General features: G+C 66.0%; 50 protein-coding genes and 2 tRNA genes (1 of these 52 running past the window's edge). 19 read left to right on the top strand and 33 right to left on the bottom strand.

The window, feature by feature from the left end; all coding sequences use genetic code 11:
• The 3 genes in view from QQL87_RS16350 to QQL87_RS16340 are tightly spaced (at most 3 nt apart) and all read right to left on the bottom strand, a layout consistent with a single transcriptional unit that may run on beyond the window.
• Positions 1–1221: the 5' portion of a glycosyltransferase family 4 protein gene (locus tag QQL87_RS16350; protein WP_284419941.1), read on the bottom strand. The gene continues 201 nt to the left of window position 1, outside the view; 1221 of the gene's 1422 nt are visible here — the first part of the coding sequence; its start codon is at positions 1219–1221; its stop codon lies off the left edge, out of view.
• Positions 1218–1958: an ABC transporter ATP-binding protein gene (locus QQL87_RS16345; protein WP_284419940.1), complete on the bottom strand. Its 741-nt coding sequence runs from the start codon at positions 1956–1958 to the stop codon at positions 1218–1220. Before QQL87_RS16345 ends, QQL87_RS16350 begins: the two co-directional genes overlap by 4 nt.
• 3 nt (positions 1959–1961) lie before the next feature.
• Positions 1962–3881 carry a glycosyltransferase gene (locus QQL87_RS16340; RefSeq protein ID WP_284419939.1) on the bottom strand — a complete coding sequence of 640 codons (1920 nt, stop codon included), beginning with the start codon at positions 3879–3881 and terminating at the stop codon, positions 1962–1964.
• A gap of 284 nt (positions 3882–4165) precedes the next feature.
• Here QQL87_RS16340 and QQL87_RS16335 point away from each other — a divergent pair, with 284 nt between their 5' ends.
• Positions 4166–5029, top strand: a complete 864-nt coding sequence (locus tag QQL87_RS16335; RefSeq protein WP_284419937.1) for a DUF6502 family protein — start codon at positions 4166–4168, stop codon at positions 5027–5029.
• The gene (locus QQL87_RS16330; RefSeq protein WP_284419936.1) at positions 5026–6228 is read left to right on the top strand and encodes a DUF5666 domain-containing protein; all 1203 of its coding nucleotides are present in this window, start codon (positions 5026–5028) and stop codon (positions 6226–6228) included. The genes QQL87_RS16335 and QQL87_RS16330 overlap by 4 nt, the downstream gene beginning before the upstream one ends.
• 130 nt (positions 6229–6358) lie before the next feature.
• Here the strand turns inward: QQL87_RS16330 and glgA are convergent, their stop codons facing one another.
• The 10 genes from glgA to QQL87_RS16280 form a co-directional block, all read right to left on the bottom strand.
• Positions 6359–7822, bottom strand: coding sequence for a glycogen synthase GlgA (glgA, locus tag QQL87_RS16325; protein WP_284419935.1), 1464 nt, complete (start codon positions 7820–7822; stop codon positions 6359–6361).
• Complete coding sequence (glgC, locus tag QQL87_RS16320; RefSeq protein ID WP_284419934.1) at positions 7819–9084, bottom strand: glucose-1-phosphate adenylyltransferase; 1266 nt, start codon at positions 9082–9084, stop codon at positions 7819–7821. Before glgC ends, glgA begins: the two co-directional genes overlap by 4 nt.
• A gap of 145 nt (positions 9085–9229) precedes the next feature.
• Positions 9230–10177 (bottom strand): carbohydrate kinase family protein, encoded by a 948-nt coding sequence (locus tag QQL87_RS16315; protein ID WP_284420048.1) that lies wholly within the window; start codon positions 10175–10177, stop codon positions 9230–9232.
• A 2-nt stretch (positions 10178–10179) separates the two neighbouring features.
• Positions 10180–11826, bottom strand: a complete 1647-nt coding sequence (locus QQL87_RS16310) for an FGGY-family carbohydrate kinase (protein WP_284419933.1) — start codon at positions 11824–11826, stop codon at positions 10180–10182.
• Positions 11827–11855: 29 nt separating this feature from the next.
• On the bottom strand, positions 11856–12629 hold the full coding sequence (locus QQL87_RS16305; RefSeq protein WP_284419932.1) for an SDR family NAD(P)-dependent oxidoreductase: 774 nt from the start codon (positions 12627–12629) through the stop codon (positions 11856–11858).
• Between the two features lie 47 nt (positions 12630–12676).
• Complete coding sequence (locus QQL87_RS16300; RefSeq protein ID WP_284419931.1) at positions 12677–13684, bottom strand: ABC transporter ATP-binding protein; 1008 nt, start codon at positions 13682–13684, stop codon at positions 12677–12679.
• Positions 13685–13700: 16 nt separating this feature from the next.
• Positions 13701–14531 (bottom strand): carbohydrate ABC transporter permease, encoded by an 831-nt coding sequence (locus tag QQL87_RS16295; protein ID WP_284419930.1) that lies wholly within the window; start codon positions 14529–14531, stop codon positions 13701–13703.
• A gap of 3 nt (positions 14532–14534) precedes the next feature.
• Complete coding sequence (locus tag QQL87_RS16290) at positions 14535–15407, bottom strand: carbohydrate ABC transporter permease (RefSeq protein WP_284419929.1); 873 nt, start codon at positions 15405–15407, stop codon at positions 14535–14537.
• 321 nt (positions 15408–15728) lie between these two features.
• On the bottom strand, positions 15729–17030 hold the full coding sequence (locus QQL87_RS16285) for an ABC transporter substrate-binding protein (protein ID WP_284420047.1): 1302 nt from the start codon (positions 17028–17030) through the stop codon (positions 15729–15731).
• 370 nt (positions 17031–17400) lie between these two features.
• Positions 17401–18348, bottom strand: a complete 948-nt coding sequence (locus QQL87_RS16280) for a sugar-binding transcriptional regulator (RefSeq protein ID WP_284419928.1) — start codon at positions 18346–18348, stop codon at positions 17401–17403.
• Positions 18349–18628: 280 nt separating this feature from the next.
• Here QQL87_RS16280 and QQL87_RS16275 point away from each other — a divergent pair, with 280 nt between their 5' ends.
• The gene (locus QQL87_RS16275; protein ID WP_284419927.1) at positions 18629–18940 is read left to right on the top strand and encodes a hypothetical protein; all 312 of its coding nucleotides are present in this window, start codon (positions 18629–18631) and stop codon (positions 18938–18940) included.
• On the opposite strand, the gene QQL87_RS16270 is transcribed toward QQL87_RS16275, so the two are convergent.
• On the bottom strand, positions 18922–20541 hold the full coding sequence (locus tag QQL87_RS16270) for a Y4lR C-terminal helical domain-containing protein (RefSeq protein WP_284419926.1): 1620 nt from the start codon (positions 20539–20541) through the stop codon (positions 18922–18924). The two genes, QQL87_RS16275 and QQL87_RS16270, sit on opposite strands and share 19 nt — an antisense overlap.
• Before the next feature lie 186 nt (positions 20542–20727).
• Between QQL87_RS16270 and QQL87_RS16265 the strand changes: the two genes are divergently transcribed.
• The 4 genes from QQL87_RS16265 (at position 20728) to ubiG (ending at position 23271) form a co-directional block, all read left to right on the top strand.
• Entirely contained in the window at positions 20728–21138 is a 411-nt protein-coding gene (locus tag QQL87_RS16265) for a flagellar basal body rod protein FlgC (protein WP_284419924.1), read from the top strand.
• Positions 21139–21249: 111 nt separating this feature from the next.
• Positions 21250–22068 carry a methyltransferase family protein gene (locus tag QQL87_RS16260; protein WP_284419922.1) on the top strand — a complete coding sequence of 273 codons (819 nt, stop codon included), beginning with the start codon at positions 21250–21252 and terminating at the stop codon, positions 22066–22068.
• Positions 22065–22460 (top strand): DUF4149 domain-containing protein, encoded by a 396-nt coding sequence (locus tag QQL87_RS16255; protein ID WP_284419921.1) that lies wholly within the window; start codon positions 22065–22067, stop codon positions 22458–22460. Before QQL87_RS16260 ends, QQL87_RS16255 begins: the two co-directional genes overlap by 4 nt.
• Before the next feature lie 28 nt (positions 22461–22488).
• On the top strand, positions 22489–23271 hold the full coding sequence (gene ubiG / locus QQL87_RS16250; RefSeq protein ID WP_284419920.1) for a bifunctional 2-polyprenyl-6-hydroxyphenol methylase/3-demethylubiquinol 3-O-methyltransferase UbiG: 783 nt from the start codon (positions 22489–22491) through the stop codon (positions 23269–23271).
• Positions 23272–23552: 281 nt separating this feature from the next.
• Here the strand turns inward: ubiG and QQL87_RS37265 are convergent, their stop codons facing one another.
• From QQL87_RS37265 to QQL87_RS16230, 4 genes are all read right to left on the bottom strand, one after another.
• A complete protein-coding gene (locus QQL87_RS37265) occupies positions 23553–23861 on the bottom strand; it encodes a hypothetical protein (protein WP_349817278.1) in 309 nt (102 codons plus the stop codon).
• Positions 23862–24004: 143 nt separating this feature from the next.
• Positions 24005–24745, bottom strand: coding sequence for an aquaporin Z (aqpZ, locus tag QQL87_RS16240; RefSeq protein ID WP_284419919.1), 741 nt, complete (start codon positions 24743–24745; stop codon positions 24005–24007).
• 292 nt (positions 24746–25037) lie between these two features.
• A complete protein-coding gene (locus QQL87_RS16235) occupies positions 25038–28364 on the bottom strand; it encodes a DEAD/DEAH box helicase (protein WP_284419918.1) in 3327 nt (1108 codons plus the stop codon).
• Between the two features lie 518 nt (positions 28365–28882).
• Positions 28883–29800 (bottom strand): hypothetical protein, encoded by a 918-nt coding sequence (locus QQL87_RS16230; RefSeq protein ID WP_284419917.1) that lies wholly within the window; start codon positions 29798–29800, stop codon positions 28883–28885.
• Positions 29801–30420: 620 nt separating this feature from the next.
• Between QQL87_RS16230 and QQL87_RS16225 the strand changes: the two genes are divergently transcribed.
• On the top strand, positions 30421–32577 hold the full coding sequence (locus QQL87_RS16225; RefSeq protein WP_284419916.1) for an exonuclease domain-containing protein: 2157 nt from the start codon (positions 30421–30423) through the stop codon (positions 32575–32577).
• Positions 32578–32684: 107 nt separating this feature from the next.
• Here QQL87_RS16225 and QQL87_RS16220 read toward each other — a convergent pair whose 3' ends face one another.
• The gene (locus QQL87_RS16220) at positions 32685–32930 is read right to left on the bottom strand and encodes a hypothetical protein (protein WP_284419915.1); all 246 of its coding nucleotides are present in this window, start codon (positions 32928–32930) and stop codon (positions 32685–32687) included.
• Positions 32931–33601: 671 nt separating this feature from the next.
• Between QQL87_RS16220 and QQL87_RS16215 the strand changes: the two genes are divergently transcribed.
• Together QQL87_RS16215 and QQL87_RS16210 are read left to right on the top strand one after the other, a co-directional pair.
• Positions 33602–34345 (top strand): hypothetical protein, encoded by a 744-nt coding sequence (locus QQL87_RS16215; protein WP_284419914.1) that lies wholly within the window; start codon positions 33602–33604, stop codon positions 34343–34345.
• A gap of 27 nt (positions 34346–34372) precedes the next feature.
• Positions 34373–35344 (top strand): hypothetical protein, encoded by a 972-nt coding sequence (locus tag QQL87_RS16210; RefSeq protein ID WP_284419913.1) that lies wholly within the window; start codon positions 34373–34375, stop codon positions 35342–35344.
• 909 nt (positions 35345–36253) lie between these two features.
• Here QQL87_RS16210 and QQL87_RS16205 read toward each other — a convergent pair.
• From QQL87_RS16205 to QQL87_RS16160, 10 genes are all read right to left on the bottom strand, one after another.
• A tRNA-Phe gene (locus QQL87_RS16205) sits at positions 36254–36329 on the bottom strand.
• Positions 36330–36491: 162 nt separating this feature from the next.
• Positions 36492–36695 (bottom strand): DNA gyrase inhibitor YacG, encoded by a 204-nt coding sequence (gene yacG / locus QQL87_RS16200; RefSeq protein WP_284419912.1) that lies wholly within the window; start codon positions 36693–36695, stop codon positions 36492–36494.
• A 52-nt stretch (positions 36696–36747) separates the two neighbouring features.
• A complete protein-coding gene (locus QQL87_RS16195; protein WP_284419911.1) occupies positions 36748–37377 on the bottom strand; it encodes a Maf-like protein in 630 nt (209 codons plus the stop codon).
• Between the two features lie 182 nt (positions 37378–37559).
• A complete protein-coding gene (locus QQL87_RS16190; RefSeq protein WP_284419910.1) occupies positions 37560–38030 on the bottom strand; it encodes an arsenate-mycothiol transferase ArsC in 471 nt (156 codons plus the stop codon).
• Positions 38031–38084: 54 nt separating this feature from the next.
• On the bottom strand, positions 38085–38591 hold the full coding sequence (locus QQL87_RS16185) for a UPF0262 family protein (RefSeq protein ID WP_284419909.1): 507 nt from the start codon (positions 38589–38591) through the stop codon (positions 38085–38087).
• The gene (gene hisD, locus QQL87_RS16180) at positions 38588–39883 is read right to left on the bottom strand and encodes a histidinol dehydrogenase (RefSeq protein ID WP_284419908.1); all 1296 of its coding nucleotides are present in this window, start codon (positions 39881–39883) and stop codon (positions 38588–38590) included. The genes QQL87_RS16185 and hisD overlap by 4 nt, the downstream gene beginning before the upstream one ends.
• A gap of 87 nt (positions 39884–39970) precedes the next feature.
• Entirely contained in the window at positions 39971–40420 is a 450-nt protein-coding gene (locus QQL87_RS16175; RefSeq protein ID WP_284419907.1) for a DUF2948 family protein, read from the bottom strand.
• A gap of 24 nt (positions 40421–40444) precedes the next feature.
• Positions 40445–41734 carry a UDP-N-acetylglucosamine 1-carboxyvinyltransferase gene (murA, locus tag QQL87_RS16170; protein WP_284419906.1) on the bottom strand — a complete coding sequence of 430 codons (1290 nt, stop codon included), beginning with the start codon at positions 41732–41734 and terminating at the stop codon, positions 40445–40447.
• A 140-nt stretch (positions 41735–41874) separates the two neighbouring features.
• The gene (locus QQL87_RS16165; protein ID WP_284419905.1) at positions 41875–43584 is read right to left on the bottom strand and encodes an FAD-dependent oxidoreductase; all 1710 of its coding nucleotides are present in this window, start codon (positions 43582–43584) and stop codon (positions 41875–41877) included.
• Positions 43585–43612: 28 nt separating this feature from the next.
• On the bottom strand, positions 43613–43795 hold the full coding sequence (locus tag QQL87_RS16160; RefSeq protein ID WP_284419904.1) for a hypothetical protein: 183 nt from the start codon (positions 43793–43795) through the stop codon (positions 43613–43615).
• Positions 43796–44147: 352 nt separating this feature from the next.
• Here QQL87_RS16160 and QQL87_RS16155 point away from each other — a divergent pair.
• Positions 44148–44222, top strand: a tRNA-Thr gene (locus QQL87_RS16155).
• Positions 44223–44496: 274 nt separating this feature from the next.
• Here QQL87_RS16155 and poxB read toward each other — a convergent pair.
• Positions 44497–46227: a ubiquinone-dependent pyruvate dehydrogenase gene (gene poxB / locus QQL87_RS16150; protein ID WP_284419903.1), complete on the bottom strand. Its 1731-nt coding sequence runs from the start codon at positions 46225–46227 to the stop codon at positions 44497–44499.
• Positions 46228–47302: 1075 nt separating this feature from the next.
• Between poxB and QQL87_RS16145 the strand changes: the two genes are divergently transcribed.
• From QQL87_RS16145 to QQL87_RS16120, 6 genes are all read left to right on the top strand, one after another.
• Positions 47303–48280: an outer membrane protein gene (locus QQL87_RS16145; protein ID WP_284420045.1), complete on the top strand. Its 978-nt coding sequence runs from the start codon at positions 47303–47305 to the stop codon at positions 48278–48280.
• Positions 48281–48434: 154 nt separating this feature from the next.
• The gene (locus QQL87_RS16140) at positions 48435–48737 is read left to right on the top strand and encodes an autorepressor SdpR family transcription factor (protein ID WP_284419902.1); all 303 of its coding nucleotides are present in this window, start codon (positions 48435–48437) and stop codon (positions 48735–48737) included.
• Positions 48738–48772: 35 nt separating this feature from the next.
• Positions 48773–49420, top strand: a complete 648-nt coding sequence (locus QQL87_RS16135) for a hypothetical protein (protein ID WP_284424113.1) — start codon at positions 48773–48775, stop codon at positions 49418–49420.
• Between the two features lie 111 nt (positions 49421–49531).
• Complete coding sequence (locus QQL87_RS16130) at positions 49532–50113, top strand: hypothetical protein (protein WP_284419900.1); 582 nt, start codon at positions 49532–49534, stop codon at positions 50111–50113.
• Positions 50114–50171: 58 nt separating this feature from the next.
• Positions 50172–50489: a hypothetical protein gene (locus QQL87_RS16125; protein WP_284419899.1), complete on the top strand. Its 318-nt coding sequence runs from the start codon at positions 50172–50174 to the stop codon at positions 50487–50489.
• A gap of 185 nt (positions 50490–50674) precedes the next feature.
• On the top strand, positions 50675–51235 hold the full coding sequence (locus QQL87_RS16120; RefSeq protein WP_284419898.1) for a carboxymuconolactone decarboxylase family protein: 561 nt from the start codon (positions 50675–50677) through the stop codon (positions 51233–51235).
• A gap of 203 nt (positions 51236–51438) precedes the next feature.
• Here QQL87_RS16120 and QQL87_RS16115 read toward each other — a convergent pair whose 3' ends face one another.
• Together QQL87_RS16115 and QQL87_RS16110 are read right to left on the bottom strand one after the other, a co-directional pair.
• Positions 51439–53514: a methyl-accepting chemotaxis protein gene (locus QQL87_RS16115; RefSeq protein ID WP_284419897.1), complete on the bottom strand. Its 2076-nt coding sequence runs from the start codon at positions 53512–53514 to the stop codon at positions 51439–51441.
• Between the two features lie 124 nt (positions 53515–53638).
• Positions 53639–54367: an SDR family oxidoreductase gene (locus QQL87_RS16110; protein ID WP_284419896.1), complete on the bottom strand. Its 729-nt coding sequence runs from the start codon at positions 54365–54367 to the stop codon at positions 53639–53641.
• 150 nt (positions 54368–54517) lie between these two features.
• Here QQL87_RS16110 and QQL87_RS16105 point away from each other — a divergent pair, with 150 nt between their 5' ends.
• The gene (locus QQL87_RS16105) at positions 54518–56140 is read left to right on the top strand and encodes an ABC transporter substrate-binding protein (protein WP_284419895.1); all 1623 of its coding nucleotides are present in this window, start codon (positions 54518–54520) and stop codon (positions 56138–56140) included.
• A 204-nt stretch (positions 56141–56344) separates the two neighbouring features.
• Here QQL87_RS16105 and QQL87_RS16100 read toward each other — a convergent pair whose 3' ends face one another.
• A complete protein-coding gene (locus QQL87_RS16100; protein ID WP_284419894.1) occupies positions 56345–56920 on the bottom strand; it encodes a hypothetical protein in 576 nt (191 codons plus the stop codon).
• A 213-nt stretch (positions 56921–57133) separates the two neighbouring features.
• Here QQL87_RS16100 and QQL87_RS16095 point away from each other — a divergent pair, with 213 nt between their 5' ends.
• On the top strand, positions 57134–57529 hold the full coding sequence (locus tag QQL87_RS16095) for a GFA family protein (RefSeq protein ID WP_284419893.1): 396 nt from the start codon (positions 57134–57136) through the stop codon (positions 57527–57529).
• Positions 57530–57671: the final 142 nt, after the last annotated feature.

Here is a 57671-nt window from a genome sequence, read left to right as displayed (position 1 = left end):
CGCATCGCAAATCGAGCTGGTCGAGAAGGGATCGAAATACTCCGCGAGATCACCCGCCACTTCACGAAACACCGGGATGTCCGAGCACAGCACCGGAGTATTCGCGGCCAGCGCCTCGATGATCGGAACGCCAAATCCCTCCGCGAAGCTCGGCATGATCAGGCCATGCGCATCCGCGATCAGCGTCAGCTTGTCCTGCTCATCGACATAGCCGGCAAAGCGGACGTTGGGCGGCAGGCCACCTGCCCGCTGAGCCTTTCCCGCATAGCCGATCACGACCAGGTCCGCCTGCGGAAGCCGGCGAAAGGCGCGGGTCAGGGCCTCCAGATTCTTCCTCGGCTCCGCAGAGACGATGACGACGAAGGTCGGCCGCTCGGTGCGGGGGGCCTGCGCCGCCACCGGATGAACGTCGTCGAAGCGGGTTCGCGGATAGACGACGCGCGCGGGCCGATGCGCATGGTGCGGCATCAGCTCCCTGAATCGTTCGAGGCTGTAGTTCGACACGAACGCCAGTTCGTCGGCCTGCTCGACGCTGGTCGCGAGCCGCGACAGGAACAGCTGCGTTGCGGCGTCGCTCAGCTTGAGATCGGTGAGCGGCAGCAGATCGTGAACCACGCAGATCACGCGCGCTTCCGGATCACGCCTGACCGCGACCCGCGTCGGCGTGTCGACCAGGATGATGTCGTAGCCGCGTGCGTCGATGCGTGGCGGAGGCAGCCGGAAGAACGCCGAACTATCCTGATAGCTGTAGAAGCCGGGCTCGAGCAGGAAGCTGCGAAACAGCTCGAGATGACGCAAGTCTGGCGGGATGTATTCCAGTCCGCGGGTCCGGTTCTCGATCGAGCGGTGGCGCGGGCGCGGCAGGCCCATGGCCCGCATGAAGCAGAGGCAGAACTCCCACGAGACTGATACGGTCACGCGGCTTCGAAACCAGTCGATGGTCTGGCGCAAGCCGCCACGCGCCGACTGCGCGTTCATGTCGGCCTCGTCGAGGAACCGATACAGCGCCAGAAGCTCGATCAGCCGGGACTCCGACGGCAACAGACGGGCCTGCTGCTGACGCTTGCGCAGCTTGCGATAGCGCCGGGTCGTCTCCACCAGCAAGGTCAGCTCGTGACCGTCGTTGGCGAGCGAGCGCAGCAGCTCGCGGGTGAAATGGAAGATGCCGCGCTTGTGGTTCGGCTCCCCCAGCGCCTCGCTGACGACCAGAATCCGTGTCATGCACAAATCTCCTGAAGATGGGCGCGCGCCGTGGATGACGAAGTGACCGGGACCGTCGCGACGACACGGCCGCGTTCGAGCCGGACGATCGCGTTACAGATGCGATGCAGCAGCCCCTGGTCATGCGAGGCGAGCACGACGATCGCGGCCGCCGAGACCAGCTTGAGCAGCCGCTGCTCGGCCTTGGCTGCGAACTGCTCATCGACGACGCTGAGCCACTCGTCGAGCAGCAGGATGTCGGCGGGAAACGCGGTCGCGGTGGCGAACAACACGCGCATCAACATTCCCGACGAGAACATGCGAAGCGGAATGCGGCGCATACGCTCATCGAGCTCGGTGAACGCCCAGATTTCATCGATGATCTCGGGTGTCGGCCTGCGCCCGCTGATCCGCAGCAGCAGGCTGATGTTGTCGTCCGCGATGAAATCGAGATTGGCGCCGGCCGACAGGCCGAGCAGCGGCATGACCTCACCTTCGATCTCGATGCGGCCGGAGGTCGCGGGATAAACGCCCGCAACCAGCCGCAACAGGGTGGACTTGCCGGAGCCGTTCGGCCCGAACAGGCCGATGCGCGCTCCCGACGAAGCCTCGATCGAGATGTTGTCGATGGCGCGGATCGTTCGCGTTCCATCGGCGTCTCCGACGAGACGATCCAGCATCCGGCGCTTGATCGAGAAATCGTAGGCGCCATAGAGCGGGTAATCGAGAGAGACTTGGTTCAGACGGATTCTTGCCATGGCTCAGATCCAGAACGCGGCCTTGCGCAGATGTCCGATGGCGGCGACGCACGCGAGGCCGAGGACGGCGAGGACGACGACGACGTAGAGGACGCTGGCTGCGGGCACCTGGCCGGTGGTCAGCGGATCGCGCCAGATCGCGAACAGATGCGTGAGCGGATTGAACCGCATGATGAACGAGCCGCGGTCGACCATCTCCGGCGACCACACGATCGGCGAGGCCAGAAAGGCGAGCGTCAGGCTCGACTCGATGATTGGCTTGAGGTCCCGGAAACGCGTCGCGAGCGCGCCGAGCACCAGGCTGAGCGCAAAAGTGCAGGCGACGAACAGCACGAGGCCGGGCATCGCCTTCAGCGTACCGGCAACATCCATCGGGGCGAGCAGCAGCCACAGCAGCAGCGGCACGGAGGCATTGTGAAGCGCGAAGAGCAGCTGGCGAAAGCAGCATTGCAACAGGAACACGATCGGCGAGAGCGCCCTGTCCTTGATCAGGCTCGCCGAGACCTGCAGCGCGGTGGTTGCGTCGAGCACCACGCTGTTGAGAAAGGTCCAGGCGGTGAGGCTGAGGGCCAGCATCGGCAGATGCGACAGCATGCCGGCGGAGCTGAAATGGCCGACGACGGAGCCGAGCACCGCCACCATGATCGCCATCTGGATCGACATCCAGAACGGTCCCAGCAGCGAGCGGACGTAGCGATGACGCATGTCGGACCAGGCCAGCGCAGCCGCGATCCGGACCGGTTCGAGCAGTCCGCCGCGCTGCGGCCGCGCCGAGTTTACAATGCCATGCGCGACGATCGCCCGGCGATAGACGCGCTCGATGCCCTGCCTGAAGTTGTCCGTCGAGTAGGCAGTTTCGGCACGGGCGCGGGCTGCTGTTGCCATGCGCCGGCGGCGCTCGGGATCGGCCAGCAGCGTCGTGATGGCGCCGGCCAGCTGCACCGGATCGCCCGGCTCGACCGTGATCGCTTCGATGCCGTCGCGTGCGACATGCGGCACACCGGTCGGCAACGACGTGTTGATGACGGGCAGGCCGGCGGCCATCGCCTCCAGCTGCGCAATGCCGAAGGTCTCGGCCGCGGTGACCGAGGGCAGCACAAACACATCGGCTGAGCGCATCGCATGGCGCAGCTCCTCGTCGGACAGCGAGCCGAGCAATCGCACGCGGTCGCCGAGGCCAAGGCTGTCGATGAGCTGCTCGAGATGCGGGCGCTCGCGGCCCTCGCCGACGATCCACACCCGGAAGTCCTGATCGGCGGCCGACCGGATCAGCACGTCGAAGCCCTTGTAGCGAACGAGGCGGCCGCAGGCGAGAACCAGCGGCGGCGCAGCGCCGTGCTGCGCGGGCACAGCAGGCGCCCCGGCGAATTTCGAGAGATCGATTCCGAACGGCACCACGACGCATTTGTCGGCGAATTCAGTCAGCAGCGCAGTCCTGGCGACGAGTGCCTGGTCCGAGACGATGATCGCCTCGGCCCGCCGCAATGTCCTGCGCATCAGCGGCTCGATCAGCCAGCGCAGCCATGCATGCGAAACGATGTCGGCATGCCAATGCACCACCAGCGGGCGGCTGCCGCCGAGACCAGCGGCGAACACGAGATCGGCCAGCGGAAACGGCGCATGCAGCGCGACCAGGTCATGTGCTGCGATCCGGCGCCACAGCCGCACCGGGTAGGTCGGCGCCACCGGCAGCGACAGAACATCGCCGAAGGAATGCACCCGCTCGACGCTGACGCCGTCGAGGTGCTCCTGGCGCGGACGCGCGGCATTCGAGCAGACCAGGACGGACGCCGCGAAGGCGTGCTTCACGCCGGCGCAGATGTCGCGGATCACCGAGAGCGTGCCGCCGTAGAGGTCGGGATAATAGACCTTGAAGACGTGGAGAACCGAAGGGACGCGATCAGGCTCACAGGGGGCTGACATGAATCCTCGCAGCAGGGAGGGAGAGGCTCGGCATCGTGGGGGCGGTCGACGATCGTTTGGATCGCTGGACCATCCCGAGCGACCTGGTGACCAGAATGTGCACGTTTCGAACACAAGGCCCGGCGTTCGCTGGGCGAAACAGTGGCTCGCGTACCGAATGGGGAAACATCGTGAAGTTCCCGTGGTCAGATGGGCCTCAATTACGTGGGAATTTTTCACACGTCAATCCGTCGCTCGAAAAAAGTGGGATTGTGTCCCACGTCCGCCATGCTAAAGTTTCCGTGATGAGCCCCGACGTCCCGAACTCGACGCCGTCAGCGCATGAGCCGCTGGCCGCGACAAAGCTGCACGCGCCGCTGGCGCGGCTGCTGCGTCCGCTCGTGCGTCTCTGCATCCGCAGCGGGATCACGTTTCCGGCGCTGGCCCAGCTGCTGCGCGAGCTGTTCGTGAATGTCGCCGAGCACGACTTTGCGCTGGACGGCAAGCAACAGACCGACAGCCGCGTCAGCCTGCTCACGGGGATCCATCGCAAGGAGGTGGCGCGGCTGCGCGGTGCCGGCGCACCTGTCAACGTGGTGCCAGCGACGTTGTCGCGCACCAGCGCCATCATCGCGCACTGGCTCGCCGCCCCGGAATTCACCGATGCCAAGGGCGATCCGCTGCCGCTGCCGCGCACCGCCGAGGGCGATGCGCCGTCGTTCGAGGCGCTGGTCGCCGCGATCACCAAGGACGTGCGGCCGCGCGCGGTGCTCGACGAATGGCTCGACCGCAATCTCGTCACCATCGACGCCGATGACAACATCGTGCTCGCCGAAACCGGATTCGTGCCGCGCGGCGACGACGATCGCAAATGGTACTATCTCGGCCGCAACCTGCATGACCACATCGCCGCCGCGGCCGCCAACGTGTCCGAGCCCGCGCCGCGCTTCATGGAGCGCGCGGTGCATTATGACGGGCTGTCGCCGAAGCTCGCCAGGCGGCTCGAAGCGCGCTCCCGCGAGCTCGCGATGGAGGCGCTGAAGACCGCCAACCGCGAAGCCAACCGCGCGCTCGCCAAGGACAAGGGCGGCGATGCGCGCTGGAATTTCGGCGTCTACATCTATCTGGAAGAGCCGAAGGACCCGCCCGGCGGGGGCGGCCAATCGTGACCCGACCGCCGCTCCTCTCGCGCCGGGCGCTGCTCACCGGCCTGTGGCTCGCCGGCTCGTCGGCGCTCGCCTGGGGACAGACGCGGAAGGGCAACGACCAGGGCCTCGGCGGCACCGGCATCAGCGGCGGCCAGGACCAGGGCATGGGCGGCACCGGCATCGTCGGCGTGATCCAGCGCTTCGGCAGCATCTTCGTCAATGGCGAGCGCGTCAGCTATGCGCCCAACGTGCCGGTGTGGATCGACGGCGAAGCGGCATCCGTGAAAGCGCTCAAGATCGGCCAGCTTGCCCGCGTGCTGGCCCGGCGCGATGCCGGCGGCACCCTGAGCACCGCCCGCATCGACGTCGTCAGCGAGGTCGCCGGGCCGATCGAGGCTGTCAGGCCGGGTGAGCTCACCGTGCTCGGACAGACCGTGGTCTCGCCGGGCCAGGAGAGCTGGCGGAAGGTCGGCACCGATGTCGCGGTGTTCGGCCTGCGGCGCAGCGACGGGGTGATCGTCGCGAGCCTCGTAGATCCGCGGACCGCCACGGCGAGCCGGATCAGCGGCCTGGTCGTGCGTGATCGCAGCGGCCTCTCCATCGGCGGACTGCGCCTCGCCGGCGTCGACCAGGCGCTTGTCGGCCGGCGCGTGCAGGCCGAGGGCCGCGTGGCGCAGGGCATGATGCAGGTCGCGCGGATCAGGCCCGATGATCTCAAGGAATTCGCGCGCGCGAGCCGGCTTCTGGTCGAAGGCTATGTCCTGCGGGTCGACAACGAGCTGCGGTTCGGCTCGGGCTATGTCGCGCGCGACAATTCACGCTTCCAGCCGTCCGGCGAGACGCGCGTCGTGGTCGATGCCGTGCCCGACGGCGCGGGCGGTCTGCGCGTCGAGGCGGTGCAGGCGGTCAGCCGCTTCCCGGGCGAGTCGGTCAGCGGCCCGCAAGCCCCGCCGCGCAGCCAGGGGCCGATGCAGGGGCCGGGCGGTCCGAACAATCCGGGCGGAGCGCGTGGTCCGGGAGCGCCGGGCGGCCAAGGCCCGGCTGGACCCGGTCGGGACGGCGGCATGTCCCCGCCCGGCGGATCCAATCCCGGAGGCGCGCCAAACCCGCCCGGGTTTGGCGGATCACCCGGCGGTCCTCCTCCCGCGGGAGGCGGCGGCTTCGGCGGACAAGGCGGCTTTGGCGGTGGAGGCGGCGGTGGTGGCGGCGGCCGACGCTGACGGCATCAGCTCAACGCTGCGCGGGGCTTCCACAATGGCGATTTGACCCGTGATGTGGCCACGATGGCGGTGCGCTCCCTCTCCCCGCTCGCGGGAGAGGTTAGGACAGCGCGAGCCGCACTGGTTGCGCTCAGCCCGCCGGCCTCCGCTGCGCGACGATCTGTCGGTACAAATCGGCATAGCGGCCGGCGCGATGGCGCCAGGAGACGTCGGTCAGCATGGCGTTGAGCTGCATCCGGGTCCAGTTCGAGGCGTTGCTGCGTGCGGCGTAGAAGGCGGCGGCGGCGCGGCGCAGGGTCTGGTCGAGCGCTTCCGCCGTGACCGCGCTGCACTTGAATCCAGTCGCGGCGACGCCGGCCTCGGTCTCGTCGATCACGGTGTCGGCGAGGCCGCCCACCGACGTGACGATCGGCAGCGCGCCGTAGCGCAGCGCGCAGAGCTGCGTCAGCCCGCACGGCTCGAACCGCGACGGCACCACCAGGGCGTCGCAGCCGGCCTGAATCAGATGGGCGAGGCCTTCGTCATAGCCGATGACGACGCCGATCTGCGCAGGGCTGTTGGCGGCCGCGGCCCGGAACGCCTCGCGCAGCTCGGCCTCGCCGTCGCCAAGCAGCGCCAGCTGAATCCCGCTGCCGGTCAGCGTCGGCAGGCAGGACAGCAGGAGGTCGAGCCCCTTCTGCGAGGTCAGCCGGCTGACGACGCCGAGCAGGAAGGTCTCCGGCGACACCTGCAGGCCCATGCGGGTCTGCAGCGCGGCCTTGTTGGGCGCGCGGGCCTCGAGCTTCTCGATGCCGAAATGCGAGGCGATGTCCGGATCGCTGGCGGGATCCCATACGGCCGTGTCGATGCCGTTGAGAATGCCGACGAGGTCCGACGAGCGCTGGCGCAGCAGGCCGCCGAGGCCCATGCCGTGCTCGTCGCTCTGGATCTCCCGCGCATAGGTCGGCGACACCGTCGTGATCTTGTCGGCGAATTGCAGTCCCGCCTTCAGGAAGCTGATGTCGCCGTAATATTCGAGGCCATAGATCGAGAAGGATTCCGGCGGCAGGCCGAGCGGCGGCAGGAAGTGGCGGGGAAAGCGGCCCTGGAACGCGAGATTGTGCACGGTCATGACCGTGCCGGGATGCGGCCGGTGGCTGTAGAGCAGATAGGCCGGCACGAGCCCGGCCTGCCAGTCGTGGCCGTGAACGACATCCGGCACGAAGGCCGGCACGGCGCCGAGCCCGATATAGGATGCCGCGCGGGCCAGCGCCGCGAACCGGAACGCGTTGTCAGGCCAGTCCTTGCCGTCCGGCCCGAGATAGGGATTGCCCGGGCGATCGTAGAGATGCGGGGCATCGAGCACGAACAGGTCCAGCGCGCCATGGCTGCCGCCGAGCAGTCTTGCATTGCCGCCGAAGAAATTCGGCAGCGAGCTGATCTCGGTGGGCTGCTCCAGCGCGGCCATCACTGCGGGATAGCCGGGGATCAGCGTCCGGACCTCGACATCCTCGGCCATCAGCGCCCATGGCAGCGCGCCGGCGACATCGGCGAGACCGCCGGTCTTGATGAGAGGATAGACCTCGGACGCGACCGAGAGGACGCGCAACGTCATGAATTGAGCCCGTCGATCATCGGCTGGGTAATCAAGGTCACGCCGGTCTCCGTGGTCCTGAACCGCTTGGCATCGAACTCCGGATCCTCGCCGACCACCAGCCCTTCCGGAATCTGCACGCCGCGATCGACCACCACGTTGGTCAGCCGCGCGTGGCGGGCGACGTTGACGTAGGGCAGCAGCACCGCGTTCTGCAGCTTGGCATAGGAGTGCAGATGCGCGCCGGTGAACAGCAGCGAGCGCTGCACCTGGGCTCCGGAGACGATGCAGCCGCCGGAGACCAGCGAGCAGGTGGCTTCGCCACGGCGGCCATCGGTGTCATGCACGAACTTGGCCGGCGGCGTGATCTCCGAATAGGTCCAGATCGGCCAGGAGCGGTCGTAGAGATCGAGCTCGGGCACCACATCCGTCAGGTCGAGATTGGCGGCCCAATAGGCGTCGACCGTTCCGACATCGCGCCAATAGCTCTGCTTGTCGGGCCCGCCGCGGACGCAGGAGCGCGAGAACTGATGCGCGACGGCGCGGCCGTTCCTGACGATGTGGGGAATGATGTCGCGGCCGAAATCATGATTGGAGTTCGGGTCCGCCGCGTCGCGCTTCAGCTCCTCGAACAGGAACTTGGCGTCGAACACGTAGATGCCCATGCTGGCGAGCGACTTGTCGGGCTTGCCGGGCATCGGCGGCGGGTCGGCCGGCTTCTCGATGAAGTCGCGGATGGTGTCGTCTTCATTGATGTGCATGACGCCGAAGCCCGAGGATTCCTCGCGCGGCATCTCCAGGCAGCCGACGGTGACGTCGGCGCGCTGGTCGACATGCTGCTGCAGCATCAGCTCGTAGTCCATCTTGTAGATGTGGTCGCCGGCCAGCACGACGATGTACTTCGTGTTGTAGGTCTCGATGATGTCGATGTTCTGATACACCGCATCGGCCGTTCCGACGTACCACATCGTCTCGGAGACGCGCTGGCTCGCGGGAAGAATGTCGAAGCTCTCGTTACGCTCGGGGCGGAAGAAATTCCAGCCCATCTGCAGGTGGCGGATCAGGCTGTGCGCCTTGTATTGCGTGGCGACCGCGATGCGCCGGATGCCGGAGTTGACCGCATTCGACAGCGCGAAATCGATGATGCGCGACTTGCCGCCGAAATAGACGGCGGGCTTGGCGCGCCGGTCGGTCAGCTCCAGCAGCCGGCTGCCGCGGCCGCCGGCCAACACGAAGGCCAGCGCGTGACGGGACAGCGGTTCGGTCCTGGCGGCTGTTGCCATGTTTCTCCTCCCTGCAACTCGTTGTCGCGTCATGTTTTCGGCGGGGGCCGTGCCAGCCGGTGCGAGGTCTCGCGCCGGCTGCCGGTCCTCTCATATGACGGAGAAACAGCCAACCAGTTCCCAATGCGGAGTGCAATGGGGTGCTTCAGCCCAGGCGATCCCAGGTTGCAGCCATGTCGTCCCAGCGCGGCGGATCGGCGCCCTCCCGCGTGCAGGTGACGGCCGCACACGCGCCGGCAAAGGTCAGCGCCTTGCGCAGTTCGGCCTGGCTCAGACCTCTGAGCGACTCCCGGCCGATCCGGCCGAGCTTGCGGAGCGCAAACAGCATCCCGGCCTGGAAGGTGTCGCCGGCGCCGATCGTATCGACCACCTCGATCGTGGGGACGGCGATCTCGACCGGACCGGCCAGCGCGTGCCAGCCGAGCGCGCCCTTGGGGCCGCAGGTGACGACGACCAGGCCGGTGCCGCGCGCCAGCAGGGCCGCGGCCCGCGGCGCGTAGTCGTCATGACCATGCAGATAGTCGAAATCGACATCCGACATCTTGATCAGGTCGGCGCTCGCGGCAAAATCATCCATCTGCGCGCGATAGGCGGCCTTGTCCTGCACCAGGTTCGGCCGGCAGTTCGGATCGAACGAGATCGTCACGGCGCCGCCGGTCGCGGCGATCAAGGCGCGGGTTTCGCGGGCGCCCTGGTCATGGATCAGCGTCGTCGAGCCGACATGGATGGCGTCGATCTCGGCGAAGGGGATGCTGCCCGGCCGGTACGTCCATTTCCGGGCGGCGGTCTCGGCGTCGTAGAAGGCGTATTGCGCCTCGTTGCCGACATGGCGGACGAAGGCCAGCGTCGTCTGGTCCGGGCTACGCGTGGCATAGCCGAGATCGACGTCGGAGCCTTGCGCATGGGCCGCGATCATGGTGCCGAACAGGTCGGTCGAGATGCCGCCGACGAAGCCGGTCGGCGCGCCCAGCCGCGCCATTCCGACCGCCACGTTCAGGCAGGAGCCGCCGACCACCGGCCGGAGCACATCGCGTCCATCGGCCGATTTGGCCGGGACGAAATCGATCAGCGCATCACCGCAGCTCAGGATCATGGTCATGCCTCCCCATCGGCGCCATGCATCACGGAACGACTGTCGCGATCAAGCGTCCGCAGCAGGCCGTGGATGCGGCGCTTGCGGCGATGGAAGGCCGCGATGTCAGGATCGGTCGGATCGCTCAGGCGGCCGAGCGTGGACATCGAGGCCATCGTGTCGCCGATCGAGCGGAAGGCGCCGCTGGCGACCGCGCCGAGCATGGCGGCGCCCAGCAGCACAGGCTCCTGGGTCCCCGGCAGCGCCACCGTCAATCCCGTCGTATCGGCCATGATCTGACGCACCAGCGGACTGCGCGAGGCGCCGCCGGCCATGACCAGGGTCCGGCTGGTCACGCCGTTGGCCGCGAAGGCGTCGATCACGTCGGCCAGGCCGTAGGCGAGCCCGCACAAGCCCGCAACGAACAGCCGCTCCATCGCGGCGATATCGGCATCGAGATCGAGACCGGCGATGACGGCGCGCGAGTCCGGGTCGGCATAGGGCGAACGGTTGCCGAGAAACTCGGGCAGGATATGGATGTCGCGCGCCTGCTGCGCGGCCGCGCCGACATTCGGTGAGCGCGCCATGATCCGCTGCTCCAGGAAGCTGATCAGATCGAGCCCCTCGGCGCGCGCCCCGGCCGTCGCCTCTGCAGCCGCCGGATGCGAGCGCAGCAGGTGATCAATCGCGGCGCCCGCGGCGGACTGGCCGCCCTCGTTGAGCCAGAAGCCCGGCACCATGCCCTGATAATAAGGGCCCCACACGCCGGGCACGAAGGACGGCGCCCGCGTCGTCGCCATGATGCAGGCCGAGGTCCCCATGATGTAGGCGAGGCGATCGCAGACATCGACATCGCCGCCATCGGCGGCACGGCCCCCGATTGCGCCGATGCCGCCGGCATGCGCGTCGATCAGCGCGGCGCCGACCGGCGTGCCGGCGATCAGCCCGAGCTCTGCCGCCGCGTCGTGTGACAGGCCGCGGCCGAGCGGCGTGCCGGGCGCGACGATCTCGGTGCCGATCCGCGCATAGTCCTCGGCGACGAAATCGTCGAGCCCGATGCGACGGAAATAAGCTGCGCTCCAGCGCGTCTCATGGGCGAGATAGTTCCACTTGCAGGTGACGGTGCACATCGAGCGCGCCAGCGAGCCCGTCGCGCGGAAAGTGAGGAAGTCGGCGAGATCGAAGAAATGCCCGGCCGCGTCGAAGCTCCTGCGCAGATGCCGCTTCAGCCAGAGCAGCTTCGGCATCTCCATCTCCGGCGAGATCGAGCCGCCGACATAGCGCAGCACCTCGTCCTCTGTGGAATTGATGTCGCGCGCCTCGGTCAGGGCGCGGTGATCCATCCAGACGATGACGTTGCGCGCTGCAGCGCCGGAGCTGCTGACGGTGACCGGCGCGCCCGTTGGATCGAGCGCGACCAGCGAGCAGGTCGCGTCGAAGCCGATGCCCCTGATCAGGTCCGGAGCGATCGCCGCTTCGGCGACCGCGGCTTTGACGGCGGCGCAGCAGGCGCGCCAGATGTCGTCGGAGGATTGCTCGACGACGTCGCCGGCCTCATGCCAGGTCTGGATCGGATGCCGCGCCGCGGCAAGCAGGCGCCCCGTTTCGTCGAAAATCCCGGCGCGCGTGCTGGTCGTGCCGACATCGACACCAACAAAGGCCTTGACCATGTTTCGCTCCCGTCAATTTTGACGCGAGCTTACCAGCAAGTGTAGCCGCCATCGACAACGACGACGCTGCCGGTCATCAAACTTGCGGCTTCCGAGGCCAGGAACAGCACCACCGAGGCGATCTCCTCGACCTGCCCCATCCGCGCCATCGGGGTTCCACCGATCCAGGCGTCGTACATGCGCGGATTGCTCTTCACGAAGGCGTTCAGCGGCGTCTCGATATAGGTCGGCGCGACCGCGTTGACCCGGATGCCGCGCGCGCCCCATTCGGCGGCCAGCGACTTGGTCAGATGGTGCACCGCGGCCTTGGAGGCGTTGTAGAAGCACTGCTCCTGCGGCTTGTTGACGATGAAGCCCGACATCGAGCCGATATTCACGATCGTGCCGCTGTTGGCCGCGAGCATGTGCCGGCCGAAGGCGCGGCAGCACCAGAACGTGCCGTTGAGATTGACGTCGAGCACGTTGAGCCAATGCTCGTCGGTGACGGTCTCGGCCGGCGTCTCGCTGCGCGCGATGCCGGCATTGTTGACGAGGATGTCGACGCTGCCGTACCGCGCGACCAGATCGTCGGCCACCTCGTTGACTTGAGCCGAGTTGGTGACGTCCATCAGCGCGGTCTCGGTGTCCAGGCCCTTGGCCTTCATCGCCGCCTGCCCGTCCGCCGCCGCCTTGGCATCGCGGTCGGCGATCACGACGTGCGCGCCCGCCTCGGCCAGCGCCTCGACACAGGCGAGGCCGATGCCCTGCCCGCCGCCAGTGACCAAAGCCGTCTTGCCGGTCAGCTTGAATTTCTCCAGATACATCGTCGTGGTCCGTTGTTGTCATTGACGCCCGGAGGGGACGTCGCCTCTCATGCGAAGATCGAATGGCCGTTGGCATCGAAGCGGTAGATGCGGTTCGGCTCCGGCCGCAGCGTCACGGCATCGCCGGCGCTGAGGCGCTTTTCGCCGACGACGCGCACCGTGAGCGTGCCGAGCGCGCCCGCGTCGACATAAAGAAACGTGTCGCTGCCGAGATGCTCGGCGATCACGACCTTGCCGGGCCAGCCTTCGCCGCCGTCATCGACGACCGTGACATGCTCCGGCCGCACGCCGATCGTGGTCGCCTTGTGCTTGTCCGCTTCCGCGCCGGTGATGAGGTTCATCTTCGGCGAGCCGATGAAGCCGGCGACGAACAGATTGGCCGGGCGCTGATAGAGCTCGATCGGCGAGCCATATTGCTCGATGCGGCCGGCGTTCAGCACCACGATCTTGTCGGCCATGGTCATGGCCTCGACCTGGTCGTGGGTCACATAGATCGCGGTCGTGCCGAGCTGCTTCTGCAGCCGTGTCACCTCGAGCCGCATCTGCACCCGCAGCGCGGCGTCGAGATTGGACAGCGGCTCGTCGAACAGGAACGCCTTGGGCTCGCGGACGATGGCGCGGCCGATCGCGACGCGCTGGCGCTGGCCGCCGGAGAGCTCGCGCGGCTTGCGGTCGAGATAGGGCGTGAGGTTCAAGGTCGCCGCCGCCGCCTCGACCTTCTGGGTGATCTCCGCCTTGGGCAGCCCGGCCATCTTCAGGCCAAAGGCGATGTTGCCGCGCACGCTCATGTGCGGGTACAGCGCATAGGACTGGAACACCATCGACAGGCCGCGCTTGGCCGGCGGCACGTCGACGACGTTGTTGCCGTCGATCAGGATGCGGCCGCCGGAGACGTCCTCCAGCCCCGCGATTAGCCGCAGCAAGGTGGTCTTGCCGCAGCCGGAGGGACCGACGAACACCACGAAGGCGCCATCGGGGATGTCGAGATCGGCGCCCTTGATGATGTGGACCGGCCCGAACGATTTCTGCACACCTTCCAGCGTGATCCGTCCCATGATGAAAGCCCTTCCGTTACTTCACAGCGCCGAAGGTCAGCCCGCGGACGAGCTGTTTCTGGCTGAACCAGCCGATGATGAGGATCGGCGCGATGGCGAGCGTCGAGGCCGCCGACAGTCGCGCCCAGAACAGGCCCTCGGGGCTCGAATAGGAGGCGATGAAGGTCGTCAGCGGCGCGGCGTTCAAGGTCGACAGGTTCAAGGTCCAGAACGCCTCGTTCCAGGCCAGGATCAAATTGAGCAACATGGTCGATGCGAGGCCAGGGATCGCCATCGGCGTCAGCACGTAGATCAGCTCGCGCCCGATCGTGGCGCCGTCCATCCGCGCCGCTTCGAGGATGTCCTTCGGGATCTCCTTGAAGTAGGTGAACAGCATCCAGATCACGATCGGCAGATTGCCGAGGCACAGGATGAAGACCAGCCCGCTGCGGGTGTCGAGCAAGCCCATGTTCTTGTAGATCAGGTAGATCGGCACGAGCACGCCGACCGGCGGCATCATCTTGGTCGAGAGCATCCAGAGCAGGATGTCCTTGGTGCGCTTGGTCGGCGAGAACGCCATCGACCATGCGGCGGGAATGGCGATCAGCATCGCGATCAGCGTCGAGCCGCCGGCGATGATCAGCGAGTTCAGCGCGTGATGCAGATAGTCGCTGCGCTCCTGCACGGTGACGTAGTTCTCGGTGGTCCAGTGGAAGAACAGGAACGATGGTGGCGTCGCGAATGCCTCCAGCTCGGTCTTGAAGCTCGCCAACACCATCCACAGGATCGGGAAGAAGATCACGAACCCGGCGAGCCACGCGGCTACGGTGGAGATCGCGACATGTCGTCCGGTGACCTTGCGCGCCATGGCTCACGCCTCCAGATTGCGGCCGACGATGCGGACCAGGAAGAAGGCGACGATGTTGGCGATCACGACCGCGACGAGGCCGCCGGCCGAGGCCGTGCCGACATCGAACTGGATCAGCGCCTGCGAGTAGACCAGGAAGGCGATGTTGGTGGTCTGCAGCCCAGGCCCGCCGCCGGTCGTCACGAAGATCTCGGCGAACACCGTGAGCAGGAAGATGGTCTCGATCAGGATCACCACCGTGATCGGGCGCGCCAGATGCGGCACGGTCAGGTAGATGAAGCGCGACAGCGCGCTGGCGCCGTCCATCTCAGCCGCCTCCTTCTGCTCCTCGTCGAGCGACTGCAGCGCGGTCAGCAGGATGAGGGTCGCGAACGGCAGCCATTGCCAGGCGACGATGAAGATGACGGCGAGCAGCGGCGCGTTGGTGAACCAGTCGATCGGCGTCATCCCGAGCGAGGTCGCGATCCACGCGAACAGGCCGGACACCGGATGCATCAGCAGGTTCTTCCACACCAGCGCGCTGACCGTCGGCATCACGAAAAAGGGCGCGATTACCATCAGCCGGATGATGTTGCGGCCGATCACCGGCTGGTCGAGCAGGATCGCCAAGGGAATGCCGAGGCCGATCGTCAGCAGCAGCACCGAGCCGACCAGCACGAGCGTGTTCTGCAGCGACGCGAGGAAGGCTGGATCGGTCAGGAAGTATTCGAAATTCTCCAGGCCGACGAAGCGCTCCGAGCCGGGATCGAGCAGGCTGTAATGCAGCGTGGAGAAGTACACCGTCAGCGCCAGCGGCACGATCATCCAGATGAACAACAGGATGACTGCCGGCGACAGCAGCGCGCGAGCCAGGATTTGCGTCTGTCTGGTGGCCATGGTCGCTATCCGCCTTGCTCGATGAACAACGCCGTCATTGCGAGCGAAGCGAAGCAATCCAGAGTCGTGGCGGGATTCTGGATTGCTTCGTCGCTTCGCTCCTCGCAATGACGACTGTGAGTTTGCGTAGGGTGGGCAAAGGCGCGCAGCGCCGTGCCCACCGGCCTCACGGTTCGCCGCCCGACGGTGGGCACGCTGCGCTTTGCCCACCCTACGGTTCTTTTGGAGCGGAGAGAAAATGCGGCCATCCCTGTGGGGAGGGATGGCCGCCAGTGATCAGCTCGGGAGGAGTTTCTGGTCGAGCTGATAACCTTGGCGCGCCTATTTGATGTAGCCGGCGCGCTTCATCTCGCGTTCGGTTGACGACTGCGCCGCAGCCAGCGCCGCATCGACCGTCATCGAGCCGGCGAGCGCAGCGGAGAACTGCTGTCCGACAGCGGTGCCGATGCCCTGGAATTCAGGGATGGCCGCGTATTGCACGCCGACATAGGGCACCGGCTTCACCGTCGGCTTGTTCGGATCGGCGGCATCGATCGAGGCCAGCGTCAGCTTGGCAAACGGCGCGACCTTCAGATACTCCTCGTTCTTGTAGAGCGAGGTGCGCGTGCCCGGCGGCACGTTGGCCCAGCCGTCCTTCGAGGCCACCAGCTTGAGATAGTCCTTGCTGGTCGCCCAGGCGATGAACTTCTCGGCCGCCTCGACCTTCTGCGAGCCGGCGGGGACCGCGAGGCTCCACGCCCACAGCCAGTTGGCGTTCTTGCCGAGCCCGGTGTTCGGCGCGAGCGCGAAGCCGACCTTGTCGGCGACCTTCGACTCCTTCGGATTGGTGACGAACGACGCCGCCACGGTGGCGTCGATCCACATCGCGCATTTGCCGGAGTTGAACAGCGCGAGGTTCTCGTTGAAGCCGTTCGAGCTGGCGCCGGGAGGGCCGGCCTCCTTCATCAGCTCGACATAGGTCGTCAGCGTGGTCTTCCATTCCGGCGTGTTGAACTGCGGCTGCCATTTCTCGTCGAACCAGCGCGCGCCGAACGAGTTCGACATCGCGGTCAGGAACGCCATGTTCTCGCCCCAGCCGGCCTTGCCGCGCAGGCAGATGCCGAACACGCCGCCGGGCTTGTCGGTCAGCTTCTTCGCTGCATTGATGACGAAGTCCCAGGTCGGGCTCTCCGGCATCTTCAGACCGGCCTTGTCGAACAGATCGGTGCGGTACATCACCATCGAGCTCTCGCCGTAGAACGGCGCCGCATAGAGCTTGCCGTCGACGGAGACCGCATCCTTGATCTTGGGCAGGATGTCGCCCGCGTCATAGTCCGCGCCGAGCTTGTCGAGCGGCACCAGCCAGTTCTTCTTGGCCCAGATCGGCACCTCGTAGGTGCCGATGGTGAGGATATCAAACTGGCCGCCCTTGGTGGCGATGTCGGTGGTGACGCGCTGGCGCAGCACGTTCTCCTCCAGGGTCACCCATTTCACGGCGATGTCGGGATTGGCCTTGGTGAATTCGCCGGTGAGGCCCTGCATCCGGATCATGTCGCCATTGTTGACGGTGGCGATGGTCAGGGTCGTCTCGGCCAGTGCGGGCGCGGCGGTCAGCGCGGCGGCGCCCATCAGGACGGCAAGCATGCTCGTCCGAGTGAAGATGGTCTTCACGGTGTCCTCCCTTCCCGTGTCTTTTGAACATATGCTCACGGGCTGGGCTGATGTTCACAACAACGGTCAGACTTTGTCAAGCATGAGTCGGCGCCCACAGGTTGTGCGGCGCGGCGAGGTGTTACCAGGCGATTGAAGTACCTTTGAACATGGCGCCTCTCTCCCCACGCGTCGTTCCGGGGCGCGCGCAAGCGCGAGCCCGGAACCCATACCCACAGGGAGGAGTGCGGGGCACACTTGTCGTGGGCATCTCGTCTCGAAACGTCGGCCTGGGGTTGTGGATTCCGGGCTCATTCGCTGGCACGAATGCCCCGGAATGACGGGAGGAGAGAGTTGGGCGACGTCAAGCCAGGATGGCGCGCGCCGTGGCCTCGTCGGTAATCAGGCCGTTGATCAGCCGCCCCGTCAGTGCGGCACGGATCGCCGGGATCTTCGCAGGTCCAACCGCCGCCGCGATCGTCATCGCGCGGGCCGGAACCTCGGGCGGGATGCTCGTGAGCCTGCGGTTGGTGCCGCCATCGATCACGATACCCTTGGCGTCGTAGGCCCAGCCGGTGATCTCGCCGATGGCCCCAAGCCGCATCATCTCGGTGAGCTCGTCGCGGGTGACGAAGCCGTCGACATGCATCTGTGCCTTCTGGTCCATCTGGCCGATGCCGACCAGCTTCAGATCGGCCTTGTCGGCGACCGCCTTGACCTTGGCGATGGCGTCGAGCCGGACCATGCGGTCGCGCTCGTCCTCGGTGCCCATCAGGAACGGAAGCGGCATCGGATAATGCCGGGCGCCGGTGCGGTCGGCGAGCCTTCCCACGGTATCGAAGAAGCTGGCGGAACCGTCGGCCAGGATGTTGCCGACCAGCGAGACGATCTGGTGCTCGGGCCGGTCGACCGGCGACACGCGCTCGACCGCGGCCCGCACCGCGCGCCCGGTCCCGAGCGCGATGATGACCGGCGTCTCCGCGCGCAGGGTCGTCTCCAGCAGGTTGGCGCAGCGCTCGGCGATCCCCGCAGACCCGGTGGGCGCAGCCGGATCGGTCGGCACCACCTCGCAATGGACGAGCGCGAACCGTTCCTTGAGCTGTGCCGCCAGCGCCATGCAGGAGGCGATGGGATGCTCGAGCCGGAACGTGATCAGCCGCTCGGCGAGGCACAGCGACACCAGCCGCTGCGCCGAGGCGCGCGACACCTGCAGCATCCGGGCGATCTCGTCCTGGGTGTGGCCGGCGATGAAATACAGCCATCCGGCGCGCGCGGCATCGTCGAGCCGTGATTTCTCATTGTCGCCCGCCATGACGCCGAGTGCTCTCCTCCATCCATCCACGCGCCGCGCATCACCGGCATCGGCAGGCACTATGGCAGGCCGTCGCGGCATCGGGAACTGACGTCCCAGGGCCATCCCCAGGGCGAGCCGACCTGCCTCCCGCGGACCAGATCATATGCTCCGAGCATGGGCAATAGCCCACTTCACCCCGCTCTGACGAAACCGGGGAGGCCGGAACCCCGGCTTCCGCACGGCGGCTGCGCATCCCCAGGGGATGTCGAGCATGGCGCCGCCGCCTAGCTGAACGGGCATGGCCCTCCCCACCCTCATCAGCCCGCGCCGCCCTGCCCCCGTGTTCGTCTGCCGCAAATGTCTCGGCCGCAGCGACGACGCCAAGGGCCTCAAGAAGGCCATCAAGCGCGCAACGAAACACGCGGTCGGTTTAGGCGGCAAGCCGCCGCGCGTCATCATGACGAGCTGCTTCGGCCTGTGTCCGAAGCGCGCGGTCATCATGACCGGCGGCGGCGCCGCCGCGCACGGCAACTACGTGCTCGTCTGCTCGACCGAGGACGTTGCAGACGCCCTAGCGCTGTTACGCGAGGCTCAGAACGGATCGTCCTGAAGATCGTCGTCGTCCTCGGCGAGATATTCGACAGTCCGCTCGGCGATCGCGCGCATCAGCCCGATCTGGCCGAGGTCGTGACCGTCGAGCACGGCGCGTGCGACCACGACGAGATCGGCCCAGCCGGACGATTGGTCACGCGGCCGCTCGCGCAACCACAGCGCCGTCATCACGAACAGCTCGGCCCAGCGCGCGCGCTGCGCGCCGATCGCGCCAGTGTTCAGCAGCAGCTTGGCGGGAAGCTTCGCGCGCGCACGGCCGCTGGAGCTCTTCACCTTCTGCTCCAGCTCGGCATCGTCCTCGAACCAGGAGTCCTGGATGTCGTCGAGCTCGAAGATGTCGTCGCTGTCGGCGAGCGCGAGGGCGACATCTGCGGGATCGCGCAACTCCTCCGGCAGGTCGGCGATGAGCTCGTTCAAGACCTCGCGACAATCCAGCCGGGCCGGCTGCCAATCCGCGCCGCCAATCGTCTCCGCGACCTGCAGCAGCCCCGCCGGCGGCACCTCGCCGCGTTTGATCGTGAGCCCGAGATGATGCCCGACCATGCGGTCGACGTAGGCCCGGCTCACGTCCAGCAGCGGGCCCTGGATTCCCAGACCCATCATCTCCTTGACGGCCCGAAGCGGCTGCGGCGGGCTGGTCATCGCCTCGGTAATGCCGGTCCGGGTGAAGATCGTCGACACCCGCTTCGTTTTGCGGTCAATGGGCGAGGTCGCGATGAAAAGCTGCGCGCCTGAGCCGTCGATCGCGCTCGACTTCAGTGTGTCGGCGCTGCCCTTCGGCCAGGATGCACAGGCCACGCCGGCCGCGCGGGCCTTGTGAATGATGGCGTCGATGGCGGCGCGCTCACCTTCCGGCCGCCAGTTGCGCATCGCGATGACGCGCCGGAGGTCGACCGGGGACAAGGTCGAGATCTGCTCCACCAACGCCGCGGCCGCTGCCTTGCGCACAGCCGGGCTGCCGCTCTGCAGGAACAGGACCGCAGCGGCACGGGCATCCGGTCGCTCGGACTGCACCAGATGAATGGCCAGCGCGATCTTGGCGTCGTCGGGGAGCAGGTGGCCCCCCTCGGCGAATGAGAACACCACCTGGAACGAATCGCCGTCGCAGGCCTTGAGGATCTCGTCGAGAGTCGAGACGATGTCGGACGGCAGCATCTCGTCCCCGTCCCCGCCGCCAAGCTCGGCCGAGACCGCGGTGAGCTCGGGCGAGGCGGCGATGCCGGCCTGCTGCAGCGCGCCGCCGAGATAAGCCAGCAGCGTGCCGTCGATCTCGCCGGCCTCGGCCCGCTCGGCCAGATCGGACTGAAAGCGCGCGATGAGATCGGCGGCATCCTTGGCGCCGCGCCTCACCCGCTGGTTCAGCCCCGCCAGCAGGATCTGCAGCAGAAACAGATAGGCGATGCCGAGCACCTCGTCGTCGCCGTCCGGCGGCATGTTGCGGCAGACGCCCTCGGCCGCGGCAAAGATCTCGGTGGAATTGTCGAGGAGGAAGCGTTCGATCTCCGGCGTCGGCCGCGGCATCCGGCCCTTGGCAAGCCCGGCCGCGAGCGACCTGGCGTGGAAATCGAAATCGGCTGCCTTCGCGCCAGCTTTGGCCATGAGGGAACTCCTTGCTCGGCAAAATACCGCGCGGCGCGGCCGGCAGTAAGCGCCTTCAGGAGCAATCCACGGTGAAGACGCCGCAGATGAGGCCGCCGATGGTCAACGAAGCGTTGCGCCGGTCGTTCGAATGTCTTCATCCGTCTTGACGCTTGCTTCGCACGCTCCAGGCTTAGCTGCCGCCCCATGAGCCCCATCGCCACCATCGCAGTCTCCGGCATGAAGGCCGCCTCGACCCGGCTCGAGGTCTCCGCCGCGAACGTCGCCAATGCCAGGAGCACGGGCGCGCTGCCCGACGCCAACGGCAACGTGCCTTCGGGGGCGCCGAAGGCCTATGTGCCGCTGGAGTTGGTGCAGAGCGACGTCGCCGGCGGCGGCACGCAGGCGACCATCACCAAGGCCAGCAATGGGACATCGGCGAGCTACGACCCGTCGGCACCGTTCGCCAACAGTGACGGTCTCGTCGCTGCGCCGAACGTCGATCTCGCGCAGGAGATGATCAGCCAGCTGGTCGCCAAATACAGCTTTGCCGCCAATGCCCGCGTGCTGAAGGCGAGCGACGAGATGAGCCGGATCGTGGTCGACATGAAGGTGTAGGGTCCTGCCTGCGTCCTGATCGCCGGCGGTGAAACGCGCCGCGGAGCAGACTGCTTTCACGCAGCCGTGATGCTGTCCGGAGATCCGCTGCAAAGCGGCCGGCGTAGCCGGATGGTGAGCAACTCAATTTCTTCTTCCCACCTTGCACGTCTGACCGCGCTGCTGCGCGCCGCACTGGCTGCGCCTCATGGCGCAGGCCGCTTCGCGCTGGCGGTCGCCACCGGCCTCGTGTGCCATGCGCTGTTCGCCCTCGCCGTGCTTTCGATGATCGGCGCGATGTTCTACGGCATGAGCGAGAGCTTTGGCCGCGTGCCCCGGCCGTGGGCGTACGCCGCCAATGCCGGCCTGCTGCTGCAGTTTCCGCTGGTGCATTCGCTGCTGCTCGGCCGGGGACGCCGCTGGCTGGCGCGGCTCGGTCCCCATGGGACGACGCTCGCCACCACGCATTATGCGATCATCGCCTCGCTGCAGCTATTGTGCCTGTTCGCGTTGTGGACGCCGAGCGGCATCATCTGGTGGCGCGCGGAAGGCGTCGCGTTCATCGTGCTGTGCCTTGCCTATGCCAGCGCCTGGCTGTTGCTGATCCGCGCCAGCTGGGATGCCGGCGCCGAGGTGCAGTCGGGCGCGCTCGGCTGGCTGTCGCTGATGGCCGATCGCGCGCCGCGCTTTCCGGACATGCCGGTCACAGGCCTGTTCGCGATCATCCGCCAGCCGATCTATCTGTCGTTCGCGCTGGCCCTGTGGCCGGTGCCGGTGTGGACACCCGATCAGCTCGCGGTCGCGCTGGTGCTGTCGGCCTATTGCCTGCTCGCGCCGCGCTGGAAGGAGCGGCGCTTCATGCAGATCTACGGCGCGCGCTTCGCGGCCTATCGCGCCCGCGTGCCCTATGTCGTGCCGTGCTGGCCGTCGCGCCGGGAGCAGACGCCATGATCAACGCCGCCGCCCTGCTCGCCACCGCGCTGCTGTTCGGCGGCATGACGCTGTTCTCGTTCGGCTTCGCGCCGTTCCTGTTCAGCGCGCTGCCGGCCGACAGTGCGGGCCCGCTGATCCGCCGTGCATTTCCACATTTCTATCTGTTCGTGATCGCAGCTTCGGCCGTCGGCGCCGCGCTCGCTATCAGCGGAGACAAGATGGCGGGCGCAACCCTCGCCGCGATTGCGCTCACCGCGGTGCTGGCGCGGCAGCTGCTGATGCCCGCGATCAACCGTGCCACCGATGCGGGCGACAGGCGCCGCTTCGCGCGCCTTCATGGCGCCTCGGTCGTGCTCACCTTGGTCCACATCGTGCTGAGCGCCGCCGTGCTGCTGCGGCTCGCGCAGTGAGGAGCGCGCGTGAGAAAGGACGACGACGATGCTCTACAAGGATGCCATGAGGCCTGCCTTCGCCGCGACCGCCGAAGGTCCGTCGACCGTCGACCCGGCCGAGATCGCGCGGTTCTCGCGCCTTGCCGACGAATGGTGGAAGCCCGACGGCGCCTTCAAGCTCGTCCATGACTTCAATGCGGCGCGCGTGAGCTATCTGATGGCGCGCTTGCCCAGCCTGCTCGGCCGCGATGCCGCCGCAGCCGAGCCGCTGGCCGGACTCGAGATCATCGACGTCGGCTGCGGCGCCGGCATCGTCACCGAGCCGCTGTCGCGGCTCGGCGCAAGAACCATCGGCATCGACGCGGCCGAGCGCAACGTGCTCGTCGCCGCCGATCATGCGCGCAAGCAGGGCGCTCCTGTCGCCTATCGCCACGCACTGGCAGAGGATCTGGTCGCTGAAGGCGAACGCGCCGATATCGTGATGACGCTGGAGGTGGTCGAGCATGTCGCCGATCTCGCCCGCTTCGTCGGCGATGTCGCCGACCTCGTGCGCCCCGGCGGCCTCCTGGTGATTGGAACCTTGAACCGCACGCCGATCTCGTTCGTGAAGGCGATCATCGGCGCGGAGTACATCCTGGGCTGGCTGCCGCGCGGCACCCATGACTGGCGCCGCTTCGTCAAGCCGAGCGAGCTGCAGGCCCTGCTCGCGCCGCGCCGCTTCGTGGCGGTCGAGACGGTGGCCGTCGAGCTCAACCCGCTGACCATGCGCTGGCGGATCGGCGGCCGGCCGTCGACGAATTATTTACAGATCTATCGCCGGATGCCGTGACACCTCGACAGAATCGTCGCCCGGATGAGCGGAAGCCTGCGCCCGGAGGGCGGAGGCGGACGCGACATCCGGGTTGTCACGCGCTGTCGCCGGTGAACCCGGATGTCGCTATCGCCGACGCCGAAGAGGCGTCGGCTTTCGCTCATCAGGGCGACGAGGTGCCAGATCGGAACCGGCGCTGCCACGCCTCTTCCTCATATGCGTTGGCCTGCGGCAGTCGAAGGAATCGTCCCACGCAAGAGCCGTACGGACCTGACGCACGGGCAATGCTTCACTCATCATCAACGCGACAGCACCGCAACCAGCCATTGGATCAGCGTGGCGCCGCCGATCGGCGCGACCACAAGCAGCACCATGTTGAAGCCGAGCAGCGCGAGCAGCAGCTTCTCCCCGCCGGCCGACAGCCGCCGCTTCGGCGGCTCCGGCTTCGGTTCGTGCGGCCAGTAGCCGGGCAAATCGACGAACATTTCGGCCTCCCTGTCGCTGCAGAACGCCAGAGCAGGCGCACTGGATGATCCGTAATACGAAGTATCGTAGCGCGGCGGGATCATGGAGACGATCGGACAATGGCTCTCGCTGCTCCAGCTCATCGCCCCGCCTGCGAGATCGTTCCCTGCCAAGACCCGCATGAAGGCCCGCATAATCCAAACGGAACGGTAGCGATTGAGGGCGGCGCAGCGGCGTGAGCGACGAGCCAGCACGCCGCCGATTCATCCGCGTGGGGGCGATTGTGCTACGCCTTTTTCGCGAGCGCGCTCTGCCCGACCACGTCGCCGGCCGGCTCCGGGCTCAGCCAGCGATACAGGAAGCCGCCGGCAGCGCCGCCGAGCAGGGGCGCCACCCAGAACAGCCAGAGCTGCGCCAGCGCCCAGCCGCCGACGAACAGCGCCGGCCCGGTGCTGCGCGCCGGGTTCACCGAGGTGTTGGTGACGTGAATGCCGATGAGGTGAATCAGCGTCAGGGCCAGCCCGATCGCAATCGGCGCGAATCCGGCCGGCGCCTTGCCATGGGTCGCGCCCATGATGACGAACAGGAACATCATCGTCAGCACGAATTCGGTGAGCAGGCAGGCCCCGAGGCTGTATTTGCCGGGCGAATGTTCGGCATAGCCGTTGGCGGCAAAGCCGCCCGCCAGGCTGAAGTCCGGCGCGCCGCTGGCGATCGCGTACAGCACCGCCGCGCCGACGATGGCGCCGACCACCTGCGCGAGGATGTAGGGCCCGATCAAGCCGGCCGGAAACCGCCCGCCGCAGGCCAAGCCCACCGTCACAGCCGGATTGAGATGACAGCCGGAGATGTGGCCGATCGCATAGGCCATGGTCAGCACCGTGAGGCCGAACGCCAGCGACACGCCGAGCATGCCGATGCCCACATCGGGCACACCGGCCGCAATCACTGCGCTGCCGCAGCCGCCGAACGTCAGCCAGAACGTCCCGATCGCCTCCGCCACGAGCTTGTCGCCGTTGCCGTTCATGATCGCCTCCCTGGGTTCAGCCGCCCGGAACTTTTTGTTCTCGTTGCGAACGAACTTGATCACTTCAGCAACCTGGAGTCAAAGGCGCCGTGGGAGCCGCTCTGGGTTGACCGCGGGCGGTGGGCCGATTCCGCGCCTGGACGGTCTCGCCCAACGCTTCTTGGCCCGCTGGTCAGCGCAGTTTAGTGCACTGTCACCATAACCCTCACTGCGGCTGCCAATCCTGCCGTCGCGCTCGCGGAGGTCACACGTCCGGTCTCCCGCGCGAGCAGAAGCGGCCAGGTGTCATCCGCTAATCGTCCAGAAGATCCATGAACTGTTCGATCCTGTGCAAGACCGGCTCGCTGCTCCGCCCGGCGTAGATGAGCCGATTGCCGTCGCGCTGCAGCAACCGTGAGCACGACTTCCGGACTCGTCCCGGCAGCAGCATGGCCGCAATGGCTTCTGGCCCGACGTCGAGACGCATGATCCCGCGCTCTCTGCAACTTGTCCTGAGCTTGGCGATTGCGAAAAAGTTGCTGGCCGCCGGCGGCAGACTGCCGAAGCGGCGTTGCGTTTCGTCCTCGAGCTCTTCGATCTCGTCCTCGGTTCGGCACCGGGCGGCTCGCGCGTAGATCTCGAGCCTCAGGGCCTCCGACTGCACATAGTCCGACGGAAGTAGCTCGGCGATGGGAAGGTTCAGCTCCGGAACCCAAAGGGCGGACATTCCCTCGTGGTCGCCGTCGAGCGCCAGGGTCAGAAGATGGCCATAGAGAGTCGGGCCAAACACCTGCACGTGACCGGACTGCCGGTCCGACAACATGTCGCCGCCGCCGCGGAGATCGAGATCACGCGCGCTGATCGCAAAGCCTGCGCCGGGGCGGTTCAGCTCCTCGAGAACAGACAGCCGCTTCTCCGAGCGGTCGGAACCGCCCTCCGTCAGGAAATGCGCGAACGCGCGAATGCCGCCACGCCCCACCCGACCGCGCAGCTGATGCAGTTGCGCCAAGCCGAATCGTTCCGGCCAGCATACGACGATGGTGTTGGCCCGCGGGATGTCGAGACCGCTTTCCACGATGTTGGTCGCGAGCAAGACGTCCGCATTGCCTTCGACGAACGCCATCAGTCTTTCATCGATCTCGTCTGCCGACAGTTTGCCGTGAAGCGAGATGATCCGCAGCTCGGGCGCCAGCGCGTGGATGCGGGTCAGCAGGGGATCCAGATCCTGAATCCTGGGGCAGACCACGAAGCTCTGACCGTGACGCCGATGCTCGCGCACCAGGGCGGCCGCGATCGCGATGTCCGAAAGCGGGCCCACCTTGGTCACGACCGGGACGCGATGGACCGGCGGCGTCGCGATCACGCTGAGATCCCGCAGACCGGTCAGGCCTGCCGCGAGCGTGCGCGGGATCGGCGTCGCGCTCATCCAGAGCCTGTGACCGTTCTTGTTGAGGCTCGACAGCAGGGCTTTGTCGGCCGCCCCGAAATGCTGCTCCTCGTCGATGATGACCAGGCCGAGATCGGCAAACTTGATGTCCTTGGACGCGAGCGAGAGCGTCCCGACGACGACCTTGAGCTCGCCGCTCTTCAATCCGTCCCGCACCTGGCGGGCCTCGGCTGTCGACGCGACGCGCGACAGATTTCCGACCTCGATGCCGAGCGCCGCGAAGCGCTTGCGGAACGTCTCGACATGCTGTCGCGCCAAGACCGTCGTTGGAACGACGATCGCGACCTGCTTGCCCGCCAGGACTGCGGCCGCCGCGGCGCGCAGCGCGACCTCGGTCTTGCCGAAGCCGACATCGCCGCAGACGATCCGGTCCATCGGGTGCCCCGACGCGAGGTCGTCGAGAACGTCGCGGATGGCCTGGGCCTGATCCGGGGTGGTGAAATACGGAAACCGCGCGGCGAACGACTCATAGGTCGCCGGCCGTGGCACGAGCTTCGGCGCGGGCCGCCGCCGGCGCTTGCTCCTCTGCTTCGCGAGCTCCTTGGCGACGACGTGAATCTCGGTCTCGGCAGCCGCTCTCCGCGGCCGCCATGAACTCCCATCCGCCTTGTCGAGCGAAGTGTCTCCGAGTTCAGCCGCGTAAGGCCAGATCAAGGCCAACTCCGCAACAGGCACGAGGACGGCGTCGTTTCCGGCGAACACCAGCCGGACCATCTCACGGGCGGAGACACCGCCGCTGCCCATCGACCGCAATCCGCCGAGGCGCGCCAATCCGCGTTGCAGATGAACCACCACCGATCCGAGCTCGGGGAGGTTCACGGCTTCGAAGCCGGGCGTCGAAGCCCAGTTTACAGGCTGCGGCTGATGCGCCCTGCTACCAAGAACGTCGGAAGCCGTGATGACGACGAGTGGCTTCCGCCCCGGAACGACAAAGCCGGCATCGAAGCCCGCCAGCAGGGCCGCCTCTCGCCGGCCCCGCGCTGTCGCCTGCGCCCAGTCGGCGCAGCATTCGGCCTTCACACCGCTCATCCGGGCCATGAGACGCAGATCCGCCTCGACCGCGGCAACGAACAGGACACGCGCGTCACCGCGCAGGGCGTCCTCGATGAATGCGCGGAGGGCCTTTCGGGGCGCGGGTTCCTTGAAGAATTCCGGCGTCGCGCGATACGGCGCCGTGGGCGGAAGCGTCGTGATCCTGCTCGCCGCCTCGTCCCATTCGCGCCGGGTCAAGTAGGCTCTATCGCGCTCGACGCGGGCGGCCGCATCCTCGATCGTCCTCAGCCAAGTATCCGCATGCTTGCGCACCGCGCTGTCGGCCATCCACTTGGCGCGCGCGCAATACGCGAAGAGGTGGGACTTGTTCCGAGCGCGTTCCTTGAACGCGAGCCGCTCCGACATCGGATCGATCTGGAGCTCCTTGAATTCAGAGATCACCTCCTGATCCATGGGATTGAAGCTTGCGATCCGCCGGATCTTGCCTCGAGATTGCTCAATCCTGAACGGACCCCGCGCACCGGCCGGGAAAATCTCGAACGTGTTTCCATGAAACAGCACGCCGCCGGGAAAGTCGGGGCTGTCGTCCAGGTCGTATCCGAGCGCGCCGAAGCGAGCCTCGAGATCCGGTTCGGAATACGCGTCGCCGACCCGAAGCAGCGTGCCGGTCCGGGACCAGTCAGCCGCCAGCGGAAGGCGCTCCATCATCGCCTCCACGGTGGTGATCAGCAGGATCGCCTTCTTCGCGCTCGCAAGGCGCCTCAACACTGCGCTCCGCCGGCCGGCGATGTCCCGCGACGGCTCGAGCAGATCGAATGGGAGCGTGTTCAGCCGCGGATAGACGAGCACGTCGCAGTCGGGCTCAACCACCTGGATGACGGAAGCCAGCCGCTCGGCTCTGCGCTCATTCTCGGCGAGGAACACCAGACCGCCTCGGCCTGCCGCCTGCCACTGCGTCACAAGGTGCAACGCAAGCAGCCCCAAGGGAGACGACGACGACACACCGACTCTTGGCACCACCGCCTTCTTGGTTGTGACCGACGTCTTCTTGCGCGGCGCAACCTTCTTGGCGGCTGTGGAAGACTTCGGTGACGTAGCATCCGGCCGCGCCGGGCCGCGGGTCTTGCGAAGAACTGAGGCCAAAGAGATCGTCTCGTGCGAAATTGACGGACGTCGGGAGTTCTCCCGACGAATCTTCATCAGTCCTAACGGATTCGGGCGCTCAGGGGACCAAAACAATTTCGGCCTCCACCGCCATGTTGGCCCTGGGACCCGCATGTGTCACCGGAGAGCATCAGCGGCAGCACCCATCTTTCACCTGAGCCGTCGACGTCGCCGTGCAAACCTCACAATTGAGCCGAAACTCATGGGTCGGCGAAGCGGCGCCGCCCACGGTGGGCGGCCGCCGCTTGCGCCGGCAGACCATCCCGAGAAGCGCCGGTCCAATTCGCATCTTGTTTGCGCCAGCACGGAATATTTTCGCGTTCGTCACACGGCAAGGGCGGCGGCGATGGAGCTCATCGCTGCCGAGTGCGCGAAGCTAAAGCGTGCAGCGGGCCTCCCAACACTTGCGGCCCGTGGCGGCCGACCGCCATCGGGCTGCTAGGCCCCACGGCGACAGTTCGGAGATTGCCCCGTACGGCAACAATGAAAGTGCACCGTCATCCGGACGTCGTCGTTCGCATCCGGGTGCATTGCCCTTTGGTGCTCCGTAACCCCTAATCAAATTGATCCGCCAGCGACGGTCGTCGTCGCGATGAACTCCAGCTCCAGATCAAGTAGCCGAAGGCGATGAGCGGAGCCGAGATGTAGAGGAACGGAGCGCCAGTCGCGGCATAGCCGAACAGCGCCATCGGCCAGCGAAAGGCAACGACAGGAACAACATTCCCGGCCGGATTGCTGGTGGCCTCCATCACCCACGTCTGTGCCGTACTCCAATTCATCGCAAGCGTTGGCGTGAGCCCTAACGGCATCACGACGATGAGCGCCCATCTGCGCCAGCCGGAATGGCGCCTGAAGGCGGCGGCGATCGCAAGACCGGTCAGGCCGATCACTGCAATCCAAGCGGAGAGAAACAGGTATTGGATCGGACCCTTGCCCAGGAGGTGAAACGCGTTGAGCTCCCTCAGAGGCAACGTATTGACGGTGAGGTACAGTCCGATGAATCGCTTGGAAGCGCCCTGAGTCTTGACGACGGCATCAACGACCACCCATTTGCCCGTCAATCCATATTCCAGAATGACGCGACTGCTGCCGTCCCCGGTTTGAAAATTGTGGGCTCCCGTCGATGAGATCGTCTCGCCCGAGATCGGCTCGCTTGCGCCCATCACATTCGACATCTGGTCCAGCTTCTCGTTCGAGATCTGGCCCAACGTCGGATCGAGCTTATTTCGGACTGACGCGAAGTCTTTGGCCGCCAGCGAGGAAATGGTGGCCTTCGTCAGCGCGATGTCGTCGGCGTATTGGGAAACAGGGCCGTCCGCAGCCAGCGCCGCCGAGGCCCAGAAAAGCACCATCACCAGAAGGCCGCCAATCCTCAGGGCGCGAGTGCCGGAATGCCCCCGCTCGCACGAGCTCTGCGCCTCATCGTCGGTGCCGGATGATCGGGGAATGCTGAATTCGTATCGGCTGTTCAACGCTAATTGACCTTCGTCGTGGATGCTCGGTTCTCGAAAATCAGGTGACGGAGAGAGCGGCCGCGTCGTTCGGCGGCCGGAGTCGCCGTGAGGATGTCATCAAAAGCGAGATCGATTCAAGCGGCAGCGGTCCGCGGTCCGCATGAACGACGCCAACTCGGCGTGCGGTGACGGCGACGCCACACTTTTCTCTCTGCTTGTCTCTGGCAAGGCCAGGCTGTTCGTCACGCTCGGGAAAGCAGGCTGATATCGACCGGCGCAGCCGCTTAGTCTGACTACCTGAAATTGCGCCCGCCACAACAGCGGGCGGCTTGCCCCCATGACGGTGCATTTTCTCCTGGTAGGTTTAGTGCGCCGTAATCCCGATCGCCCCTCAACGCGCAGAGCTATCGCATTTGACGATCGAAGTGTTGTGCTCGCCCGTCTCCACGTCGCATTGTTCACCTTCAGCGTTCCCGCCCGGCACGTCGCCGGAGCGCGGCAAAGGGTGCTTGTGGACCGGACGCTCATCCGCTGGCCTTGACAAATGCGTCGGGAAGAACAAAAAACGAACGATCGAAATCGTCGCCTGATTGCCAAGCGCAATCGTGAGCAAGACCCGTGGGAGGCCGGCTCGCCAGATGAAACCCGCCACGTTGCCGGTCTACTATTATCTCGACCACTTCGTCGAAATGCTGCAGTTCGTCGAAGCGACGTATGGCGACATTCTCGGCGACGATGATCGAGCATTCCGCGCCCGCTTTCGCCGCCTCTCCAAGGACGCGCAGTGCCTGCTGATCCGGATGGTCAACCGTCACGGGCCGATCTTCAATCGCTCGCTGTTCAGATATCCCGAGATCACCGATCTCCAGGCCGCGATTCGGGAGTTGATCGATTGTGGCCACGCCCGCAACCTGCGGCGCGAGGATTATCCCGCCTTCGTGCTCGGCCTGCCGAAGACGGCTCTGCTCGACGGCGCGCGTGCGGCCGGGTTCGGCCGTGACGTCCGCGCATCCTGGTCGAAGCCGGCCCTGGCCGACTTCTTCCTGTCGACCATTCCCTTCGATGCCGCCGCCAGGCATTGCGGCGCCGCGAGCTTCGTCGCGCTCGACAACACGCGCCCGATCGAATTCCTGCTGTATCTCTACTTCGGCAAGACGGCCGACAATCTCAAGAATTTCGCGCTGCGCGATCTCGGCGTGTTGCGCACGAATCGGGAAACCTCCTTCAGCGCGCGCTTCACCGATGCCGACGAGGCGCAGGCCTGCTTCCACTACAGCCGGGTGCTGGACCGCATCGCGCTCCGGTCCGCCGAGATCGACCGGGAGACCGCCGCGGCGATTCTCGACGGCCCGCCGCGGACGACCGACTATGCGGCCGACCTTGCCGCCCGGGCCGCCTGCCAGCTCGGCCAGTTGTTCGAGGAGCAAGGCGACAAGGCGCTAGCCGAACGGCTCTACAGGAACGGCCGGTCGGCCGGCTGCCGCGAACGCCTCGTTCGCCTGCTCTACGCCAACGGCGACAAGGCGGCCGCCGAGGCGCTGCTGCGCGACATGATCGACGATCCCGACAGCGACGACGAGCATCTGTTTGCGACGGACTTCTACGCGCGCAAGTTCGGCGGGCAGCGCACGGGCCTGTGTACGGCCCTGCTGCGCTCGGGACAGACGATCGTCGTCGACGACACGCATCGCGGCAATCCCGAGGCCGGTGTCGCCGGCGTGCTGCGGCGCCAGGGCGGCGAGGTCTATTTCGCGGAGAATTCGCTCTGGCTCGCTCTGTTCGGACTTTTGTTCTGGGACGAGCTGTTCGAGTCGGGCCAGCTCCACAGCGGCTTCGATTGGGTGCCGCATTGTCTTCGCGACCGGACCTTCCACCGGCGGTTCGCCGCGCAGATCGACGGCAAGCTGGCGCAGATCAGGGCGAGGACTGCGCTTCCGATCATCCTGCGCACCGTCGCCGCCCGATGGGGACAGCCCAACGGGATCTTCGCCTGGGAGCGCGTGCAGATGGGCGCGCTGCGCGCCTTGCTCGACCATGCCAGCGCCGAGGGCCTCGCCGAGATCGTCCGCACGATGTGCGAGGACTTCCGCGGCACGCGCGACGGCTTCCCCGACCTGCTGCAGCTGCGGGATGGCCAGGTGTCCTTCGTGGAGGTCAAGGCCGAGGGCGACGCGATCCGGCGCAATCAGTTGACCCGGCTGCGCCAGCTGGAACAGGCCGGCATCCCGGCCGAGATCGGCCGCGTGGATTACCGGTTCGACCCCGACCAGATCTATGTCGTCGTCGACATCGAGACGACGGGATCGTGGTCGGCCGGCGATCGCATCACGGAGATCGGGGCCGTGAAGGTCCGCAACCATCAGCCGATCGCGGAGTGGCACTCGCTGATCAATCCGCAGCGGCCGATCCCGGCGAAGATCGTGGAGCTGACCGGCATCACCAACCAGATGGTCCGGGATGCGCCCGTCTTCCCGGAGATCGCCGACAGCTTCATGACGTTCATGGAGGACGCCATCTTCGTCGCCCACAATGTGAACTTCGACTACGTTTTCCTGTCGTGCGAATACGAACGGCTCGAGCGGCGCTTCCGCTTCCCGAAGCTGTGTACCCGCGTGGGCATGCGGCGCAGCTATCCCGGGCACAAATCCTACGGCCTCGCACGCCTCTGCGCGACCCACGGCATCGAACTCGAGGACCACCACCGGGCCCTGTGCGATGCCCGCGCAACGGCCCGGCTGCTGAACCTGATCAACAGCAAGCGCGCCGTCTCCGCAGACGCGGCGCAGGCGGCCTAGGCGTTCGCGCGCGGGAGGCCGGCGCGGTCCATGGGCCTCGTCCATTGGCCTGTCCTGCGCCACGAAGCCAGCCACGCCCTGCGGCAAGCGTCGCAGCCTTGCATGGTCTAGCGGCCGCTCCGGCACGCCGGCGAGAGCATCGGCACATTCGCCCACGGCCAATTGCGCCATCGTCCCTCGTCGTCGACGCAGGCGGACGATGCCGGAGACGGGCTCGCGGTGTCATGCGAGGCTGCCTCGCGGACGGCAAACCGGTGGTCGACATAGGTCGTGGACAGATATCCCGCGACAATCACCGCCAGGACGACAGCAGATCCCTTGATCGCCTCCTTGGCTCGGTCACTCCAGCGCATATCGGTCCATCCTCGTTCGGCGTGCCAGAAAACACATGAACCGACCTTGCCGCGCCATGGCGCGGCCGGCTGTGAGAGAGGTCACACCGCGTTACGCCAATTCGACCCGGTCACCATTCGCGCTGATACCTCGGCGCTCCAGGACTGATTTTAATGCAGCGTCACCGGGACCGGTCGCCTCCACCAGAAGCTCGATATCTGTGCCCGGATCTACCGTCGCGCTGATCGCTCGCGCCATATCAGCAAAGCCGATAAGCGCCTCAGCGAGCGGTGTATGCGTCGACACTGCCTTCCGCGCCGCCGAAGTGCAGAAGAATAGTATCGTCCTCGAAGTCGTCGAACCGTAGAGTTGCCATTCAAACCCTGGACTCATCCTACAGTTGAATGATCCTTTCTTACAAGTTCTGCCTTGAGAACAAAAAGCAAACTATCCGGCGAAATGCCGGGACAGATCTCAGTAGCACGGGCCGCCTCCGCCCCGAGGAATGACACGGGAAAATAGGGGTCACCGTAATTCCGTTGGCACGAGACCGAATTAGCAGGACGTGCTCGGCACGCTTAGCAAGTAATTTTGCCATTTGGAATTGGCAGGAAATGACGGAACTGTTACTATTGACGTTATAATTAGCTGAGCGTGCCTACTAAAGTCCAATCGCATCAGAGATTTATTGATGAGCAACGAAGAGCTTGTTGGGAGAGCGAGAAGCCCTTTAGCGCAGCCACGGGATGAGGAATCGGGGTTGGACGCGGTAGACACGGTGGCGGGGCGACGGGCGACGGAAACGAGCTTAGCCACCTCTTCTGCTGAACTCGCCGAACCAAATGCTACTCCGCTAACTGGCGTCAATGCACCCGTGACGAATCCCTCACCAATGAGTCTTGAGCCGAGCTCTATTGCGGCCGAGACGCTGGACGAACGGAAATTGGCGCTAGAACGTTATAAGGCCAGGCTCGATTTCTGGAAGTTCGTTCTGGGAAGCGTTGTTGCCGCAATAGCCATAGCGACGATACCTCCGAGTTTTCAGTATGCGACAGCTTACCTTGAAATGGCCAGGAAAACCGCTGAGCGCGAACAAGAAAACCAAAGGTTTCGTAACGAGTACGTCAAAGATTTTTTGAATAAGGCGTTAGACCAAGATATCGAGAATCGAATACGCTTGGCACAGTATTTTTCGAATGTTACGACTGACGCGTTCAAGATTGGTTGGCAAGATTATCTAAAACTTTTGACCGATCGACGTGACAAGCTCTTCGATCTTATTGATAAGACCCAAACCCAGCTCTACTTGATGTCGCAAGATCGTACTCAACACGCGAAAGAGATAGAAGAACTGAATAGGCAGTTGCAGCGATACAACCATGAATTGGGAGTGGGGGTAGTCTTGCCTGGGGCTGACGGTAAGAAATTGGACTAATAGTATGAGCTTGCTCAGGAGGATTCCGTGTCAAAGGTCAGCGCAGCATTCGTCACCCTAATCTGCCTTGGCATGTCGATAGTTGAGTCTCAAGCTGAATGTTCGCCTGCGTTTTATATGGCAAAATATGTACAAAGCCTTCAAGCCAGCAATTATGTGCAATTCAGTTTCATTTTGGCAGCTACGCTCACCGAGTTTGATCTAGCGAAGAAGAGTCTCGCCGGGCAATCTCAAGGGGGAATTATATCAGAAAGCCAAAGTTTCGACGAGGCAAAGTCCAAAGCGACTCGTGTGTTCGGAGCTCTGAAGCTCAATGTGGGGGCGGCCCAGGCGGCGAAGGTCATTGCACAGCAGCTTGTAGGTCCAGCCCTCCAAGATTATGTGAAGTGCATCACAATAGATGAACCGAAGCCCGGCGTGACGCTGTGGCAAATTGATCGTGACGGCGATGTCGTGACTTTGGGTGCTTATTGGCTGGGAACCAATAGGGATGAAGTCGGGAGGTTAGAAGGCGAGACCGTCCTCAGAAATTTTGAATGGCTTGGTAAGCCGCCGACGAATTGGAAGAGTGGAGCAATCGAAAAACTCTTGCTCGTTGCGAAATCGCCCGAAGAGCGAAGTTTCATCAGCATCGGAGTCAACGGAAGCTCAGCTGAATTTTCTACCTTTGGCAAGTTGCCGGACGTAGTCTTGCTTACCAAGGAGATTGTTGGACCAACGTTGTCAGCTCGCAGCTTTAGAGCTAGCGGCACTGTTTGCGGTGCCGGATCGTCGACAGCGTGCGTATATCCGACAGAGCCCGGCGGATATCTAGTTAAAGGTACCGGACGATTGACAGACTACTCTGCTATAATCGGCAACAATGCCGGCTTTTCACTGCAGGTTGATACGCTCGATCAGGCTTGCGTCACGCTCACTGTGAGCACGGGCGCTTGCGAGGCAGCCAATGCAGGGCAAGGCAAAATATCGGTCCTTGAGCGCTACCCGAAGCTGCAGTAGCTCCAGGCCTCCTTCTAAACAAGCATGACTTGAATCGACTGCGTTTCCGATCTGCCTCAAAGTGACTGTGACAGTGCAACCTTTCTTCGCCTACTGATCCGTGCCCTTTTCTCGCTACTTGTTTCCGCCAAGCGCCAAGCGATCAATGGTCGTGCCTGGGAAGCAGGTTGGCCTCAACATTGATTTCATGGCGGATGATCGACGGATGTACGGCAGCAAGGCTGCGACGCAGGTCGAAGATTCTGAATACCAGAAAATTCGTTGACACCACCCCCAAATCAGTGGTCTTATCCCGCCATCCTGCTTCGCCGAGAGGGGCGTATCGCGATCGTCACGGCACGTGAGGCGGGGATGCGGTGGCCGCGGCTTTGTCAGGCGCTTTTGCGCGACGAGTGATGAACTGCGGACGGCGAAGTCGCGTGGTCCTGGCGCCCCGATGCTGGCGTCAAGGTCGCTGTGTTCATGACGAGCGCGGCGGGCGACGGGGGCAAGACAGCCGGTCCCCGGGGAGATCGCGTATAAGCCGTAAAGCCATCGCGCGGGGAAGGCCGGATGTTCGGCCGTACCTGTGGTTCTGCCGCGTGCTTTTTTGCTGCACGCGGACCGCGGGTGCGACCAGCACCCGGCCTTCCCCGCGCCCTCTCATTAGATGAGGACGCCATCTGCAGCAGAGCTCGGGTTGATAAGGCCGCGGGAACGCGGCGGCATGGCCATGAGCAAGGCTACGACCGCGCGACGGGCTGTTTGACAAGGTTGATTGGGATCAGAGAGCGGGGCTCAAGCGAGGCTTGGGGGGCTCAAACGCCCGGCTTCGCCAAGGGGCTACGCCGGACAAGAGGCTACGCCGGGCACGCTTCGCCCTTCGGACTACGGCGCGGCTGCGCCACGCGTAGCCCGAAGGGCGAAGCGTGGTGCCCAGGGGCGGGATCGAACCACCGACACTGCGATTTTCAGTCGCATGCTCTACCAACTGAGCTACCTGGGCAGGTCTCTTGCGGGCCAAAAAGCCCGACGAGCCGGCGGGTTATAGTGGGACCGGACGGCGCTGTCTACCGCCCCGAGGGGAAGTTTTCACATTCCTTTTGCAGTTGCGACGGTCCGCTCGGGACGCCGGGCGCCGCGGGTGCAACAACATGAAAAGACGGGATTATTCGACGTCGTCCTCGTCGCCCTCAGCGGCCGGGATGACGTAGGAGCCGCTCAGCCAGCGGTGCAGGTCGACGTCGCGGCAGCGCGGCGAGCAGAATGGGCGGACGGCCTCGGCCGCAGGCCGGTTGCAGATCGGACAGCGGCGGACGGGCTTGGCGGATGTCGAAGCGGGGGCGCTCCGGCTGGGTGATTCGTCGGACATCGGCGGCTATTTAATGGGCTGGACGCGCGGATGCACCCCCGCATGCGGATGGTCAGACGCCGACGGTGTTGAGCCAGCCGAAGCGGATCGGGAAACCTTCGCCGGCGAGCAGGGTCGTGGTCTCGTAGAGCGGCAGGCCGACGACGTTGGTGTAGGAGCCGACCATCTTGACCACGAACGAGCCGGCGATGCCCTGCACGGCGTAGCCGCCGGCCTTCCCGCGCCATTCGCCGGAGCCGATATAGGCCTGGATGTCGTCCTCGCTGAGCCGCTTGAAGCGGACGCGGGTCTCGACCAGGCGCTGGCGGAACGCCTCCTTCGGCGTCACAATCGTGATCGCGGTGTAGACGCGGTGGTTGCGCCCCGACAGCAGCCGCAGGCACTGCGAGGCCTCGTCGACCAGATTGGCCTTCGGCAGGATGCGGCGGCCGACCGCGACGACGGTGTCGGCGGAGATGATAAAGGCGCCGCGCAGCTCGTCGTCGAGCTGGACGGATTTCAGCGCGGCATCGGCCTTCGCCCGCGCCAGGCGGTTGGCGCAGGCGCGCGGCAGCTCGCCGCGCTTCGGGGTCTCGTCGACATCGGCCGGGCGCAGCGCGTCGGGCTCGATGCCGGCCTGGTTGAGCAGCGCCAGACGCCGCGGCGAACCGGATGCAAGAACGATTTTGGGACGGCCGAGCATGCTGATTTCGCTGAGGGATTCGAAGGCTGTGAGGCGGGCGCGCGGAACCTATCGGAAGGGCTGCCATTCCACAACCCGCCGGCTGCGACAACGGTGCGACGGGCCTGCTGTACGGTGGGAGTTTGAGCGGGGGACGACGCTGGTATTTCGGTTCGATGACACCTGTGTTGGAAACCAGGCTGCTACAAGCCCGCCGGCCCGGGCTTGCCGAAGCGCTTGCGGATGCGCGCGAACAGGCCGTCGCAGACCTCGCGATAGGCCGACAGCTTCTGCTCGCGGTTGCCGTCGGTGTTGGTTGGATCCGGCGTCGGCCAATACTCGACGTCGGCGGCGATGGTGCGGGTCAGTTCCAGGGCCTTGTGATGGGCCTCGGGCGAGAGGGTGATGATGAGGTCGAAGTTCAGGCCCTCCCAGTCCTCGAGCTCCGCGAAGGTGGTCGGCTTGTGCTGCGAGATGTCCTGGCCGAGCTCGGCCATGACAGACACCGCGAACGGATCGAGCTCGCCCTTCTTGACGCCAGCCGAGCGGACATAGAGGCTTTTCGGAAACATCTGGCGCAGCAGGCTCTCGGCCATCGGCGAGCGGACGCTGTTCTGGCCGCAGGCAAACAGCACCGCCTGCGGCTGGCGCGCGCGCGGCGGCCCCTCGGCCATGCGCCTAGGCGCCCTTGGCCGAAAGCTTGGACGCGCAAAGGCGAGCGCGCGGCGTCACTGGCCTTCGCCCTTCCAATGCAGCACCGTGATCAAGGTGAACAGCCGGCGCGAGGTCTCGAAGTCGACCCGCACCTTGCCCTTGAGGCGCTCCTGCAGCGTCTGCGAGCCCTCGTCATGGATGCCGCGGCGGCCCATGTCGATGGCCTCGATCTTGTCCGGCGTCGCGGTGCGGATCGCGTTGTAATAGCTGTCGCAGATCATGAAATAGTCCTTCACGATCCGCCGGAACGGCGACAGCGACAACAGATGCGTCACGACCGGCGTGCCGTCGACCTTGCGGATGTCGAACATCAGCCGGTTCGCGGTGATGCCGAGATGCAGGGTGAAGGGCCCGGCGCCGTCGGCGCCCTCGGGCGCAAACAGGTTCTCCTCGACGAGGTCGTAGATCGCGATCGCCCGCTCATGCTCGATGTCCGGACCGGAGCGGCCGATCGACTCCTCGTCGAGCGTCACCGCCACGATGCGATTGGTCCGGTCGTCGCCTGGCGGGTTCTGGGTCATGGCAGGTTGAGGCGTATTCCCACGGAGCGTGAATGGGCGTCGAGACCCTCGGCCTTGCCCAGAGTCATCGCCGCTGGTCCCAGCGCGCGCAACTGGTCCGGACCGCATTTCAACAGCGACGTGCGCTTCATGAAGTCGAGCACGCCGAGGCCCGAGGAGAATCGCGCTGAGCGCGCGGTCGGCAGCACGTGATTGGAGCCGCCGACATAGTCGCCGATCGCCTCCGGCGTGTGCGCGCCCAGGAAAATGGCACCGGCATTGCGGACCCGGGCCGCGAACGCGTCGGGATCTCTGGTCATGATCTCCAGATGCTCGGCGGCGATGGCATCCGCCAGCGGCACGGCCTGGTCGAGATGGTCGACCTCGATGATGGCGCCGAAATCGGCCCAGGAGGCACCTGCGATCGCGGCACGCGGGAGCGTCTTGAGCTGGCCCTCGACGGCGCGGGCGACGTCATCGGCCAGGCGCCGGCTGTCGGTGATCAGGATCGACTGCGCGCTGGCGTCGTGCTCGGCCTGGGCCAGGAGATCGGCGGCGATCCAGTCGGCATTGCCGCTGTCGTCGGCGATCACCAGCACCTCGGACGGGCCGGCGATCATGTCGATGCCGACCTTGCCGAACACCAGCCGCTTGGCGGCGGCGACATAGGCATTGCCGGGGCCGACGATCTTGACGACGGGGGCGATCGTCGCCGTGCCATGCGCCAGCGCGGCCACGGCCTGGGCGCCGCCGACGCGGTAGATCTCGGAGACGCCGCCGAGATGGGCGGCGGCCAGCACCAGCGGATTGAGCTTGCCGTCGGGCGACGGCACCACCATCACCAGGCGGGCGACGCCAGCGACCTTGGCGGGAATGGCGTTCATCAGCACCGAGGACGGATAGGCCGCGGTGCCGCCGGGGACGTAGAGCCCCGCCGATTCGATCGCGCTCCAGCGCCAGCCGAGCTCGACGCCGGCGGCATCGGTGAAGCGCTGGTCCTGGGGCAATTGCTTGAGATGAAAGGCCTCGATGCGGTCGCGGGCGAATTTCAGCGCGTCCAAGGTGGCGGCGTCGCAGGCCTTCACCGCGGCTTCGATCTCGGCAGCCGTCACGCGCAACGACGACGCGTCGAGCTCCAGCCGGTCGAACTTGCGCGTCGCCTCCAGCAGCGCGGCATCGCCGCGTTTCGCCACGTCGTCGACGATCGCACGCGCGGCCGCTTCGACATCGGCGGAGGTCTCGCGCTTGGCGGCGAGAAACTGCCGAAACTGGGCGTCGAAATCGGTGCTGGCGCGGGACAGGCGAATGGGCATCTCTGGCACTTTCCGAAGGGGTGGCTGCCCCCGACCCCCTGCTCAATGGCGCGGCAGCGCGGGGCCGTCAACCCTTTGAACCGGCCCCTACCCGGTCAGCGGCGGCACGTCGTCGATCCCGCCGACGCCGAGATCATCCTGGCCGAGATCGGTCAGCTCGCATTCCAGGCATTCGACGTCGAGCCGCAGCGCGCCGCCATGGGAGAACAGCAGCAGCGCGCTGCCCGCCGGCGGCTCGTCGCCGGTGTGGAATTCGATGCCGATCAGCTCCAGCGCCGCCTCCGGCGCGGCAAGGTCGATGCGCCGCGACTTGCAGGCCAGCACCCGGTCGAAACGCAGCGCCGCCAGCAGCCGGCGCGGCTCGCTCTCGCCATGCAGCGCCTGGTTCCAGTCGAGCCGGTTCATGCCGATCACCAGCCGCTTCTCGGCCTGGCGCCAGATGATGTCGGCCGGCTGCACCCGCGCATCCTGCACATGCGCCGAGATCACGGCGAGGTCGTCGGCATCGAGCGCGATCAGTTTCAGCCGGTCGGTCACGACATCATCCCCTCGGCATCCCCACTACTCGCGGATGCGCTCGATCGTGGCGCCGCAGGCCTTCAGCTTGTCCTCCAGCCGCTCGAAGCCGCGATCGAGATGGTAGACGCGATTGATCATGGTTTCGCCTTCCGCAGCAAGCCCGGCAATCACCAGCGACACCGAGGCGCGCAGATCGGTCGCCATCACCGGCGCGCCGCGCAGGGTCGAGATGCCCTCGATCCGCGCGGTCTCGCCGTCGAGGCTGATGCGGGCGCCGAAGCGGGCGAGCTCCTGGACGTGCATGAAGCGATTCTCGAAGATGGTCTCGGTGATCTCGGACGCGCCCTGCGCGCGCACCATCAGCGCCATCAGCTGGGCCTGCAGGTCGGTCGGAAAACCCGGGAATGGCGCGGTCGTGACCTGAACCGGGCGGATGCCATGGCCGTTGCGGACGATTCGGATGCCCTCGGCGTTGCTCGAAATCTCGGCCCCCGCTTCGGCCAGCACGTCGAGCGCGGATTGCAAGAGCTCCGGCCGCGCACCGGCGAGCTGGACGTCGCCGCCGGTCATCGCGGCCGCGATCGCATAGGTGCCCGCCTCGATGCGATCGGGCAGCACGGTATGCCGCGCACCATGCAGAAACGCCACGCCCTCGATCTCGATACGCGGGGTGCCCGCGCCGGTGATGCGCGCGCCCATCTTGTTGAGGCAGTCCGCGAGATCGGTGATCTCCGGCTCGCAGGCGGCGTTCGTAATGACGGTCGTCCCCTTGGCGAGGCTCGCGGCCATGACCGCGACATGGGTGCCGCCGACCGTCACCTTGGGGAAATCGATCGTCCCGCCACGCAGGCCACCCGGCGCCTTGGCGACGACATAGCCGGCATCGATGTCGATGCTGGCGCCGAGCTTCTCCAGCGCCATGATCAAAAGATCGACCGGCCGCGTGCCGATGGCGCAGCCGCCGGGCAAGGACACCCGCGCCTCGTGCATGCGCGCAAGCAACGGCGCGATCACCCAGAAGCTGGCGCGCATCCGCGACACCAGCTCGTAGGGGGCCGTGGTGTCGATGATGTCAGCGGCGGAGATCTGCAGGGTCTGGCCCTGGTACTGGCCATCGCCAGGGCGCTTGCCGACGGCCATGATGTCCACGCCGTGATTGCCGAGAATGCGCTGCAGCTGCGCGACGTCGGCCAGCCGCGGGACGTTGTCGAGGATCAGCGTCTCCGGCGTCAAAAGACCCGCGATCATCAGCGGCAGGGCAGCGTTCTTCGCGCCCGAAATCGGGATGATGCCGTGAAGCGGGGTGCCGCCGACGATGCGAATGCGATCCATGCTGGTCCTATGGGAGCTGGCCGGGAAATTGGGCTGAGATGGGCGCAACAGGACCGACATTACGGCGATTTGATGAGTTCGCAACGACAGGTCGCACGCCCTGAGAATTCATCCCCTGACCGTACAACCCGCCGCGCGAATCACACCGGCGGCAGCAGGGCATCGGCGAGAAACCCGTGCAGCGCGGCGACCACCTGGGCGCCCTCGCCGATGGCGCCGCCGACGCGCTTGACCGAGCCGGAACGGACGTCGCCGACCGCATAGACGCCGGGCACCGAGGTCTCCAGCGGCGACACCATCCGCCCGGCGTTCTGTTCCGACTGCGCGCCGGTCACGACGAAGCCGGCGCGGTCGAGCGTCACACCGCAATCGCCGAGCCAGCCCGTCGCCGGATCGGCGCCGACGAACAGAAACAGATTGCTGATCTCGGCCGGCGTCTCCTCGCCCGACAGCCGGCTCTTCAAGGTGATGCGTTCGAGCCCGGTATCCGTGCCGCCATTGAGCGCGACCACCTCGGTGTTGAACAGCAGCTCGATGTTCGGCGTCGCCTCGATGCGCTCGATCAGATAGCGCGACATCGACGCGGCCAGCCCGCCGCCACGGATGATCATCCGCACCTTCTTGACATGCCCGGAGAGAAACACCGCGGCCTGCCCGGCCGAGTTGCCGCCGCCGACGAGGGCGACCTCCTGGCCGGCGCACAGCCGCGCCTCGATCGGCGAGGCCCAGTACCAGACGCCGCGGCCCTCGAACTCCTTGAGCCGGTCGAGATCGGGCCGGCGATAGCGCGCCCCGCTGGCGACCACGACCGCGCGCGCCCGCACCTCGTCGCCGCCGTCGAGCGCCAGCACGAAGGCGCCGTTCTTGCGCTCGCAATCCAGCGCGGTCACCGACACCGGAATCATGATCTCGGCGCCGAACTTCTGCGCCTGGTTGAACGCCCGCGCGGTCAGCGCGAGGCCGGTGATGCCGGTTGGAAAGCCAAAATAGTTCTCGATGCGGGCGCTGGCGCCGGCCTGGCCGCCGAAAGCCCGCGAATCGAGCACTGTCACGGACAGACCTTCGGAGGCGCCGTACACGGCCGTGGCAAGACCGGCCGGCCCGCAGCCGACGATGGCGACGTCGTAGACCTTCTCGCCGCGCGGCCCGCCGATCATGCCGACCGCGCGCGCTAGCTCCGTCTCGCTGGGATTGCGCAGCACGCTGCCGTCGGCCACCACGACCAGCGGCAGCTCGGCCGGTGTCGGCGCATAGCGGACGATCAGATCGGCGGCGTCATGATCGACAGCCGGATCGAGCAGGTGGTGCGGAAAGCCGTTGCGGGTGAGAAAGCTCTGCAGCCGCGCGATATCAGCGGAGTGCGGCGGTCCGATCATGACCGGGCCGCCGGCGCCGCCCTGGATCAGGTTCACCCGCCGCAGGATCAGCGCCCGCATGATGCGCTCGCCGAGTTCGGCCTCAGCGATCAGGAGCGCCCGCAGCCGCTCCGGGGGAATCAGGATGACCTCGACATCGCCCTCGGCATGGCCGTCGACCAGCGCGACGCGGCCCGAGAGCTGGGCGATCTCGGCGAGAAACTGCCCCGGCCCCTGGTCGATCACCGGGGTGACGTGGCCGAGGCCGTCACGCTGGGTGATCGCGACATGGCCCTTGAGGATCACGAACATGCCGGGGCCGGGCTTGCCGGTCTCGAACAACAGTTCGCCGTCGCGATAGGTCCGGATCTCGCCGAAGCCGCGCAGGCGCGCGATCTCCTGCGGCGTCAGCTCCGGGAAGGTCTGGTCGAAGCGCGGCAGGGCTTTTGCCAGCTCCGCCCGTTGTGCCTCCGCTGTCGTCCCGTCATTCGCCATCGCCACGCTCCCCACTCCTGCAAACCGCTCAACGCTTCGAACTGTCAGGGCCGCCGGCGGCGGCCTCGTCCGGGCCGCCCTCCTCGGCAGTCACCGCCTGGCTGCGCTCGCGGCTCTGCGCCTTGCGCCGCTTCAGGTTCTCGCGCAGCGCCAGCTTCAGCCGCTCCTCGCGCGAACCCTTTGGTGCCGCCCTGTCGGTCTTATCCGTCATCCCCTTCCCCCGGTCACCCCATACCAGAGGCACAATCGCGGCCGCAGTTGCGAAAGCCAAGAGGCATTGGCGACGCAGACGGTAGGTTCCGCTCCGCGCCGCGTCGCCTGCCCGGATGGGGAGTTGCCGCCACAGCTGCGGTGATTTGGGCCGTTCGGCCGGCGATGGACGACAAACTCGCCTCGAATGGGCGATTTCGGTCCGATTCGGAGGTCTTTCGCGCCGTTTCGCCGGATCGCGCCGACGTCTTTCCCCGAAAACCGGTCGAGCCGCGCTTGCGCAGGCGGGGACCTTGTGGCAAGAACCGCCCGCGTTCGGTCGCGGCCTTCGGGCCGGCCCCTCGCGCGTCCCTGCTGCCGTAGCTCAGTGGTAGAGCACTCCCTTGGTAAGGGAGAGGTCGACAGTTCAATCCTGTCCGGCAGCACCATCTCGTTCCCCGACTGCCATTCCAATCCGCGCCATCTCGGCCTCATGGTTCTCGAGGCGATGCGAGAGCATCGCCTGAACGCGCCACGGGTGGCACTCCTGACCATCGCTTGGCCTCGGGCGCGGCGCTCCTCACCATGAGGTTCGGGGGCCGAGGGCGGCGCTGGACAGCGAAAGAGTTGGAGCATCACCGCGAACGCTCCCTCATCCTGAGGAGACCGCCGCAGGCGGTCGTCTCGAAGGATGGCTGCAACCACCGCATTCACCGACTCCCCTCATCGCCGCAGCAGATTCTCTTTTGCCAGATCGATCACCTCGTCGCCGCGGCCGCTCATGACGGCGCGGATCAGCCAGACGCTGAAGCCCTTGACCTGTTCGAGGCCGATGGTCGGGGGCATGGACAGCTCCTGCTTGGCGGTGACGACATCGAGCACGGCGGGGCCGTCATGCGCGAGCCAGTCGGCGACGGCGCCGGGCAATTCGCCGGGGTCCTCGACGCGCCTTGCATGGATGCCCATCGCGCGCGCCATCGCGGCGAAATCCGGATTTTCCAGATCGGTGCCGTGCTCGACGAAGCCGGAGGCCTTCATCTCCAGCGCGACGAAGCCGAGCGTGCCGTTGTTGTAGATCACGACCTTCACCGGCAGCTTCTCCTGCGTCAGGGTGATGAGATCGCCCATCAGCATCGCAAAGCCGCCGTCGCCCGATAGCGAGATCACCTGCCGTCCAGCCTGCGCCGCCTGGATGCCGATCGCCTGCGCCATCGCGTTGGCCATCGAGCCGTGCACCAGCGAGCCGATCAGGCGGCGCTGTCCGTTCATCGCGATGTAGCGCGCCGCCCAGATCGTCGGCGTGCCGACGTCGAAGGTGAACACCGCATCGGCCGCGGCTGTCTCGCTGATGATACGCGTCAGATATTGCGGATGGATCGGGAGGCGGCCGGGCGTGCCGACGGCGAGATCGTCGAGGCCTTTGCGCGCGGCCACGTAGCGGGCAAGGCTGTCGTCGAGATGGCTGCGATCGGTTTTCGCCGTCAGCTTCGGCAGCAGCGCGCGCAGGGTCTCGCCGACATCGCCGACCACGCCGACATCGAGCCGCGCGCGACGGCCGAGCTGGCTCGGCCGGATGTCGACCTGCGCAATCGCAACGTCAGAGGGGATGAACTGCTTGTAGGGAAAATCGGTGCCGAGCATCAGCAGCGCGTCGCAGCTATGCATGGCGTGATAGCCCGACGAGAAGCCGATGAAGCCGGTCAGGCCGACATCGTAGGGATTGTCGTATTCGACATGCTCCTTGCCGCCGAGCGCGTGCACGATCGGGCTGTGCAGGATCTCGGCGAGCTTCATCAGCTCGGCATGCGCGCCGGCGCAGCCGCGGCCGCAGAACAAGGTCACGCGGCTTGCCTTGTTGAGGAAGGCCGCCAGCGCATCGAGCTCCGGCTCGGCCGGACGCACCGTAGGCTTCGGCGGCAGCAGTCCGATCACAGGCGAGGGCGCGCGCTTCGGCGCCGGCTTCAGCGCGACATCGCCGGGAATGACGATGACGGCGACGCCGCGCTCGCCGGTCGCGGCACGGATCGCGTTCTCCAGCACGAACGGCATCTGCGCGGGATCGGAGACCAGCTCGCAATACACGCTGCATTCGCGGAACAGGTTCTGCGGATGCGTCTCCTGAAAATAGCCGCCGCCAATCTCGGCCGAGGGGATCTGCGCCGCGATCGCCAGCACCGGCGTGCGGCTGCGCTGCGCATCATACAGACCATTGATGAGATGCAGATTGCCAGGCCCACAGGAGCCGGCGCACACCGCAAGTCGGCCTGTGATCTGCGATTCACCCGAGGCCGCGAACGCTGCCACCTCCTCGTGGCGGACATGGACCCAGTCGATCGTCTTGCGGACGCGCAGCGACTCGGTGAGCCCGTTGAGGCTGTCGCCGACGACGCCATAGATGCGCTTGACGCCGGCGATTTCGAGCGTCTCGACGATCTGGTCTGCAATGCTGGCCATGCGGGGAATGTCCTTTGACGGTCTGAGGCGGGGGCATGCATCGGATGAGGCTTCGAGGCCTTGCTACCCGCGCCGGGTGGTCGCGGACGAATCAAAATCCTGCGCAGCCGAAGGTTCCCGTCGTCCTCGCGAGGCGGCTTGGGATCATCGCGCATGAGAATCTGGGGTCATGAGCCCGCGTCCTCGCGGCGCATTTTGCGTCCGAGCTTTGCCGGGAGATCGCCCTCTTCGATCGAGGGCGCAGGGAAGGCCGGGCGCTGGCCGCGCCCGTGGCCCGCCTGCGGAAAAAAATGCAGGCGGCAGGTACCACAGGTCTGGCCGAAAACGCCCGGCCCTCCCTGCGCGATGGGCTTACGACTTATACGCGCTCTCCCTGGGGACCGGGCTTTGTTGCCCCCATCACCCGCGATGCGCGTGACGCACATCAACGGGCTTGACCTCAGCATCGGGAGGCCAGGACCACGCGACTTCACCGTCCGCATCGAAATTGTTCGTCCGCTCGCGAATGCGCGCTGCAACTCCAATCCGGCCATCGCATCCCACACACAACGCTCGTGACGACTCGCGAAGCGCCCCTCTTCGATGAGCGCGGGACAGGCGGAAATGTGAAGGTGATTTGCCCGACGCTGCAAGCGAAGATGCTGCGGCAAACTGGCACGACGGGCAATTTGGGTATGGCGGGTATGCGGGCGAAAAGTCGCCGTTGAGAAACTGAGACGACGTCGGAATCGACTTGCGAGGATGAGAGCAAGAACAAGAATCGGCGCGTAGTCGAATAGTACGAACTCAGCTCGTATCGGAGTTTCGGGCGAAGTTCCCGGCCGGTCGCGCGCATCTTCGACAGGACTGTTTGAAATGCGGATTGGGGTTGACCGAGGTTGCCAGAGATTTCTGCACGTCCAAATGCAACAAATAAGTGCAATCAAGAATCACACAACTTCAACATAAGGATGTTCACAACCTCATCCCCGGACCATCGCATACCCTAACTTGCCGTCGCGCGGGCGCGTGAGCTACCGTATCACCTGTGGTTGAGCGGGGGACGAAAATGCGCAGAACATGTGTTGCTGTCTTGATGACGATGTGGGCGACCGGAGCAGGTCACGCCCAGGAGAAGACCGGCCAGGATGCCGTTCTCGAAAAGCTCGCGGCCCTCGAGGCGCGCGTCGTCAGATTGGAAGCTGAAAATCGAGGTTACAGGAAACAGCTGGAGCTGAGCCGATCCGGCACGCAGCCGACGCAAAGGATTGACAGCCAATCGATCAGTCATGACACCTCGCATCATGCTCCGCGGCTCATCGAAGCGAGACCGGATGAGAAACGTCAGCCCGGCTGGACGGGATTGTCCTGGGGCATCACCGCAGGCGGAGCTGCAACACGATCGATCACGGCGTCCACCGAACGACAGTCGTTCACCAGCCCGGGAGCTCCGCCTCCAAACGATGTCTCCGGATACGAAACGTCGAGCCTGACGGGACCGGGACGGCGCGGTGGCGGATTCGTCGACGTGTTTGCCGGTTGGAATGTCCAGCTCTCGCGCGCGGTGCTCGGCGCCCAGCTCGAAGCGACGATGGCGGATCTCGATTCCGGCAATGCGGGCAGCAGGTCCTACGCCTATTTCAATTCGGGTGGCCCGACCGGCATGGGTGCTCGCGGCGATTTCCGGCCGCAGATCACCACGAGATGGATGACATCAGCGCTATTGCGCGCCGGTGTACTGGTTGACCCGCAGACCCTGCTGTACGGGCTCGGCGGCTGGACGTTTGCCAAGCTCGACGCACGCAACCTCACCGACAATGCGTTCTTTCAACCCAACGAAACCGTGTGGGTCAACGGACCGATGGCCGGGCTTGGCCTTGAACGCAAGCTTGGGGCGCACTGGAGCTTCCGGACGGAATATCGCTATACGAAATTCAACGCCGCCCGCACCCAGGATCAGACGTCCTTCGTGGCGAATTTCGGATCGCAGCAGTACTGGCGCGCGACCCAATACGATCTGTCGATGCAATCCGCGCGAATCGGCTTTGCCTATCTGATCGATCCGCTGGAATAGCACGTCGTGCTCCGAGCACCGTGGCGGCTCGATTGTCAACGGCCGCCGCGGGCGCGTCCCGAGCGCTGAGCAGATCGAGGCTCAGCGATCCGGCCGGGCCGTCTTGGACTCGATGCCGCTTGACGTTATTTCGATGATTAGCTAATAATCGAATATGAATTCGGTCTTCAAGGCCCTGTCCGATCCGACCCGTCGCCGCATCCTGCAGCTTCTCAGGGAACGGCCGATGACGGCGGGGCAGATCGCGGAGCATTTCGACATCGCCAAGCCCACGCTGTCGGCGCATTTCGCGGTGCTGCGCGAGGCGGACCTGGTCTATTCGGACAAAATGGGGACCTCGGTCACCTACCACCTCAAGCTCTCGGTGCTCGAGGACGCGCTGCTCAGCTTTGCGGAAACGGTCGGCGTTGGCCTTGGCGGGGGTCATGCGCTCAAGCCGTCACGGAGAACGCGATGATGATCGATCGCAGGACTGCCCTGCTGTGCGCAGGGATGGTCGCCCTGATGGTGCTGGCGGCAGTCGTGCGCGTCGCCTTCATTCACGGCGCGGTGCTCGTGGCACGCCAGGAGACGCCTCTGCTTTGGCAGATCTGCCTGCTGCCGATCATTGCTGCGCTGCTCGTCCTGTCTCTGTATGCCAACGGCCGCCACCCGCCGGTCTCCGCCGGTGCCAAGGCGCAGCCGTCCTACGAATTGGGACAGCGACTGTCGATCGGATGTTGCCTGTCGCTGCTTCTGATCCAAGGGCTGTTGATCCTGACGAGCCTTGATCTTCCGCTGACTCCCTGGCTCGGTCTTCCGCTCGTCCATTGGATCGGCCTCGCCGTCGTGATCGCCATGGTGGCCCTGGTGCTGCAGGCGCTTGACCAGACGCCGAAGCTTCCCTGGTTCGACCGCAAGCTGTATCCGGCCGGTGAGCTGGGACCGATCTATGGACCCCGATATATGCGGGCGCGCGCCAAGATCTGGCTGCTGTGCCTGGTCATATTGTTGCCCTGCATCTACGCAGGCCCGAGGCTCGCATGGTTGTCCGTTCTGATCGCCTTTGCGATCGCATTCGTCTGGGACATGACGCTCCAGGTGCACTACGGTCGCCGATGGAAGATCGAGCAGTCCATGACGCCCGATTGCAAACCATAGGCGCAGACCATGGGCCGGCGAACGACATCGGCAAGCCGGAGCCCCGTGCGGCCCGATGACCGCGGCTACTGATCCCCGCGGTCTGCTGCTGCCCGCAGAAAATCGTGCACCATGCCCCTGATCGACCACTTCCTGCCGGACTATCAGTTCTCCGAACGGCACGAGACGCGGGTGCGCTGTCCGCCCGGCGCGTTGCTCGACCTCATCCAGACCTGGGAGCCGCGCGACCGCTTCTCGGATGCCGCGATGACGGTGCGCCAGACGCCAGCGCGGCTGATGCATCGGCTGGCGCCGTCACGGCATCCGGCGCCGCAGCCGTTCAGCCTGAAGAGTTTTGCGCCGCTCGGCCGCGACGGCGATCGCGCGATGGTCGGCGGGCTGATCGGGCAGTTCTGGCGCAACGATTTCGGGCTCGTGCCCATCGCGAGCCCGGAGGCGTTCGTTGCCTTCGATGCACCGCGCACGCCGAAGCTGGTGCTCGGCTTCATGGCCGAGCCGGAGGGCGAGATGACCCGGCTCGTCACCGAGACGCGGGTCTATTGTCCCGACCGCATGTCCTACGTGATGTTCCTGCCCTACTGGCTGCTGATCCGGCCGGCGAGCGGCCTCATTCGCCGGCGGATGCTGACGGCGATCCGGGAGACGGCGGAGCGACGGAGCACGGATCGGGGCATGGCAGCCCAACAGGATTGAGCCCGAATCGTAGGCTATAGTCCGCGACCAAGGACCATACCGCAGCTGGAGCAGCGCAATGGTGACTCCGGATCAGGCTGCACATTGGATAGCGGTCAGAGCCCTGCTCGGACGCGCCCAGGCGGCGCTGCCGGCGCCGCCGCTTCGGCACGTGCAGGCCTGCGCGAAACTGTACGAGGCGTTTGCCGAATATCTCGAGCACAACGAGCTCGGGCTTGCGCTCGACGCGCTGATGGACCTCGGGCATCTCACTGCGCCGCGCGGCGGCTTCTGGCGCGACCTGGAGCGCGCGGCGGAGATGATGAACCTGAACAACCGGCTTGTGGCCCTGCGTGAGGCGCTCCGCAATGCGCCGCTTCCGCCGGACGACGCGTAGTTCCGTCGCGCCGGTGGGCATCGCGATCGCAGCCGCGTCGTCCACGCCACCTGCGACGCGATCTGCCTGCTGATTGATCAACGCCGGCGTCGTTGCCCGCGTCGTGACACCTGATCGTGACTTGGCCACCCCTTGCTCCGCTGCGCCGCGGCCGGCAGCCTGGGGCATTGCAACAGGAGATCATCATGCGCCTCCCCATCGTCAGCCCGGACGCGTTGAGCGACGAGCAGAAGCCGCTCTATGCCGACATGAAGCAGGGCATCCAGGCGAGCTTCAAGGGCTTCATCAACGTCCGCGACGACGGCGCGCTGCTGGGGCCGTGGAATCCGTGGCTGCGCGAGCCGAAATTCGGCAAGCCGGTGTGGGAGCTGGTGAAGGCGATGGTCGACAAGCCGTCGCTGCCGGCGACCGTGCGCGAGGTCGCGATCCTGGTCACCGGCGCGCATTTCCGCTCCGCCTATGAGCTCTATGCGCATGTGCTGGTCGCCGAGCAGCGCGGCCTGTCCGACGACAAGCTCGCCACCATCGTCGCGGGCCAGCGGCCGGCCGATCTCACGCGGCCCGAGGCCGTCGCCTATGATTTCGCCTCGGCGCTGGTCAATGGCGGCGTGCTGCCGGAGCTGACCTACAAGGCCGCGGTCGACCAGTTCGGCGTGCATGGCGCCGCCGAGCTGTCCTATCTGATCGGCGTCTATTGCATGGTGTCGGTCACGCTCAACACGTTCGATGTGCCGGTTCCGGAGTAAGAGAAGTTCGTTGCGCCCCGCAAGCGGCAGAGTGATCGCATATGACGCTCTGCGTGTTAAGTTCATCTCTTTCCACGTCGTCATGGCCGGGCTTGTCCCGGCATGACGGAGTAACTAATTGACAAACGTTCGCGTCGCGATGGATGGCCCTGTAAGTCAATCGCCCTCGCGAGCTTCACGGCCGGAGGACGCTTCAGGCGCGGTCACGCCGCCCGCACCGAGTTCAGGAAGCGGCTGACTTCGTCGCGGAGGCGGCTGCTTTGGCCGGACAGCGACTTCGCGGCGGACAGCACCTGCGACGAGGCCGAGCCGGTCTCGTCGGCGCCATGCCGGACGCTGGCGATGTTCGCCGACACCTGCTGGGTGCCATGGGCCGCCTGCTGGACGTTGCGCGAGATCTCGCGCGTCGCCGAGCTCTGCTCCTCGACGGCGGAAGCGATCGCGGAGGCGATCTCCGACATCCGGGCGATGGTCTCGCCGATCTCCTTGATCGAGCCGACCGACTCCTGGGTCGCCGCCTGGATGCCGCCGATCTGCTGGCCGATCTCGCCGGTCGCCTTCGCGGTCTGCTCGGCCAGCGCCTTGACCTCCGAGGCGACCACCGCGAAGCCGCGGCCGGCCTCGCCGGCGCGCGCGGCCTCGATGGTGGCGTTGAGCGCGAGCAGGTTGGTCTGTCCCGCGATCGCATTGATCAGCTCGACGACATCGCCGATCCGCGCAGCGGCCTTGGCGAGCTCGGCGACGTTGTCGTTGGTCTTGCGCGCCTGCGCCAGCGCCTCGTTGGCGATGCGCGCGGAATCCTGCACCTGGCGGCTGATCTCGTTGACCGAGGAGCTCATCTGCTCCGCGGCGGCGGCCACCGAATGCACGTTGGTCGAGGCTTCCTCGGAGGCCGATGTGACCACGGTGGCGAGCTCCAGCGAGCGGCCGGCCGTCGTCGTCAGCGATGAGGCCGAGCGCTCCAGATCGGCCGACGCCGACGACACGACGCTGACGACCTCGCCGATCGCGGTCTCGAATTCGCGCGTGAAGCGCTCGACGCGCTGGCCGCGCTCGATCTTGGCCTGCGCGTCCGCCGCAGCCGCCTGCTCGGCGCGCTTCTTCTCCAGCAGCGCTTCCTTGAAGGTCTGCAGCGAGCCGGCCATCGCGGCGATCTCGTCGTCGCGATCACTGGTGGGAACAACGACGTCGTCGTTGCCGGCCGCCATCTGGCCGATCAGTCCGGTCATCTGCACGATCGGGTTGATGACGCGGCGGCGCAGCAGCATCGTGACCAGCACGAGAATGCCGGCCAGCGCGGCGACCACGACCATCGCCAGCGCAAGCATCCGATAGGCCGTGTCGCGCGCGGCGACGGCGCTGTCGCGCGCCTCGGCGATCGCGGCATCGCGGACCACGAAGAACTTCTGCACGGCGGGGACCACCGCCTCCGCGAGCTGATCCGCATTCAGGGAATAGTTGAGGTCGCCCATGCCGGCCGCGATGTCCTTGTCGACGATCGGAACGGCGCGTCCGAAATAGGCCTCGCGGGCCTCCTTGAACGCCGTGAGCAGGCGCTCCGGATTGCCGAGCTGGTCGATGCCGGCCTCCAGGCGCTCACGATCGACCTCGGTGCGGCCCTGGGCGCGATCCATCGCCGCCTTCTCGGCCGGCGCCACGGCGCGGCGGGCGCTGAGCGCCGGCGACAGCGCGGCGGCCCGACCGCCGGCGGTCACGCGCAGGTCCTGCGCGGTGCGGGCGACGTCGAGCAGCGTCGTTAGCGACGCGTCGGCATTGGCAATGCGGTTCTGCAGACGGTTCAGGATCGGCTCGATCGCAAGCGCCACCTGGGTGACCCCGGGGAGAAAGCTCTTGATCGCCGCCGGGTCGCGCGCGCTCAGCGGCGCCGTCAGCGCGGGGTCCACCTTGGCAAGAATCTCGGACAGCTTGGACGACGCCTGCTCCAGGCTGCGCGTGATCGCCTCGCTGTCGGACACGTTCGCCAGCTGCGCGCGCGCCCTGGCGAAGGACGCCTCGGACGACTGCCTGATCTTGCGTATGCCTTCGAGCTGCGCGGCGGTTGCCGGACCTTCCTGGAATATCGGCGTGATGTAGGGGGCACGGTGGCCGACGACGTCCTGCGCGAACAGCAGCACCGCGCCGAACGCCTCGACGGTCTTGATCGCCTCGGCCTTGTCGCGGACCGCCCCGACCTGCTCGATGACGACCTGGGCGGCGGGAAGAACGGCCAGTGCCGTCACCGAGAGCATCGAGATCGCAAAGAGGCGGCCAATCTTCATCGTTGAATCCCAGGCTAAGGCACCCGGGACGCTAGGTTTCCTATGATTAAAGTTGTGCTTAATTCAATTTCCGTAGTTATACGGAGTTATTGTCATCCAAGTGGCTCCCCGCTCGTAAGACGCCCTACAGATCGAAATTCGTCGGCAGCATCACGACGTCGCGGATGGTCATGCCGCGCGGACGGGTCAGCATGAACATCACGACGTTGGCGACCTCCGCGGGCTCCAGCAGGCTGCCGGACTCGCGGGCCTGCTTCAGCTTCTCGGCCGGCCAGTCGGCGATCAGTGCGGTCACCACCGGGCCGGGCGAGATCGCGCCGACGCGGATGCCGTGCTTGAACACCTGGCGCCGCACCGTCTGCACGAAGCAGTCGATCGCCCATTTCGAGGAGGCATAGACCGGCTCCCACGGCGTCGGGAAATGCGCGGCGAGCGAGCTGGTGACGATGATGTCGCCCGCCCCGCGTTCGATCATGTGCGGCAGCGCGTCGCGCACGTTCTTCATCACGACGTTGACATTGAGGGTCAGCATGCGGTCGATCGCCTCGCCATTGGTGTCGACGAGGTCACCGCCGAGATAGCTGCCGGCATTGGCATGGAGGATGTCGAGCCGGCCGGCGGCGTCGAGGACGCGCGGCATCAGGGTGGCGCAGTCCTGGGCATCGAGCAGGTCGATGACCACGGGGATCGCCGCCTCGCCATGTTTTTCGCGCAGCGCGCCCAGGGCGGCGGCGTCGCGATCGATCATGACGACGCGCGCGCCGGCCGCCAGCATCGCTTCGCTGCTGGCGAGCCCGATGCCGGAGGCCGCGCCGGTCACGGCGGCCACCTTGCCGTCCAGTTCCCTCGCCATCGCCCGTCTCCTCGCCCTGCGTGATTTGCGACCAGCCTAGCAAACGCCGGCCGGCGATGTCGGGACGTTCAGAACAATTCGACGTGCGGGCGCGCTGGCACGCGCCTTGCCTCGGTCACGGCAATCGTATCATTCCACAGGGGGGCCCCAATGAGCAGCTCGCAGTTCGATGTCACACGCCGCAACGTCCTGCTCGGAGGATTGGGCGCCGCCGGAATGACCGCACTGACCCCTGGCACCGCGTGGTCGCAGGGGCGCGCCGAAACGCTGCTGGTGGTGCAGGAGCTCGGGCCGAACTCGCTGGACATGCAGGGCGTGGGCTCGAACCAGACCGTCAACGGGCTGTCCTGGAACTGCTACGACCGGCTGCTGAGCTATACGGCGAAGACCTTGCCCGACGGCACCACGTCCTATGACCGCAGCGCGCTGGCGCCGGAGCTCGCCGAGAGCTGGGAGGTCGCGGCCGACGGGATGTCCTGCACCTTCAAGCTGCGCAAGGACGCGACCTTCCATGACGGCACGCCGGTGACGGCGAGGGACGTCAAATGGTCGTTCGACCGCGCCGTCTCGGTCGGCGGCTTCCCGACCTTCCAGATGTCGGCGGGCTCGCTGGAGAAACCCGAGCAGTTCACCGCCGTCGACGACCACACCTTCCGCATCGACTACATCCGCAAGGACAAGATGCTGCTGTTCAACGTCGCGGTCGTGGTGCCCTTCGTCATCAATTCGGAGCTCGCCAGGAAGAATGCGACGGCCGAGGATCCGTGGGCGCTGGCCTGGCTGAAGAACAACGAGGCCGGCGGCGGCGCCTACAAGGTCGAGAGCTGGAAGCCGGGCACCGAGACCATCCTGAGCCGGTTCGACAATTGGAAATGCGGCCCGCTGCCGAAGATCAAGCGCGTGATCGCGCGCGACATTCCCTCGGCCGGCACGCGCCGCGCCATGCTCGAGCGCGGCGATGCGGATCTCTCCAGCGGCTTTGCGCCGCGCGATTTCGACCAGCTGATCAAGGAGGGCAAGGTCAAGGTCACGGGCGTGCCGATCCCCAACGCGCTATGGTACGTCGCGCTCAACACCGCCAAGCCGCCGTTCGACAATGTCAAGCTGCGCCAGGCGATCGCCTGGGCGATGCCGTATGAGCAGATCCAGTCGAGCGCGTTCTTCGGCCGCGCCGTGCCGATGTATGGCGGCGCCGCCGACGTGACGAAGCCGGTATGGCCGCAGCCGTTCCCCTACGTGACCGATCTCGACAAGGCCAAGGCGCTGATGAAGGAGGCCGGCTTCGAAGCCGGCCTGGAGACGACCTTGTCGCTCGACGCCGGCACGGCGACAGTCGGCGAGCCCACCGCGATCCTGATCCAGGAGAGCCTCGCCAAGATCGGCATCAAGGCGGGCATCGACAAGATCCCCGGCGCGAACTGGCGCACGACGCTGAACAAGAAGGAGCTGCCGATGGCGCTCAATCGTTTCAGCGGCTGGCTCGATTATCCCGAATACTACTTCTATTGGAATTTCCACGGCCGCAACTCGATCTTCAACATCTCGTCCTACCAGAGCAAGGACATGGACGCGCTGATCGACAAGGCGCGCTTCACGACAGATGCGGCGGAGTATGAGGCGACGGTGAAGGCGTTCCTGGCGCTGTGCATGCGCGAGGTCCCGGTGGTGCCGCTCAACCAGCCGATCCACGACGTCGCGATGCAGAAGAACGTCAGCGGCTACGAGTTCTGGTTCCACCGCGAGCCGGACTACCGGCAATTCGTGAAGGGATAGCTCGTTGCAGCATCACATCGCGCCGGCTTGCGGCCCAGACGCGCTGCGCTCGCCGCGCGTCGCGGGCGGCGACGAGTATCGCTCGCGCCGCGAGAAGATATGCGTTGAGAGGCGTGTGCCCCTGACGCGGATTGCATCACCCGATGCAATCCGCCCCGCTAGCGGCAAGGCCATCGCAGTGACGAGGCTTGCCGTCAGCCCGGCCTAGTTGAACGACATCGGCGTCGCGCTGGTCATCCAGTTCGACAACCCGGTGTTGCGGGCCATCCGCTGATAGGCCGGCGCACGAGCCTCGCGCGTCGGACGAGACGCCGCGCCGAACATCGACGAACCGCCAGTCGGGTTCACGATGGTGTAGCCGGCGATCGAGCGCGGATGCTCGCGGGTGACGTGACCGCCGGAATTGCCGTCATGCACATACCAGATGTTGCCGGCCACCTGCTGCTGCAGGATCATGACATGACCGGAGCGGACCGCCGCCATTCCCGGTGCGGGAGCGGTACGCGGAAAACGGCGCCAGTTCGATGCGAGATTCAATTCGGGAACCACGCGGCCGAAGGTGTAGAGCGACGCCTCGCAGCCGCAGAACGCGTGCGGACATCCCGACGGACGGCCACCGACGACACGCCCTTCGCCTGGGATCGAGGCCATTGCATTCATGACGGAGTGGTGGCGGTACGAATAGTGATGATGATGATTATGATGATGATGACGTGGACGGGCCTGGGCCTGAACCGACAGAGCGAGCAATGCGACGACGATAGTAACTACGCGATACATAAGGAGGACTCCTGTACGCTGTGAAATCCCCCTGCCGCGCGCCAATCAACGTCCAAACATGTCCTCAAAGTGACGGAATCGCCCAGGAGCCATGCAATAGCGGGATGCGGCTGCCCGCTGAGGCAGTTCCAAATTCATGTATTTGCTTGACTCGCTCAGAGAGTGTGACGCGGCAAAGGCTGCTCATCAGTTCAACGATTTCAGGAGAAGGACATGACCGTATTCCGCGGCAGCTGTCTGTGCGGCGAGGTGGCCTTCGAGGTCGACGCACCGTTCGACAGATTTCTCAACTGCCATTGCTCGCGCTGTCGCAAGGCCAGCGGCACGGCGCATTCCTGTGAGGTCATCGTCGATGCTGCAGCGCTGCGCTGGCTGCGCGGCGAGGCGCGCGTGACGCGCTTCGACCTGCCGCAGGCGCGCAGCTTCGCCACGGCCTTCTGCTCCCGCTGCGGCAGTCCGATGCCGCATCTGACCCGCAGCGGCCGCGAGGCGATCGTGCCGGCCGGCAGCTTCGATCAGCCGCTCGGCGCCGCACCCGACCGCCACGTGCATTGGGCGTCCCGCGCCGACTGGTACGTTCACGGCAACGAGCTGCGCGTCGAGGACTGAATCCTGAGAGGAGCGTTGTCGGTTGCGGAACGGTGCGCGTGGGGTGGAACGGCCGAACCACACAATCGGCGTCGTCCCGGGCTTGACCCCATAGGCGCTAAAATAGACTTGCGGCGAAGAATCAGTTGTGATTCCAACATGG

Origin of the sequence: Bradyrhizobium sp. SSBR45G, from assembly GCF_030159255.1 — a bacterium.
Classification (GTDB): Bacteria; Pseudomonadota; Alphaproteobacteria; order Rhizobiales; family Xanthobacteraceae; genus Bradyrhizobium.
Note: the sequence above shows the minus strand (reverse complement) of the source record. Positions and strands in the feature narration are given on the sequence as shown.

Bases quoted from the DNA above. Each gene is read 5' to 3' on its own strand.
- QQL87_RS16185 (WP_284419909.1), bottom strand. From the start codon at position 38,591: ATGACCCAGAACCCGCCAGGCGACGACCGGACCAATCGCATCGTGGCG.
- QQL87_RS16335 (WP_284419937.1), top strand. From the start codon at position 4,166: ATGAGCCCCGACGTCCCGAACTCGACGCCGTCAGCGCATGAGCCGCTG.
- QQL87_RS16135 (WP_284424113.1), top strand. From the start codon at position 48,773: ATGGTCGCCCTGATGGTGCTGGCGGCAGTCGTGCGCGTCGCCTTCATT.
- QQL87_RS16125 (WP_284419899.1), top strand. From the start codon at position 50,172: ATGGTGACTCCGGATCAGGCTGCACATTGGATAGCGGTCAGAGCCCTG.
- QQL87_RS16235 (WP_284419918.1), bottom strand. From the start codon at position 28,364: ATGAAGATTCGTCGGGAGAACTCCCGACGTCCGTCAATTTCGCACGAG.
- QQL87_RS16275 (WP_284419927.1), top strand. From the start codon at position 18,629: ATGGCCCTCCCCACCCTCATCAGCCCGCGCCGCCCTGCCCCCGTGTTC.
- QQL87_RS16165 (WP_284419905.1), bottom strand. From the start codon at position 43,584: ATGGCGAATGACGGGACGACAGCGGAGGCACAACGGGCGGAGCTGGCA.
- QQL87_RS16095 (WP_284419893.1), top strand. From the start codon at position 57,134: ATGACCGTATTCCGCGGCAGCTGTCTGTGCGGCGAGGTGGCCTTCGAG.
- QQL87_RS16110 (WP_284419896.1), bottom strand. From the start codon at position 54,367: ATGGCGAGGGAACTGGACGGCAAGGTGGCCGCCGTGACCGGCGCGGCC.
- QQL87_RS16225 (WP_284419916.1), top strand. From the start codon at position 30,421: ATGAAACCCGCCACGTTGCCGGTCTACTATTATCTCGACCACTTCGTC.
- ubiG (WP_284419920.1), top strand. From the start codon at position 22,489: ATGCTCTACAAGGATGCCATGAGGCCTGCCTTCGCCGCGACCGCCGAA.
- QQL87_RS16295 (WP_284419930.1), bottom strand. From the start codon at position 14,531: ATGGCGCGCAAGGTCACCGGACGACATGTCGCGATCTCCACCGTAGCC.
- QQL87_RS16340 (WP_284419939.1), bottom strand. From the start codon at position 3,881: ATGTCAGCCCCCTGTGAGCCTGATCGCGTCCCTTCGGTTCTCCACGTC.
- QQL87_RS16140 (WP_284419902.1), top strand. From the start codon at position 48,435: ATGAATTCGGTCTTCAAGGCCCTGTCCGATCCGACCCGTCGCCGCATC.
- QQL87_RS16255 (WP_284419921.1), top strand. From the start codon at position 22,065: ATGATCAACGCCGCCGCCCTGCTCGCCACCGCGCTGCTGTTCGGCGGC.
- QQL87_RS16115 (WP_284419897.1), bottom strand. From the start codon at position 53,514: ATGAAGATTGGCCGCCTCTTTGCGATCTCGATGCTCTCGGTGACGGCA.
- QQL87_RS16300 (WP_284419931.1), bottom strand. From the start codon at position 13,684: ATGGGACGGATCACGCTGGAAGGTGTGCAGAAATCGTTCGGGCCGGTC.
- QQL87_RS37265 (WP_349817278.1), bottom strand. From the start codon at position 23,861: ATGAGCTGGAGCAGCGAGAGCCATTGTCCGATCGTCTCCATGATCCCG.
- QQL87_RS16130 (WP_284419900.1), top strand. From the start codon at position 49,532: ATGCCCCTGATCGACCACTTCCTGCCGGACTATCAGTTCTCCGAACGG.
- murA (WP_284419906.1), bottom strand. From the start codon at position 41,734: ATGGATCGCATTCGCATCGTCGGCGGCACCCCGCTTCACGGCATCATC.
- QQL87_RS16280 (WP_284419928.1), bottom strand. From the start codon at position 18,348: ATGGCGGGCGACAATGAGAAATCACGGCTCGACGATGCCGCGCGCGCC.
- QQL87_RS16260 (WP_284419922.1), top strand. From the start codon at position 21,250: ATGGTGAGCAACTCAATTTCTTCTTCCCACCTTGCACGTCTGACCGCG.
- QQL87_RS16305 (WP_284419932.1), bottom strand. From the start codon at position 12,629: ATGTATCTGGAGAAATTCAAGCTGACCGGCAAGACGGCTTTGGTCACT.
- glgA (WP_284419935.1), bottom strand. From the start codon at position 7,822: ATGACGTTGCGCGTCCTCTCGGTCGCGTCCGAGGTCTATCCTCTCATC.
- QQL87_RS16145 (WP_284420045.1), top strand. From the start codon at position 47,303: ATGACGATGTGGGCGACCGGAGCAGGTCACGCCCAGGAGAAGACCGGC.
- aqpZ (WP_284419919.1), bottom strand. From the start codon at position 24,745: ATGAACGGCAACGGCGACAAGCTCGTGGCGGAGGCGATCGGGACGTTC.
- QQL87_RS16345 (WP_284419940.1), bottom strand. From the start codon at position 1,958: ATGGCAAGAATCCGTCTGAACCAAGTCTCTCTCGATTACCCGCTCTAT.
- QQL87_RS16190 (WP_284419910.1), bottom strand. From the start codon at position 38,030: ATGGCCGAGGGGCCGCCGCGCGCGCGCCAGCCGCAGGCGGTGCTGTTT.
- QQL87_RS16215 (WP_284419914.1), top strand. From the start codon at position 33,602: ATGAGCAACGAAGAGCTTGTTGGGAGAGCGAGAAGCCCTTTAGCGCAG.
- QQL87_RS16160 (WP_284419904.1), bottom strand. From the start codon at position 43,795: ATGACGGATAAGACCGACAGGGCGGCACCAAAGGGTTCGCGCGAGGAG.
- QQL87_RS16315 (WP_284420048.1), bottom strand. From the start codon at position 10,177: ATGATCCTGAGCTGCGGTGATGCGCTGATCGATTTCGTCCCGGCCAAA.
- QQL87_RS16265 (WP_284419924.1), top strand. From the start codon at position 20,728: ATGAGCCCCATCGCCACCATCGCAGTCTCCGGCATGAAGGCCGCCTCG.
- hisD (WP_284419908.1), bottom strand. From the start codon at position 39,883: ATGCCCATTCGCCTGTCCCGCGCCAGCACCGATTTCGACGCCCAGTTT.
- QQL87_RS16270 (WP_284419926.1), bottom strand. From the start codon at position 20,541: ATGGCCAAAGCTGGCGCGAAGGCAGCCGATTTCGATTTCCACGCCAGG.
- yacG (WP_284419912.1), bottom strand. From the start codon at position 36,695: ATGTCCGACGAATCACCCAGCCGGAGCGCCCCCGCTTCGACATCCGCC.
- glgC (WP_284419934.1), bottom strand. From the start codon at position 9,084: ATGGCAACAGCCGCCAGGACCGAACCGCTGTCCCGTCACGCGCTGGCC.
- QQL87_RS16120 (WP_284419898.1), top strand. From the start codon at position 50,675: ATGCGCCTCCCCATCGTCAGCCCGGACGCGTTGAGCGACGAGCAGAAG.
- QQL87_RS16105 (WP_284419895.1), top strand. From the start codon at position 54,518: ATGAGCAGCTCGCAGTTCGATGTCACACGCCGCAACGTCCTGCTCGGA.
- QQL87_RS16220 (WP_284419915.1), bottom strand. From the start codon at position 32,930: ATGCGCTGGAGTGACCGAGCCAAGGAGGCGATCAAGGGATCTGCTGTC.
- QQL87_RS16195 (WP_284419911.1), bottom strand. From the start codon at position 37,377: ATGCTCGGCCGTCCCAAAATCGTTCTTGCATCCGGTTCGCCGCGGCGT.
- poxB (WP_284419903.1), bottom strand. From the start codon at position 46,227: ATGGCCAGCATTGCAGACCAGATCGTCGAGACGCTCGAAATCGCCGGC.
- QQL87_RS16100 (WP_284419894.1), bottom strand. From the start codon at position 56,920: ATGTATCGCGTAGTTACTATCGTCGTCGCATTGCTCGCTCTGTCGGTT.
- QQL87_RS16310 (WP_284419933.1), bottom strand. From the start codon at position 11,826: ATGGTCAAGGCCTTTGTTGGTGTCGATGTCGGCACGACCAGCACGCGC.
- QQL87_RS16290 (WP_284419929.1), bottom strand. From the start codon at position 15,407: ATGGCCACCAGACAGACGCAAATCCTGGCTCGCGCGCTGCTGTCGCCG.
- QQL87_RS16285 (WP_284420047.1), bottom strand. From the start codon at position 17,030: ATGCTTGCCGTCCTGATGGGCGCCGCCGCGCTGACCGCCGCGCCCGCA.